General features: G+C 43.2%; 53 protein-coding genes, 1 tRNA gene and 3 pseudogenes (2 of these 57 cut by a window edge). 55 read left to right on the top strand and 2 right to left on the bottom strand.

The window, feature by feature from the left end:
• From SCJ97_04105 to prmC, 14 genes are all read left to right on the top strand, one after another.
• Nucleotides 1–845: the 3' portion of a peptidoglycan DD-metalloendopeptidase family protein gene (locus SCJ97_04105; protein MDW7739223.1), read on the top strand. Its footprint begins 553 nt before the window's first position; only the last 845 of its 1,398 coding nucleotides appear in the window; its start codon lies beyond the left edge, outside the window; it ends in the stop codon at nt 843–845.
• 140 nt (nt 846–985) lie between these two features.
• Nucleotides 986–1,678: a response regulator gene (locus tag SCJ97_04100; protein ID MDW7739222.1), complete on the top strand. Its 693-nt coding sequence runs from the start codon at nt 986–988 to the stop codon at nt 1,676–1,678.
• 1 nt (nt 1,679) lies between these two features.
• Nucleotides 1,680–3,473 carry an ATP-binding protein gene (locus SCJ97_04095; GenBank protein ID MDW7739221.1) on the top strand — a complete coding sequence of 598 codons (1,794 nt, stop codon included), beginning with the start codon at nt 1,680–1,682 and terminating at the stop codon, nt 3,471–3,473.
• Nucleotide 3,474: 1 nt separating this feature from the next.
• Nucleotides 3,475–4,818 (top strand): two-component system activity regulator YycH, encoded by a 1,344-nt coding sequence (gene yycH, locus SCJ97_04090; GenBank protein MDW7739220.1) that lies wholly within the window; start codon nt 3,475–3,477, stop codon nt 4,816–4,818.
• Nucleotides 4,815–5,708, top strand: a complete 894-nt coding sequence (gene yycI, locus SCJ97_04085; protein MDW7739219.1) for a two-component system regulatory protein YycI — start codon at nt 4,815–4,817, stop codon at nt 5,706–5,708. The genes yycH and yycI overlap by 4 nt, the downstream gene beginning before the upstream one ends.
• A 52-nt stretch (nt 5,709–5,760) precedes the next feature.
• On the top strand, nt 5,761–7,050 hold the full coding sequence (locus SCJ97_04080) for a UDP-N-acetylglucosamine 1-carboxyvinyltransferase (protein ID MDW7739218.1): 1,290 nt from the start codon (nt 5,761–5,763) through the stop codon (nt 7,048–7,050).
• Nucleotides 7,051–7,101: 51 nt separating this feature from the next.
• Nucleotides 7,102–8,289 carry a trypsin-like peptidase domain-containing protein gene (locus SCJ97_04075; GenBank protein ID MDW7739217.1) on the top strand — a complete coding sequence of 396 codons (1,188 nt, stop codon included), beginning with the start codon at nt 7,102–7,104 and terminating at the stop codon, nt 8,287–8,289.
• A gap of 25 nt (nt 8,290–8,314) precedes the next feature.
• A complete protein-coding gene (locus SCJ97_04070) occupies nt 8,315–9,229 on the top strand; it encodes a hypothetical protein (GenBank protein MDW7739216.1) in 915 nt (304 codons plus the stop codon).
• Between the two features lie 44 nt (nt 9,230–9,273).
• Nucleotides 9,274–9,897: an MBL fold metallo-hydrolase gene (locus SCJ97_04065; protein MDW7739215.1), complete on the top strand. Its 624-nt coding sequence runs from the start codon at nt 9,274–9,276 to the stop codon at nt 9,895–9,897.
• Nucleotides 9,898–10,145: 248 nt separating this feature from the next.
• The gene (locus SCJ97_04060) at nt 10,146–11,147 is read left to right on the top strand and encodes a sodium:calcium antiporter (protein MDW7739214.1); all 1,002 of its coding nucleotides are present in this window, start codon (nt 10,146–10,148) and stop codon (nt 11,145–11,147) included.
• Between the two features lie 18 nt (nt 11,148–11,165).
• A complete protein-coding gene (rho, locus tag SCJ97_04055) occupies nt 11,166–12,413 on the top strand; it encodes a transcription termination factor Rho (GenBank protein ID MDW7739213.1) in 1,248 nt (415 codons plus the stop codon).
• Between the two features lie 123 nt (nt 12,414–12,536).
• Nucleotides 12,537–12,734, top strand: coding sequence for a 50S ribosomal protein L31 (gene rpmE / locus SCJ97_04050; protein MDW7739212.1), 198 nt, complete (start codon nt 12,537–12,539; stop codon nt 12,732–12,734).
• A gap of 102 nt (nt 12,735–12,836) precedes the next feature.
• Nucleotides 12,837–13,907, top strand: coding sequence for a peptide chain release factor 1 (prfA, locus tag SCJ97_04045; GenBank protein MDW7739211.1), 1,071 nt, complete (start codon nt 12,837–12,839; stop codon nt 13,905–13,907).
• Nucleotides 13,904–14,800 carry a peptide chain release factor N(5)-glutamine methyltransferase gene (prmC, locus tag SCJ97_04040; GenBank protein ID MDW7739210.1) on the top strand — a complete coding sequence of 299 codons (897 nt, stop codon included), beginning with the start codon at nt 13,904–13,906 and terminating at the stop codon, nt 14,798–14,800. The genes prfA and prmC overlap by 4 nt, the downstream gene beginning before the upstream one ends.
• Nucleotides 14,801–14,804: 4 nt before the next feature.
• On the opposite strand, the gene nikR is transcribed toward prmC, so the two are convergent.
• On the bottom strand, nt 14,805–15,224 hold the full coding sequence (gene nikR / locus SCJ97_04035; GenBank protein MDW7739209.1) for a nickel-responsive transcriptional regulator NikR: 420 nt from the start codon (nt 15,222–15,224) through the stop codon (nt 14,805–14,807).
• A gap of 172 nt (nt 15,225–15,396) precedes the next feature.
• On the opposite strand from nikR, the gene SCJ97_04030 reads away from it, so the two are divergent.
• From SCJ97_04030 to SCJ97_03900, 27 genes and pseudogenes are all read left to right on the top strand, one after another.
• Entirely contained in the window at nt 15,397–16,998 is a 1,602-nt protein-coding gene (locus tag SCJ97_04030) for a Na/Pi cotransporter family protein (GenBank protein ID MDW7739208.1), read from the top strand.
• Nucleotides 16,999–17,034: 36 nt separating this feature from the next.
• The gene (locus SCJ97_04025; GenBank protein MDW7739207.1) at nt 17,035–18,063 is read left to right on the top strand and encodes an L-threonylcarbamoyladenylate synthase; all 1,029 of its coding nucleotides are present in this window, start codon (nt 17,035–17,037) and stop codon (nt 18,061–18,063) included.
• Nucleotides 18,064–18,078: 15 nt separating this feature from the next.
• Nucleotides 18,079–18,585, top strand: a complete 507-nt coding sequence (locus tag SCJ97_04020) for a low molecular weight protein arginine phosphatase (GenBank protein ID MDW7739206.1) — start codon at nt 18,079–18,081, stop codon at nt 18,583–18,585.
• On the top strand, nt 18,563–19,006 hold the full coding sequence (gene rpiB / locus SCJ97_04015; GenBank protein MDW7739205.1) for a ribose 5-phosphate isomerase B: 444 nt from the start codon (nt 18,563–18,565) through the stop codon (nt 19,004–19,006). Before SCJ97_04020 ends, rpiB begins: the two co-directional genes overlap by 23 nt.
• A 109-nt stretch (nt 19,007–19,115) precedes the next feature.
• Nucleotides 19,116–20,372, top strand: a complete 1,257-nt coding sequence (gene glyA / locus SCJ97_04010; protein ID MDW7739204.1) for a serine hydroxymethyltransferase — start codon at nt 19,116–19,118, stop codon at nt 20,370–20,372.
• Between the two features lie 24 nt (nt 20,373–20,396).
• The gene (gene upp, locus SCJ97_04005; protein ID MDW7739203.1) at nt 20,397–21,026 is read left to right on the top strand and encodes a uracil phosphoribosyltransferase; all 630 of its coding nucleotides are present in this window, start codon (nt 20,397–20,399) and stop codon (nt 21,024–21,026) included.
• Nucleotides 20,995–21,492 (top strand): cytidine/deoxycytidylate deaminase family protein, encoded by a 498-nt coding sequence (locus tag SCJ97_04000; GenBank protein ID MDW7739202.1) that lies wholly within the window; start codon nt 20,995–20,997, stop codon nt 21,490–21,492. Before upp ends, SCJ97_04000 begins: the two co-directional genes overlap by 32 nt.
• 114 nt (nt 21,493–21,606) lie before the next feature.
• Nucleotides 21,607–21,933: a hypothetical protein gene (locus tag SCJ97_03995; protein ID MDW7739201.1), complete on the top strand. Its 327-nt coding sequence runs from the start codon at nt 21,607–21,609 to the stop codon at nt 21,931–21,933.
• Nucleotides 21,920–23,869, top strand: coding sequence for a V-type ATP synthase subunit I (locus SCJ97_03990; GenBank protein MDW7739200.1), 1,950 nt, complete (start codon nt 21,920–21,922; stop codon nt 23,867–23,869). The genes SCJ97_03995 and SCJ97_03990 overlap by 14 nt, the downstream gene beginning before the upstream one ends.
• Nucleotides 23,870–23,986: 117 nt before the next feature.
• Nucleotides 23,987–24,457, top strand: a complete 471-nt coding sequence (locus tag SCJ97_03985) for a V-type ATP synthase subunit K (GenBank protein ID MDW7739199.1) — start codon at nt 23,987–23,989, stop codon at nt 24,455–24,457.
• A 13-nt stretch (nt 24,458–24,470) separates the two neighbouring features.
• Nucleotides 24,471–25,073 carry a V-type ATP synthase subunit E family protein gene (locus SCJ97_03980; GenBank protein ID MDW7739198.1) on the top strand — a complete coding sequence of 201 codons (603 nt, stop codon included), beginning with the start codon at nt 24,471–24,473 and terminating at the stop codon, nt 25,071–25,073.
• A 39-nt stretch (nt 25,074–25,112) separates the two neighbouring features.
• Entirely contained in the window at nt 25,113–26,120 is a 1,008-nt protein-coding gene (locus SCJ97_03975; GenBank protein ID MDW7739197.1) for a V-type ATP synthase subunit C, read from the top strand.
• Entirely contained in the window at nt 26,107–26,436 is a 330-nt protein-coding gene (locus SCJ97_03970; GenBank protein MDW7739196.1) for a V-type ATP synthase subunit F, read from the top strand. Before SCJ97_03975 ends, SCJ97_03970 begins: the two co-directional genes overlap by 14 nt.
• A 4-nt stretch (nt 26,437–26,440) precedes the next feature.
• Entirely contained in the window at nt 26,441–28,225 is a 1,785-nt protein-coding gene (locus SCJ97_03965) for a V-type ATP synthase subunit A (GenBank protein MDW7739195.1), read from the top strand.
• Nucleotides 28,218–29,600, top strand: a complete 1,383-nt coding sequence (locus tag SCJ97_03960) for a V-type ATP synthase subunit B (protein MDW7739194.1) — start codon at nt 28,218–28,220, stop codon at nt 29,598–29,600. The genes SCJ97_03965 and SCJ97_03960 overlap by 8 nt, the downstream gene beginning before the upstream one ends.
• Nucleotides 29,601–29,603: 3 nt before the next feature.
• Nucleotides 29,604–30,248 (top strand): V-type ATP synthase subunit D, encoded by a 645-nt coding sequence (locus SCJ97_03955; GenBank protein ID MDW7739193.1) that lies wholly within the window; start codon nt 29,604–29,606, stop codon nt 30,246–30,248.
• Between the two features lie 135 nt (nt 30,249–30,383).
• Complete coding sequence (locus SCJ97_03950) at nt 30,384–31,451, top strand: CehA/McbA family metallohydrolase (protein ID MDW7739192.1); 1,068 nt, start codon at nt 30,384–30,386, stop codon at nt 31,449–31,451.
• A 72-nt stretch (nt 31,452–31,523) separates the two neighbouring features.
• The gene (gene gap, locus SCJ97_03945) at nt 31,524–32,510 is read left to right on the top strand and encodes a type I glyceraldehyde-3-phosphate dehydrogenase (GenBank protein MDW7739191.1); all 987 of its coding nucleotides are present in this window, start codon (nt 31,524–31,526) and stop codon (nt 32,508–32,510) included.
• Nucleotides 32,511–32,629: 119 nt separating this feature from the next.
• Nucleotides 32,630–33,853, top strand: coding sequence for a homocysteine biosynthesis protein (locus SCJ97_03940; protein ID MDW7739190.1), 1,224 nt, complete (start codon nt 32,630–32,632; stop codon nt 33,851–33,853).
• The gene (locus tag SCJ97_03935; GenBank protein ID MDW7739189.1) at nt 33,850–34,275 is read left to right on the top strand and encodes an NIL domain-containing protein; all 426 of its coding nucleotides are present in this window, start codon (nt 33,850–33,852) and stop codon (nt 34,273–34,275) included. Before SCJ97_03940 ends, SCJ97_03935 begins: the two co-directional genes overlap by 4 nt.
• The gene (locus tag SCJ97_03930; protein ID MDW7739188.1) at nt 34,272–35,006 is read left to right on the top strand and encodes a UPF0280 family protein; all 735 of its coding nucleotides are present in this window, start codon (nt 34,272–34,274) and stop codon (nt 35,004–35,006) included. The genes SCJ97_03935 and SCJ97_03930 overlap by 4 nt, the downstream gene beginning before the upstream one ends.
• Before the next feature lie 30 nt (nt 35,007–35,036).
• On the top strand, nt 35,037–35,168 hold the full coding sequence (locus SCJ97_03925; protein ID MDW7739187.1) for a hypothetical protein: 132 nt from the start codon (nt 35,037–35,039) through the stop codon (nt 35,166–35,168).
• Between the two features lie 39 nt (nt 35,169–35,207).
• A tRNA-Thr gene (locus tag SCJ97_03920) sits at nt 35,208–35,283 on the top strand.
• Between the two features lie 322 nt (nt 35,284–35,605).
• Nucleotides 35,606–36,541: a hypothetical protein gene (locus tag SCJ97_03915; protein MDW7739186.1), complete on the top strand. Its 936-nt coding sequence runs from the start codon at nt 35,606–35,608 to the stop codon at nt 36,539–36,541.
• 7 nt (nt 36,542–36,548) lie between these two features.
• Nucleotides 36,549–37,955, top strand: a pseudogene (gene mtbB, locus SCJ97_03910) ([dimethylamine--corrinoid protein] Co-methyltransferase).
• 12 nt (nt 37,956–37,967) lie between these two features.
• Nucleotides 37,968–39,443 (top strand): annotated as a pseudogene (locus SCJ97_03905) (trimethylamine methyltransferase family protein).
• Nucleotides 39,444–39,556: 113 nt separating this feature from the next.
• Complete coding sequence (locus SCJ97_03900; protein ID MDW7739185.1) at nt 39,557–40,228, top strand: metal-dependent hydrolase; 672 nt, start codon at nt 39,557–39,559, stop codon at nt 40,226–40,228.
• Between the two features lie 82 nt (nt 40,229–40,310).
• Here SCJ97_03900 and SCJ97_03895 read toward each other — a convergent pair whose 3' ends face one another.
• Nucleotides 40,311–41,189 carry an arginine deiminase family protein gene (locus SCJ97_03895; GenBank protein ID MDW7739184.1) on the bottom strand — a complete coding sequence of 293 codons (879 nt, stop codon included), beginning with the start codon at nt 41,187–41,189 and terminating at the stop codon, nt 40,311–40,313.
• Nucleotides 41,190–41,362: 173 nt separating this feature from the next.
• Here SCJ97_03895 and SCJ97_03890 point away from each other — a divergent pair, with 173 nt between their 5' ends.
• The 14 genes and pseudogenes from SCJ97_03890 to ftsE form a co-directional block, all read left to right on the top strand.
• Nucleotides 41,363–42,280: a MoxR family ATPase gene (locus SCJ97_03890; protein ID MDW7739183.1), complete on the top strand. Its 918-nt coding sequence runs from the start codon at nt 41,363–41,365 to the stop codon at nt 42,278–42,280.
• The gene (locus tag SCJ97_03885; GenBank protein MDW7739182.1) at nt 42,268–43,587 is read left to right on the top strand and encodes a VWA domain-containing protein; all 1,320 of its coding nucleotides are present in this window, start codon (nt 42,268–42,270) and stop codon (nt 43,585–43,587) included. Before SCJ97_03890 ends, SCJ97_03885 begins: the two co-directional genes overlap by 13 nt.
• A gap of 56 nt (nt 43,588–43,643) precedes the next feature.
• Nucleotides 43,644–44,399 (top strand): AAA family ATPase, encoded by a 756-nt coding sequence (locus SCJ97_03880; GenBank protein ID MDW7739181.1) that lies wholly within the window; start codon nt 43,644–43,646, stop codon nt 44,397–44,399.
• Between the two features lie 62 nt (nt 44,400–44,461).
• Nucleotides 44,462–45,103 carry a phosphoribosyltransferase gene (locus tag SCJ97_03875; GenBank protein ID MDW7739180.1) on the top strand — a complete coding sequence of 214 codons (642 nt, stop codon included), beginning with the start codon at nt 44,462–44,464 and terminating at the stop codon, nt 45,101–45,103.
• A gap of 26 nt (nt 45,104–45,129) precedes the next feature.
• Nucleotides 45,130–45,579: a 3-hydroxyacyl-ACP dehydratase FabZ gene (gene fabZ, locus SCJ97_03870; GenBank protein ID MDW7739179.1), complete on the top strand. Its 450-nt coding sequence runs from the start codon at nt 45,130–45,132 to the stop codon at nt 45,577–45,579.
• A 47-nt stretch (nt 45,580–45,626) separates the two neighbouring features.
• Nucleotides 45,627–46,814, top strand: coding sequence for a methionine adenosyltransferase (metK, locus tag SCJ97_03865; protein ID MDW7739178.1), 1,188 nt, complete (start codon nt 45,627–45,629; stop codon nt 46,812–46,814).
• Nucleotides 46,815–46,861: 47 nt separating this feature from the next.
• Entirely contained in the window at nt 46,862–49,069 is a 2,208-nt protein-coding gene (locus tag SCJ97_03860) for an ATP-dependent RecD-like DNA helicase (GenBank protein ID MDW7739177.1), read from the top strand.
• Nucleotides 49,069–49,812, top strand: a complete 744-nt coding sequence (locus tag SCJ97_03855; GenBank protein MDW7739176.1) for a ComF family protein — start codon at nt 49,069–49,071, stop codon at nt 49,810–49,812. The genes SCJ97_03860 and SCJ97_03855 overlap by 1 nt, the downstream gene beginning before the upstream one ends.
• Nucleotides 49,813–50,014: 202 nt before the next feature.
• Nucleotides 50,015–50,551, top strand: coding sequence for a ribosome-associated translation inhibitor RaiA (gene raiA, locus SCJ97_03850; protein ID MDW7739175.1), 537 nt, complete (start codon nt 50,015–50,017; stop codon nt 50,549–50,551).
• Between the two features lie 51 nt (nt 50,552–50,602).
• Nucleotides 50,603–51,724, top strand: coding sequence for a hypothetical protein (locus tag SCJ97_03845; GenBank protein ID MDW7739174.1), 1,122 nt, complete (start codon nt 50,603–50,605; stop codon nt 51,722–51,724).
• Nucleotides 51,725–51,795: 71 nt separating this feature from the next.
• Nucleotides 51,796–54,777, top strand: a complete 2,982-nt coding sequence (gene secA, locus SCJ97_03840) for a preprotein translocase subunit SecA (GenBank protein ID MDW7739173.1) — start codon at nt 51,796–51,798, stop codon at nt 54,775–54,777.
• Between the two features lie 84 nt (nt 54,778–54,861).
• Nucleotides 54,862–55,933: pseudogene (gene prfB / locus SCJ97_03835) on the top strand (peptide chain release factor 2).
• A 15-nt stretch (nt 55,934–55,948) separates the two neighbouring features.
• Nucleotides 55,949–56,821 (top strand): YitT family protein, encoded by an 873-nt coding sequence (locus tag SCJ97_03830; protein MDW7739172.1) that lies wholly within the window; start codon nt 55,949–55,951, stop codon nt 56,819–56,821.
• A gap of 172 nt (nt 56,822–56,993) precedes the next feature.
• Nucleotides 56,994–57,671, top strand: partial view of a cell division ATP-binding protein FtsE gene (gene ftsE, locus SCJ97_03825; protein MDW7739171.1) — the 5' portion only. Its footprint extends 12 nt past the window's final position; 678 of the gene's 690 nt are visible here — the first part of the coding sequence; its start codon is at nt 56,994–56,996; its stop codon lies off the right edge, out of view.

Genomic DNA, 57,671 nt, shown 5'->3' with positions numbered 1-57,671 from the left:
AAAACAGTAAAGGGCAACCGATGTATGCTTCTTTTTTCCCTGAAATCACAGGAAGAGGTGCCCTGATAAACCGTTCTTCCTTCAGTGATGCTGAATTGGGTTTCAAACTGCAGGATGATATAAACCCCAGCCAGGTTTTTAATGGTAGCGAAAGCGATGATTTAAACGAATTAGTGAATGCTGAAGTTACGGTGAAGATAGTGGAGGAAGTCACTGTAACTGAACCGATACCTTTTAATGTGGAGTATACCTATGATAGTGAAATGTGGATTGTTCAGAATGAAATTTTAAATCCAGGTAAGGAAGGAAAGAAAGAAATAATTTATCACGTTACCCGGGAAAACGGTCAGGAAATAGAAAGAATAAAGCTCAGTGAATCTATCATCGAAGAACCGGTTACCCAGGTAGAGGTTTTTGGAACGGCCAAAGTGCCTTCCATCGGTTCAGGACAATTTATCTGGCCTGTTGAATCCGGAGGAGAAGTAACTCCCGGGCGAGGTTTTAGTACCTGGCATACAGGAATTGATATAAATGCACCGTCAGGAACAAATATTCTGGCTGCTGATAGCGGTATAGTATGGTTTTCAGGTTATGGAGGGTCACAGGGTAATTACCTGATTCTTTACCATGGTTCCTATTGGACCCTTTATCTGCATAACAAGACCAACCTTGTGTCAGAAGGAACTGAAGTGCGGCAGGGTGATCTTATCGCCCTGTTAGGTTCAACAGGACGTTCCACAGGCCCTCACTTGCATTTTGAAGTTCGCCTGGATGACGGATCAGGTGAATGGCTTACTTACTATCAACATAAACCGGTTGATCCTCTACAGTTTTTCCACCCGTAAGTTATTTGTATAATTGGAAGCCGCCCTGTCAGATTTCGCAGGCGGCTTACTTGTGTAGCCGGCATTATTCGTCAGAAGGTATTTTTCTCCACAGAGGCGAATTTTCTAGTTTACAATCATATATTATGGAGAACAAAAATATGTCGAGAATACTGGTTGTTGATGATGAAAAGCCTATAGTTGAGATCTTAAAGTATAACCTTGAGAAGGAAGGGTACCATGTAATAACAGCATTTAATGGTGAAGAAGCGCTTCAACTGGTTGAAAGTGAATCTCCTGATCTTATTATCCTTGATATTATGATGCCTCAAAAAGATGGTTATACAGTTTGCAGGGAAATAAGATTGAAATATGACACACCGATCATTATGCTCACAGCAAAGGAAATGGAAATGGATAAAATTCTTGGTCTCGATCTAGGCGCGGATGATTATGTAACAAAGCCATTCAGCTCCCGGGAAGTGATTGCCAGAATAAAAGCTATTATGAGGCGGGGTATACCAAAATCTACCAGGGCTGAACAGATAAAAGGAAAGATTAAAGCAGGTGCTATTTCCGTTGATTTAGATGAAGTTCAGGTATATATCCAGGATATACCAGTCGAGCTAACGCTTCGAGAATATAATTTACTGGTATATTTAATGAAGAAACCCGGACATGTGTTCAGCAGGGAACAATTGCTTAATCAGGTTTGGGGGTATGATTATATAGGTGATGAACGAACTGTCGACGTCACGATCAGAAGATTAAGGGAAAAACTGGAAAGCAATCCGGCAAAACCGGAGTACATTTATACAAAGAGGGGTGTCGGTTATTATTTCAGGCGGAGGTAAAATGTTTAACAGCCTCCAGTGGAAAATAATTTTTATTTATATAATGCTGATCCTCTTCTCACTGCAATTGATCAGCGTGTATCTTGTTCAATCACTGGAACAATATTACTTGCGGAACTATAAAGAAAGCCTTGAAAATCAGGCCAGGCTTCTTTCTGCTTTCATGATCCCTTCGTCGAGTGGGGACGGAGAAGGTTGGGCTGAAGATACTGTAAGGCTAGCCAGGGATTTCAGGGATTTATATGAAATGGAAATAATAATCCTCGATAATTTTGCTCATATAGTTGGAACATCCGGAAGTCAGGCTTTATTGGGCCGTAGGTTGATTAGAGATGAGATTACCCGTGCGCTAACCGGTCATCAAAGTGATAACATACGATATGATCCGGCATCCTCAGAAAGAAGATACTTCCTGGCTTATCCGATACAAAACGATCACAATACTTTAGGCGTTATATATCTGAGTGGTTCCTTAAAACCTGTTGACGATACTTTGAATGAAGTTAAAACAATTTTATTAACTGGAGTTATTCTGGCATTGGTGGTAAGTTTCTTGTTAGGTTTAGTATTAACCAGAACTATCACTATTCCGATCAAGGATGTTACCGATCAAGCTTTCAACATGGCGAGAGGAGATTTTTCCAGAAAGATCGATGTCCAGACAGCTGATGAGATTGGACGTTTAGGGGAAACATTCAATTATTTGGCCGATCAGCTCAGTTACACAATCAATGAGATGTCATCAGAGAAAAGTAAAGTTGAAGCGATAATTAATAACATGAGCGATGGTGTGGCCGCGCTAGATGGCAAAGGTTACCTTATTCAGATCAATCCTTCAGCAAGACGTTTAATGAAAATGATTAATTTAAACATTCCTGCGCTTAATCGTTCAGGGTTTAATCTTCTCCGTAATCTCATTGGATCGGAAGCTACGAAGCAATTTATCCGAAAGCAGAAGCCATTAACAGCAGAGATTTCCGGTTATAATCCCGAACATATTATGCAGGTTAAGGTTGCCCCTTTTAAGGTGGACAAAGGTAAACTCGACGGCACTTTAATTGTCCTCCATGATGTAACCAGGGAAAGAGAATTGACCAGACGGCAGGAAGAGTTTGTGGCTGACGTATCCCACGAATTACGAACCCCTCTTACCACAGTCAAAAGCTATGTGGAAACACTACTGGACGGAGCTGCTGATGAACCTGAAGTGCGCAACCGGTTTCTTAATATACTTTCCAAAGAAACTGAGCGAATGGTCAGCATGGTGCGAGATCTCTTGGTACTTTCTCAAATTGATTCTGAACGGGTAGACTGGCAAAGATCAAATGTAGATCTGCGTGATCTTTCATTGGAGGCAGTAGATCAGGTCAAGCAGAAATTAGGAACCGAACTCCCACAATTTCAAATAAATATTAAAGATAACTTGCCGATGGTATATATAGATCGTGATAAAGTTATGCGTGTCTTCTCAAATCTTCTAAATAATGCTGTGAAATATACTTCCTCTGCGGGGGCGGTCATTATCGACGCGTTTCTGGAAGGAGATTTAATCAAGGTGCTTATAGAAGACAACGGAATAGGTATACCGGATAATGAATTGCCCAGAATATTTGAAAGATTTTATAGGGTTGAAAAAACGCGAAGCCGTGATTATGGAGGGACTGGTTTGGGGCTTTCTATTGCCCGTAAAGTAGTTGAAGCTCACGGGGGTAAAATTTGGGTTGAGAGCATTGTTGGAGCGGGGACTAAAGTGTGGTTTACACTTCCGCTAATCTCAGAAGTAGAGGGTTTATAGAATGGTCGAGCGAATTAAATCTGTTCTGTTAATTTTTCTGGTAGTGTTAAGTTTGTATCTTACATATCAGCTTTGGTATGGGAAGCACCCTGCGGAGCTCATTGTAGAAGATATTTATGAGCAAATAGAGGTAGAACAGCCTCGTCAATTAGAACAGATTATAAGCCCATCGCAGATCGCAGTGTTTGAAGAAGAGATGTTTTATCTACTCCGAGAAAATGAAAGTGCTTATGAGGTATTATGGGATGGATTATCTGTTCTCCTCCAAAACACCGATCCAGATCTTGATCAAGAATTCTCCTCGTTACCAACTGAAAAAGAACCCTGTTATACGTATTATTTTGACCCACTTTTACCTGTGGGTGAAGAAACTCCTTGGCTTAATTCTGCTTTACCGATGCTTATTAAAAAGATCGAGATTCATTGCCTTGAAGAATCTTTGTGGTTGAGCATTATAGAAGATAGCGAGGAAGAGATATACTTAATTATTAAAGAAGCTCCTTATGAACAGTTCATGGAAACTGTTTCGTCTATCAACCTGAGTAGTAAATTAACTCAAGTTTTTATTACAGAGAGTTTGGTGGCTGACCTTACAGGCAGACAAATCAGGGTTGTTCGGCCTATATACCTTTCACAAGAATCAGTTTACCTTGATGATCTGGCTGTAAGAACTGAGCAGCTTGATCGTGAATTACTCCTAAAAACTTTTTTTGTTGATTACAGCCTGGCACGAATTATTGAGGAAAGAGACGGTGGCGTTATATATACCGATGGTGATAAAGGGTTAAGGTTGACTTATACAGGCTTGTTATTCTCGAACCCCCAGATTGAAAATGGGCAATCAACCTTTTCGTACAATACGGCGTTACTGGCAGGAGGCAACTACCTTTCATATCACGGTGGCTGGCCGGTAGGGTTACGGCTTGAAGAAGTAAAATTGATCAGACGAGCCAGGACATCGTATTATTCAACTGAATGGATCATGTACCACGAAGGGTTACCATTATTTACTAATCAGGCAACCAGAGCTATTTTTAATGATTTAGGGCTAGTAAGCTACACGAGATCCGTATTCAATGTTGTTAGCACAACTGATAGTAGTGAAAAGTTTTTTCCAGCTGCGCCATGGACCGAAGCCTTAATTTCAGCACTGAATTATTTTGAAGAACGTTTTCCTGGATTTAATGCCGAATTGAGCCTCGAAGCAATGAGTCTTGGTTATGCTATTGCCGGTTCTGTAACATCTATGCGTGGTGTCCCGGTATGGTTTGTTCAACTTAACGGAGAAAAGTTTTATCTATCTGCAGAAACTTTGATCCTGCTCAGTGAGGAGGATATGTTATGAACCTGGGCCGGGCTAAACTTATTTTAATTGTTGCTTTTACAGGGCTCAACCTATTTATGAGTTATCACCTGTTTTGGCCTGACTTCGGACGGTTAACCCGGGTAGCAGTAACTGTTGAGGATCAACGTATAGCTGAGGTCTTTTTGAATCATAATAATTACTTTCTTGATACAGCGATCAACAGGGCAGTTCAGACCAGTGACTTTTTAACAGTCACTCCGGACCAGAATGTTCAGAGGATATTACTTGCCAGGTTTATTGAAGGTGGGGCTGAAATTGACTTTTCAGATAATGTTACATACTGTAAGCTTGACGATGAGCAGGTTGCTATTCATCCAAACGGTTTCATACAGACTATATTCATACCTTCTGCTATAATTACCGAGCATGATATTACAGCTATCGAAGAAAGAGAGCTTTTATCGTTAGTCGAAAGCTTTCTTAAGTCGAAAGACCTCTACCCACAAGGTATACAATATGATTATATTGAAGTAAAAGATGATAAAGAATATATCATTCATTATTACCAGTTGATTGACAATACAGCTGTATATGCAAGCCAGCTTAAAGTTTTCATCACTAATGGTCAGGTTAGTTCAGTAGAAACATTCTGGCTTGATTTGGAAGAACGGTTTCCCTTCAGAGAAATTGAGGTTATTTCAGCGCTCGAGGCTTTAACAAATATGGTTCATGAGATCGGGGCCAGTGCGGAGCCGAGAACTATAAAACAGATAAATCTCGGATTTTTCAGTGTTGAATATGATGCTGAAAAATGGGAGATACCACCTGTATGGCGTATCGTGCTGGATAATAACAAACGGTTTTATATCAATGCATTTACCGGTAATCTTGAACAGGATACAACAATTATTCCTGATCAATTGCCATAGAAGCGATATCATGCTATTTTTATCTAGTGGTATAATGACAATGGAGGTTCCAATGGATAAATACATAATCAAAGGTAACACCAACCTGAAAGGGAAAGTAAAAATTAGTGGTTCGAAAAATACTGCAGTAGCCATACTGCCGGCAGCAATATTATCTTCAGAAACGGTACTAATTGAAAATCTACCTGATATAACTGATGTTCGCACTATGATAAATATACTGGAAAACCTGGGTGTCGCGATTCGCCGCAGGGGAAGAGATGCCGTTGAGATGACCCCGGGTAATCTATCAAAAGTTGCTCCCTCATATGACCTTGTTAAAAAAATGAGGGCTTCATATTATTTTATGGGAAGTCTTTTAGCCAGGTTCGGTCGTGCTGAAGTTCCGATACCCGGTGGATGTGATTTGGGTCCCCGCCCGATAGATCAGCATCTTAAGGGTTTTTCAGCATTAGGTGCAGATATTGAAATTGAACACGGGATGATAACGCTGTCTGCTGGCAAGCTGGTTGGTGCCAATATCTATCTTGATGTTGTCAGTATTGGGGCTACAGTTAATCTTATGTTTGCTGCAGCGGTAGCAGAAGGTAGGACAGTACTGGAGAATGTTGCAAAAGAACCTGAAATTGTAGATGTTGCAAACTTCTTGAATGCAATGGGAGCAAAAATTCGTGGTGCAGGTACTGATGTTATTAGAATTGATGGCATAAAAAAGTTTAATGGTGCCCGTCATACAGTAATTCCTGATCGTATCGAAGCCGGTACTTTCATGTTTGCTGCTGCAGCTTCAAGAGGAGTGGTAACAGTTGAGGACGTTATTCCGAAACACCTTGAAGCGATAACTGCCAAACTGCGGGAAATAGGCATAAGAGTTAAGGTTGAGCCAGAACGTATAATTGTTGATGGAACTGAACCGATTCGGCCTGCAGATTTAAAAACTTTTCCCTATCCCGGGTTTCCCACAGATTTACAACCACCGGCCATGGTTTTGTTGTCAGCAGCTAAGGGACTTAGCGTCGTGACTGAAAATGTATTCGATGGGCGATATAATTATGTTGATGAATTGAAAAGGATGGGGGCTCACATCAAGGTTGAAGGAAGAACTGCCCTTGTAGAAGGTGGATACAAACTCTCGGGTGCCCCTGTTAGTGCACCTGATCTCAGATCGGGGGCAGCCCTTGTAATTGCAGCCTTGATAGCTGAAGGAGAAAGCCAGGTTAATGATATAGAGCATGTAGATCGCGGTTACGAAAAGTTTGATAAAAAATTAATATCATTAGGTGCATCTATACAGAGGGTTACAGAAACTGAAATAACTCAGATGTCTGGTAACGCTGATTAAGATGAAGTTTCTGAAGTATAACGCATAGAAATAAAAAGGGGATATCATTAAATGGATAACAATTACGATTGCGTACGATCATCACGAAGTAGGTTTTGGTCGTTTATAGGATACCTTTCTTTTGGTATTCTTGGTTTGCTGCTCGGAGCTATACTTGTATATGGACTCTTTACCTTTTATCTGGCTCCGGCTAATGAAGATTTTGTTACAGGACCTGTTGGTGTTAATGATACTGCGACGGAAACTCCCCAACCAGATCTGCCGAAATCCGAACAAAGCCTGGCCAGTATCGTCGATCGAGTGATGCCTGCTGTTGTCGGTGTAACAAAACATATCTATGTTACAAGGTTTGGGGAAAGAAATTTGCAGGAATATGAGTCTGGTTCGGGTGTCCTTATATCTTCAGATGGCTATATAGTAACCAATCAGCATGTTGTTGAAGATGCAGATAAAATAACAGTTGTTATCCCCAACAAGGGACAATATGAGGCTGAATTTATAGGTTCTGATGCATTAACCGATCTTGCTTTGTTGCATATTGAAGCAGAAGGTTTAGTTTTTATGACCTTGGGTGATTCTGAGAAAGTACTGGTTGGAGAGTCAGTAGTGGCAATCGGTAATCCTCTCGGCTTTTTTCAGCAAACGGTTACAGCCGGAATCGTAAGCGCAGTCGAGAGGCAGGTCAGGATACCGGGCAGTGATTATGCATATACTTTTATTCAGACTGATGCCCTGATCAATCCCGGTAACAGTGGCGGCCCATTGGTGAATACAAAAGGTGAAATAATCGGTATTAATACGGCGAAAATTGCATTGGTCGGTGTTGAGGGAATCGGTCTTTCTATCCCCAGCAATACTGTGAAAAGGGTAGTTTCTGATCTTCGTGAATATGGTAGGGTTCTTCGTCCTCACCTGGGAATTGTAGTCGAGGATTGGCTTGACTATGGCGATCGGGAACCGCAAAGAGGCATCTTACTTGTTAACATTGCTCCCGATAGTGCAGCTGATCTGGCAGGCCTGATGACAGGAGATATTATTGTTGCAATCGATGGACAAAGTATAAATTATCTTGCTCAACTCTTTGATCGGCTTCTTGCTTATTACCCCGGAGACACGGTTGTAATTACTTATCATCGCGACGGGATAATAAATCAGGCAAATCTGACCCTGGGCGAGCGTCCTGAATCGTTTGAGCCGGTAATTATTGAAGAAGAGCAACCTGATGAAGGTGATGAATAAAGCCCTGTAAGGTGGCGTCGCGATTTTGCGAATCATTTTTATTTTTATAGATGGTATAGGCCTTGGTGAAGAAAACGAGAATAATCCATTCTCATACTGTACTACCCCCGGCATATCAAAGCTCCTGAACGGGAAACAATTGGTTGAAGCAACAGTAGGGTTCCAGGGCTCAATAGCCAGTTTATTTGGACTCGATGCGCTCTTGAATGTACCAGGTGCTCCACAAAGTGCAACAGGTCAGGCTTCCATATTCACCGGTGTTAATGCGGCAAAATTTCTGGGCAGGCACCTGAATGGATTCCCCAATGACAGGCTGAGGAAACTTCTGGCGCTGAAAGGAATCTATAGCCGGATAAAAATAAATGGTTATAAACCAAACTTCATTAATGCTTACCGGCCACAATTTTTCGATTTGCTTAATAAAGGATTACCTGGAAACAGATATTCCTGCTCTACACTGATTTCTTATTATGGAGGTCTTCATTTTCACAGCCTTAATGATATCTTAAACGGAAGAGCTCTTTATATGGATATTACAAATGAAGTGCTCAACCGAATGGGTTTTAATTTGCCTTTACTTACTCCGGATGAAGCAGCATTTCGCCTTGCAGGGATTAGTAAGTCATATGACTTTTCACTTTTCGAATATTTTTTAAGTGACCTTGCCGGCCATTTAGGTGATAGAGAAGAAGCTGCCCGGGTGGTTTCTGTGCTTGACAGATTTATCGTTAATCTTGCTGATCAAATAAATTATGAAGATACCTTGATAGTAGTTGCCAGTGATCATGGCAATTTGGAGGATATTTCAACCAAAGGGCATACGCTGAATATGGTACCGGCGTTGATCATTGGTAATGAAAGTGTGCGCCAGCTATTGGAAGCATCACTGGTTTCACTGACAGATTTGTTTCCTGCTTTTTGTAAAATTCTTGAATTGTAAAATGATCTGTACATCTAATTTTAATATGAAAGGTAATTTATGCTATGAATGTTGATAGCTTAACTGTCAGTATGTTTGCAACGAATTGCTATATTGTCTCCTGTCCCGACACAAAGGAAGCCGCTGTTATCGACCCAGGGGCAGAAGGGAAGAGAATTATTGAAGAAATAAAAAAAAGCAACCTTAAGGTTCAATATATTATAAACACGCACGGGCATATAGATCACATTGCAGCAAATGGGAGATTAAAAGAAGAATTTAACGCTCCTGTACTGCTTTCAAAAAAAGATCTTGAAATCTACAAAAATCCGGGGTATGGTCTCGGTCTGGTATTACGAAAACAACCTGAACCTGATTGGTTCATCGGTGAAGGAGATATTGTAAGGATCGGAACAGCAAACTTGAGTGTGATTGAAACACCAGGGCATACGCCTGGTGGAGTGAGTCTTTATGGAGGTAATACACTATTTTCAGGAGATACTTTATTTTCTGGCTCTGTCGGGCGAACAGATCTTTCAGGAGGCTCATATTCCGAATTGATGAACAGTATTCGGGAAAAAATACTCGTACTACCGCCCGATACCGTAATTTATCCTGGTCATGGTCCGGCTACAACGATCCAGGATGAATTAGTTCTGAATCCTTTTTTTAATTGCGATTTTATCTGATATTTTGTTTTTCTATATTAGCAATTTTTGAAATCTTAAAGAAGGAAAATAGCAGAAAGTAGAGAATGTTACCCTATCGAATAGATGATAATTATACTCTGCATGTTATAATGCAGTCTGACTTTCCTGAATTGAGTTGATTCCAGCTCTGGACAATATCCCCCTAATAAAGGAAGACTATCCGAATTCGCTGATTATCTCATGACATATAAGCGAAATCTGATGAAGTTGCTATTTATGGGAGAAAAATGGTCAACCCTTGGCTACAATTTGTGATCAGTGCAGCAGTCATTGTATACGCAGGCAGTAAACTTACAGGTAGTGCAGCTGTTGTGGCTGATAAAACCGGATTTGGAACTGCCTGGGCAGGGGCATTAATGCTTCCGTTGGCCACTTCGATGCCTGAGCTGGTTACGACATTCAGAGCTGCGGCAATCAATGCGCCTGATTTAGCGGTGGGCAATATCTTAGGCAGCTGCCTTTACAACCTGGCTCTGCTGGCATTGATAGACCTGCTGGAAGGGCGAAGCGCTTTAACTTCCCGGATCAAGCAGGGTCACATTATTACCGCTTCAATGAGTATTATTACTATCAGTCTTGCTTCAATAGGGATGATCGGAATTACACAGCTCCGTATAGGTTGGATCGGTTTAGAAACGTTATTAATTGTAATTATATATATTTTTGGTGGCAGGTTGATTTTCCGTTACGAAAAAAAGAATCTTGATATCATAGATTCTTATCTTAAACAACAGGAAGAGGATAAATCTTTATCAGCAGGGAGGGCATTATTACATTTTATTATAGCCGGTGTTTTTATCGTAGCTGCCGGTGTTTTACTGACTGATGCAGCTGATATTATCGCAGTCCAAAGCAAACTTGGGCATACTTTTGTTGGTTCAATATTTCTTGCAATCAGCACATCTCTGCCGGAAACAGTAACTACTATTTCTGCTGTAAAATTAAGGCATCTGGATATGGCTGTTGCCAATGTGTTTGGCGCTAATTTCATGAACCTGTTTATTATATCTTTGACTGATTTGGTATATCGCCAGGGCCCTCTTTTACATGATGTATCTGACTTTCATTTTATGTCGGCCATATTTGTAATTTTATTAACTGCTGTAATGATTTTTGGACTTATTTACCGTTCCAGGAAATTCGTTTTATGTTTTGGATTTGATACTTTGATTGTCTTGTTGGGATACATTACACTTGTCTATCTGCTTTATAGCTCAGGTGGCAACTAACCAAAGGTGGTGTCTGTTTTGGATATAGAAAAACTGAAAATGATGACTTTAAATGATCTGCATAAGCTGGCAAAAGAACACGAAATTAAGGGTCAGTCAACCATGCGTAAGCCGGAACTGATTGAATCCCTGACCCGGTTATTTTCCGAAAATGGTGAGCAGCATAGTGCTTCAGGAATGCTAGAGATAATGACAGATGGATTTGGCTTCCTGAGACGAAAAAAGTATTATTTTTCCGATGACGATATTTATATCTCAGCTTCTCAGATCAGGCGCTTCAATATGCGTACCGGAGATATTATAACCGGTAGGATACGCCCGCCCAAGGATAATGAACGTTACTATGCTCTCTTGCAGGTTGAGGCAATCAATGGAGAAGATCCTGAAATATTAGCTAATCGTCCGGGATACACTTCACTTGTTCCCATCCACCCCGATGAAATAATTATAATGGAGACAAAACCGCATATTCTTTCAACAAGAATCATTGATCTCCTTATACCGATCGGAAAAGGACAGCGGGGCTTAATTGTATCACCTCCCAAAGCAGGTAAAACTATGCTTTTGAAGCAGCTTGCAAATAGTATATCTATAAACCATCCGGAGATAGAACTTATTATATTGCTCATCGATGAACGCCCTGAAGAAGTAACCGATATGGAACGCAGTGTTGATGCTGATGTAGTCAGCTCTACATTCGATCAGAAACCTGAAAACCACATCCGTATTGCTGAACTAGTTCTGGAACGTTCTCAGAGACTGGTTGAACAGGGAAAAGATGTTGCAGTTCTTCTTGACAGTATTACACGACTAACCAGAGCATACAACCTGGTGATTCCCCCAAGTGGTAGGACGTTATCAGGAGGGATAGATCCCGGAGCATTTTACAAACCTAAAAGATTTTTTGGCGCTGCACGTAACATAGATGGTGGTGGCAGCATGACAATATTGGCAACCGCCATTGTGGATACGGGAAGCAGGATGGATGATGTCGTTTATGAAGAATTCAAGGGAACCGGCAATATGGAACTCCATCTTGATCGTAGAATTTCTGAACGCCGAATATTCCCGGCAATTGATATTTCCCGATCAGGAACAAGGCGGGAAGAGCTTTTACTCGATGAACGTAAAATAGAGCTAATGTGGGCTCTCCGTCGGGCGATGGGAAGTAGCACAAGCATTGAATTTCTTGAAGCCCTACTTGATAGGTTGAAGAAAACAAAAAATAATGAAGAATTTTTAAGTAATATGCATACCATGTCTTAGCATAGGCATGTTCATTTCACATCCCCTCGGTAAGAGTTTAAATGAGTGATCGCGGCTAGTTGCAGAATAAAGCGCTTTATGCTATCATTTTATTTCGGGAATGATAGAAGGAGGTTTATCTAGATGAAGGCAGATCTGCATCCAAAATATTACCGGGCAACAGTCACCTGTGCATGTGGTGAAACTTTCGAGACAGGTTCAACAAGTGAGAATATTAAAGTAGAAATCTGTTCTAAATGTCATCCATTTTTCACAGGCAAACAGAAATTTGTTGACACCGGTGGACGTGTTGAAAGATTCAAACGCAAGTATGGTATGTAAATCGGGAGCAGAGCTCATGTGCTCTGCTCTTTTTCTTTTCTGGTGGCTTTTTATTGTCTACCCATAAATTATAAAGCGTAAATTGATCAAAGGTGATAGGTTATGCATGACAAGCTGGAAACAATTGAAAAAAGATACAGTGAACTGGAGCTGCTGCTCAGTGATCCAAAAACCATAGAACAGCGTGACGAATGGCTCAAAATGTCCAAGGAAATCGCTGCTCTTTCACCAGTTGTTGATTTATACCGACGATATAAAGAAGTAAATAGAGAAATATTCGAAGCAGAAGAGATGATCGGGGATACTGAGGAAGCAGATATGACCGATTTTTTACAAACCGAATTAAGCAGCCTGATTCAGGAAAAAGAGAGTATAGAAGAAGAATTAAATAAACTTCTTCTGCCTAAAGATCCGTATGATGATAAAAATGTTTTTATTGAGATCAGAGCAGGTACAGGTGGTGAAGAAGCAGCTCTTTTTGCTGCTGACCTGCTGAAGATGTATTCACGTTATGCGGAAAGAAATAATTTTAAAGCAGAGATTGTTGATTCTCATCCCACTGACATTGGTGGCTTTAAAGAAGTAATTTTGGGAGTTGAAGGTAAAGGCGCATACAGCCGTTTAAAATATGAAAGCGGCGTACATCGTGTTCAGCGTATACCAACCACTGAATCTGGCGGGAGAATCCACACTTCTGCTGCTACTGTAGCAGTTCTCCCGGAAGTTGAAGAAGTAGAAATTGAGGTTAACCCTCAGGATCTAAGAATTGATACATTTTGTGCTACCGGTCCTGGAGGACAAAGTGTCAATACAACCCAATCAGCAGTACGTATTACCCATATACCTAGCGGAGTTGTTGTAAGCTGTCAGGATGAAAAATCTCAGCTTCAGAATAAAGAGAAAGCACTGAGGATACTACGCAGTCGGCTGTTGGACAAATATATATCTGAGCAAAATGCCGAACTTGCCCAGACCAGAAAAACAATGGTTGGTAGTGGTGATCGCAGTGAAAGAATCCGCACATATAATTTTCCCCAAAACAGGGTAACAGATCATCGTATCGGTTTAACCTTGCATAAGCTTGATTTAATCCTGGCCGGTGATCTTGATGATATTGTTGAGCATCTTACTGAGAATGAGCATCAGGAAAAGTTGAAATCTGTAGAGGAATGATCTCCTCAATGGCCCTGGAAACTATCGGAGAAGCTCTGAACAGGGCTTCTCTTTGTTTAAAAAAAGCTGGTGTTCAATCTTCACGAACAGAAGCGGATATTATTCTTGCCTACTTACTGGGTATAGATAGGCTTAGGTTATTATCTGATAGGGATATGATCTTAAACAGAACAATCCAAAGGCGATTCGAAAATGCTATAGAGAGAAGATGCCGGCATGAACCGCTAGCCTATATTACTGGAGAAAAATACTTTTATGGAAGGCCTTTTCAGGTTACCAGAGATGTTTTAATTCCAAGACCGGAAACAGAGCAGATTATAGAATGCGCTCTTGATTGGCGCAAACAACTGTCTACAGTACATAATAATAAGATCAGAGCTATAGATTTAGGTACCGGAAGTGGAATTATTGCCATTACCCTGATGCTTGAGTTAGAGGGGCTTGAGATGTGGGCTGTAGATATTTCTGCCGATGCAATTAGCCTGGCCAGAAAAAATGCTGGCATGTACGGTGTGGACAACAAGTTCAAATGGCTGCAGGGAAGCTATTTGAGTGCTCTCAATGCAATTACCCCAAAACCGGTTTTTAATCTTGTAACCGCGAATCCTCCGTATCTGAATGATGAAGACATTAAAACGCTACCAAGAGAAATCAAAGATTATGAACCAATTGGAGCGTTGTCAGGGGGAAGTGATGGGTTAAATGGATATCGCGAAATTCTGGAACACCTTGAAGCATATATCACAAGACCATTTCTTTTATTGTTGGAAATTGGAGCGGATCAGAAAGATCAAGTTGAAAATCTATGCCGGAGTACAGGATTGTTTGAATCAATGATTTGGCATTATGACCTGGCAGGTTGGCCCAGGATTTTGGAAGGTAGAATTGGTTAACTTATCAGTTTAAGCCCTTTCCGGTTGAAGTGATGGTCAATTTGCCATGTTTAACCCCTTTTACGCCAATCAAACGTCCGGCTAACTCTTTTGCTTCAGCAGATCTGCCTTTTATTACCATCACTTCCAGACAGTGATCATGCTCAAGGTGAACATGCATAACAGATATGATCATATCGTGATGCTGATGTTGAAGTTCCAGAAGCAGATCGCTTAGTCCTTTAACGTGGTGATTATAGATAATCGTAATTGTACCGGCGACTTCTTCTTCATCCTGCGACCAATCAAGTTCAACCAGCTGGTTGCGGATTAAATCCCTGATTGCCTCTGATCGGTTCGGATAACCCCGCTTGACTATCTCTCTATCCAACCGTGATAGTAATTCTTTTTCCATGGATATGCCGAATCTGATCAGTCCTGACATAGGTTGGCAGACCTCCAAAATTCTTTTATTTGATTATAGCACAAGCGAGCATGGAACAAGGAAATTAATGATTGATAGAGAATGGATTGTAAAAGAAGCTGGTTTCCTTTATAATATCGAAGGTGTCTACCAAGTAGGTTAAATTTCAATATGCCCATGGAGGGTCAAATAATTGTACTGGAATATGGCTTTCAGCACTCTTGGCGGGTTAGGTCTTTTCTTGTTCGGCATTCAAATTATGGCCTCCGGGATGCAGAAAGCAGCCGGAGACAGGTTCAGAAAAATCCTGGAAGTCTTAACCAATAATCCTGTTCTGGGGGTATTAACCGGAATAATCGTCACAATTCTGGTCCAGAGCAGCAGTACATCAACGGTTATGGTCGTCGGATTTGCCAATGCCGGACTGATGAACCTGGCCCAGGCGGTAAGCGTGATTATCGGGGCAAATATCGGAACAACTGTTACAGCACAGATTGTATCATTTAAAGTTGGCGTAATTGCGTTGCCGGCCATAGGCATCGGGTCGATCATGAATTTTTTTGGCCGCCGCAAGTTTCATCGCTATGTAGGACAGACTGTTCTTGGTGTCGGGTTGCTTTTTCTCGGCATGACAACTATGTCAAACGGAATGTACCCTTTAAGAGAGCTTGAGGGATTTCACTACCTGCTTGCACAGTTCAGTGAACATCCAATACTCGGAATTATCGCTGGTGCCATATTTACTGCCCTCATTCAAAGCAGCAGCGCATCAACTGGTGTTATTATAGCCCTTACTATGCAGGATCTTATTCCCTTTCATTCAGCAGTACCCCTAATACTTGGCACAAATATCGGTACTTGCATAACTGCGATGCTGGCCAGCATTGGCGCAAGTGTTGCTGCACGCCGGGCGGCTATTGCCCATGTGCTCTTCAATGTGATCGGGGTTATTCTTGCCCTGTTATTACTTAAGCCATTTACTGATATAATTATTGAAACAGCCTCGACTGTTCCCCGCCAGGTTGCAAACGCCCATACTATCTTTAATGTTCTCAATACAGTTGTGTTTCTTGTATTCCTAAAATATTTTACACGTTTGATCTGCGTTATCGTTCCGGGGGTAGATGAAAAAATAGAATTTGGGCCCAAATATCTCGATCCGCGAATATTGAAAACACCGTCTATTGCAATCGGTGGCGCCAAACAGGAACTGCTGAGGATGGCTGGCATTGCCCGTGAAATGTTGGATGAATCAATGCAGGTATTTCTGAAAAATGATCTGAAAAGAATTAAACACATTGAACAGATGGAAGAACTTGTTGACGGATTAGAAAAAGAGATTAACGTATACCTAGCTGATCTTTCCCAGCATTCAATGTCTCAAGAACAATCGAAAACTGTTGCGAACCTTATGTCTGCCGCCAACGACCTAGAGAGAATAGGTGATCATGCTGAAAACATTATGCAATTGGCTGAATTGAAAACTGAGGAAAGACTGCCTTTTTCTGCAACAGCACTTGAGGAGATTACTGAATTTTACAACAAGGTAAATTCCATGTTGGAGAGAGCTATCAAAGCTTTTGAACTTGAAGACAAAGAGTCGGCACGTTTGATTGTTCGTGAAGACGATGAAGTAGATGAACAGGAAAAAACACTTCGTAAAAAACACATCGATCGGATCAATACTAAAAAATGTTATCCGGCCTCGGGAGTAATATATCTTGATTTTCTAAGTAACCTGGAACGGGTTGCTGATCATGCCAACAACATAGCATATCTTGTTCTTGAAGATTAAACTGCTGATTGATACTTTGTAAAAAGAGTTGATCCGATGAAACGCAAAATCAGACGGATTAAAGGGACCCTGCTGCTTAAAGATGATTATGAATCGGTTCGGGTTGCAGCCAGGATTATAGAGAAAGGCGGTCTGGTTGCTTTTCCTACCGAGACTGTCTATGGGCTTGGAGCGGACGCTACAAACCCCAAAGCGGTTGAGAAAATATTTCAAGCAAAAGGGCGTCCTTCAGATAACCCGCTTATAGTCCATCTGTCTGATCCTGAACAGGTTAAACTGGTATCCGGGACGATTTCAGAATCAGCCTCCTCTCTAGTCAATTATTTCTGGCCCGGCCCTCTCAGCCTGGTCTTACCCAGGTCAGATATTATCCCTCCCATTGTCAGTGCAGGTTTGTCAACAGTGGCTGTGCGTATGCCTGCACATCCGGCGGCGATCAAATTACTCAAACTTTCCGGCAAACCGATTGCTGCTCCCAGTGCTAATCGTTCAGGAAGCCCCAGCCCTACTTCTTATCAAGACGTTCTCGAAGATCTTGCCGGCAGTATTGATGCAGTTATAGCCAGTGATGCCTGCTCAATAGGGTTAGAATCAACTGTATTGGATCTTTCGGGAGATGTTCCAATTATTTTAAGGCCGGGTGGCATATCAAAGGAAGAACTGGAAAGGGTATTAGGAACCAGGGTCATTACATCGGGATATAACCAATCATCTGCTGTTCCCCCTTCTCCGGGAATGAAATACCGGCACTATGCACCCATAGCCCCTTTGATTTTGGTCGTTGGCAGTAAAGTGAGACGAAAGCTTCTTGTTATGGCAATTAAACGCCATTTCCAATATCATAATATGAAAGTTCGGTTTCTTAATCAGTATATCAAGAATAAATATCTTTGTAATAGTGATGACCCTGAGCAACTTGCAGCATATTTATACAGTGCACTGCGGCAAATGGATCGTGAGGGCATTGACTTGATTCTGGCAGAGGAAATCGATATGCCGGGGATAGGCTTTGCGGTAATGAACAGGCTTCGTAAGGCAGCTCTTCGGATACTCAGGGTAATGTAAGGGGAGGCGAAATTACTGACGAAATTAAACATTTTATTTGTTTGTACGGGAAATACATGTCGCAGCCCGTTGGCAGAGGGATTAATGAAGCATGAAATCAATAAGTATAATCTGGCTGATGAAATTTCTGTTAGCTCCGCAGGGCTCTTTGCCCTGGAAGGGTCAGAAGTTTCAGAACAGGTAAAGCTGCTTCTTGAAGAGAAAAAAATATTTCTTACTGAAAATAAGCGAGCCTCACAGATTTCCTATGAGATTGCCGATCAAGCCGATATGATTTTTGTCATGACCAGGTCACACCTTCGGCAATTATTATTTAAATATCCCCACTTGAAAAGCAAAACCTACCTTCTTAAAGAATTTGCATCTTTGCCCGGAGAAGAAGGCGATTATGATATAGATGATCCTTATGGGCAGAGTCTGGAAATTTATCAAAATGTGTTAGAGGAGATCCACAAGTCTATAAAGAAGATTATGCAAGTCCTGAAGGAGGATGGATATAATGAAAATTGCAATCGGCAGTGATCATGCAGGATATCATTTGAAAAAACAGGTAATCAATTACCTGAACTCCGGAAGCCGGGAGGCAATAGATTTTGGGGTACTTGATGAGACTGGTGCCGATTATCCGGATATAGCCGTAGCAGTTGTAAATGCTGTTAAAACCAGAGACTGTTCATTTGGCATCTTGATCTGTGGAACGGGAATAGGGATGTCAATTGCAGCGAATAAACATCATGGTATAAGGGCAGCTCTTTGCAGTGAATCTTATTCAGCCAGTTGTGCCCGGGAACATAATGATGCCAATATTCTGACCATGGGATCGAGAGTTCTTGGTCAGGGTCTGGCCATTGATATTGTTGAAACCTTTTTGAGCAGTTCCTTTGACGGCGGTCGACATAGCAGAAGGCTTGAAAAAATAACCGCTATAGAACAAGGATTATGATCATAAGGAGAACTTTTTACAGTTCTATTGATATAATATTCATCAGTATTTAAAATCTCATGGAGCCAAATTCCCGACCACGTAGTGAATATGGAGATGAGCCAGCATCATGAATAATCGTAACTCAATGAACCAAAAAGCGCTTCAGGCAACAGATCCTGAATTATTTTCCGCAATCAGAAATGAAAAGAAACGTCAGCAGAACAACTTAATTATGATTGCTTCAGAAAATCTGGTCAGTAGAGCCGTCCTTGAAGCCCAGGGTTCTGTCCTGACCAATAAGTACGCTGAAGGTTATGCCGGGGCAAGATATTATGGGGGATGTTTGTATGTCGACGAGGCTGAAAAATTAGCCGTCAACAGGGCGAAAAGCATTTTTAACGCAGAGCATGCTAATATGCAGCCACACTCGGGTACATCTGCCAATATGGCAGTTTATCTGGCGCTTTTAAACCCTGGTGATCGGATTTTGGGGATGGATCTTAGCCACGGCGGACATCTTACACATGGCAGCAAGGTTAATATTTCTGGACGTTATTACAGCTCATTCAGTTATGGAGTTAACCGGGATTCCTGCCTGATTGATCTCAGTGTGGTTAGGAAGCTTGCTCTTGATATCAGGCCGAAACTGATTATTGCCGGGGCCAGTTCATACCCCCGGCTTATTGATTTTGAAGGATTTCAAAAAATTGCAGAAGAGGTAGAGGCCATCTTTTTAGTAGATATGGCTCATACGGCAGGACTTGTTGCAGCCGGAGTTCATCCTAACCCTGTTTTATGTGCGGACATAGTAACTGCTACTACCCATAAAACATTTCGAGGACCCCGCGGCGGGATGATTTTTTGTAGGGAGAAGTATGCAGCGGATATAGACAAAGCGGTTTTTCCGGGACTACAAGGCGGTCCGCTGATGCATATTATAGCGGCGAAAGCTGTTGCCTGCAAAGAGGCATCCTCTCCCGATTTTGTAAAATATCAAAAAAAGGTATTGATTAATGCCCGTTCGCTTGCTGAAGGATTAATTGAGTGTGGATTTGAACTGGTTACGGGAGGTACAGATAGCCATTTGGTTTTAGTTGACCTGCGTAATAAAAATATTAGCGGCAGGGATGCAGAACAGTTGCTTGAAAGTGTGAATATAACCGCTAACAAAAATGTGATACCCTTTGATCCTAAAGGAGCCAATGATCCGAGCGGCATCAGACTGGGAACACCAACCCTGACATCCCGAGGGATGAAGCAGGAAGAAATGAAAGAAATCGCTCAGCTGATCGAAATGGCGATCGATTACCGGAGCGATACGATAAATTTAAAGAAAGTGAAAAACCGGGTAACTGCGATATGCCGACAGTATCCCGCCTACTAAAATTATGCAGAGGAGTTGATTACTGTGGATCAGGTTTTTGTTGTTGATCATCCCCTGGTTCAGCACAAACTTACTCAGTGTCGTCGTATAGAAACTGAAACATGGCAATTCCGGGGATTGGTTGAGGAAATAACGGCCTTGTTGCTATACGAAGCTGTTCGTGACATGAAAACGGTAGACACTGATCTTGTAACTCCGGTCGGGAAAGCAAAATGCCCTGAAATAAGTGAATCAGATCCCGTTTTTGTCGCAGTCCTCCGGGCAGGACTGGGAATGGTTCCCGGTGCCCTACGGTTATTTCCATATGCTCGAGCCGGTCATATTGGTTTATACCGTGATCATGATACACATGTGCCGGTTGAATACTACTGCAATCTTCCTCCGGATATAGATGACGTTGATTGTTTCCTGCTGGAGCCTATGCTGGCAACAGGCGGATCTGCGGCACATGCAGTAAAGGTTCTTAAAGACGCCGGAGTGAAAAATATTACAGTACTCAGCCTGATTGCTGCTCCGGAAGGATTAAAAGCGATTACTGAAAGTCACCCCGATATTAAAATATATTTGGCTTCAGTAGATGAAAAGTTAAATGAGAAAGCTTATATAGTACCGGGCCTGGGTGATGCCGGTGACAGGTTATTTGGTACTGCTTGAGTTTAGGAGTGATTTAAGGTTGAGTGAACGACCTGATTGGGATAGATATTTTATGCAAATTGCATCGGTTGTTGCAACCCGTTCTACCTGCCTGAGGAGACAAGTAGGGGCGTTGTTAGTGCTTAATAAAAGGATCCTTACAACGGGATACAATGGAACTCCCAGCGGCTTGAAGCATTGTGAGGAGGTAGGTTGTCTCCGGGAGAAGCTGAATATTCCATCAGGAGAAAGACACGAGTTATGCAGGGGTCTTCATGCGGAACAGAATGCAATTATACAGGCAGCGATCCATGGAGTCGCTATAGAAAACTCTGTACTTTACTGTACCCATTATCCCTGTGCTGTTTGTGCCAAAATGCTGGTAAATGCAGGAGTTAAAAATCTTATACTATCAAGCAATTATCCAGATTCCCTGGCGAAAGAGATTTTTGCCGAGGCTGGTATAAGTGTTTCTTTTATAGTATAATTACTTTCTGATGTGAGTTGCCCCATATCTATTTTTTCAGGCATTTATCTGTTTATGTACTATAATCTGGGACATTTTATATTCAGCAGTAAAATATACAGGTGGTGAATTTCATTGACTGTAGAATTGGTCAAAGCGATTAAAGAAGCTGAGAATAAAGCTGAGGCAATGATTCGGGATGCCCAGCAGGTAGCCCGGCAAACCATTAAGGATGCGGAGGAAAAAGCAGATTCTTTGTATCGCAATGTAATCTCTGAAGCAGAACAAAAGGCAAAAGAACAGATCAAAAAAGCAGAGGAAGAAGCAAAAGAGGAGACCAAGCCTATTTTTGAAAAACAGCAGGAGGTTATTGCCCGTTTGAAGGACGAATCTCTGAAACGAATGCCTGAAGCAGTGGAATTGCTTCGTGATAAGGTTGTGAATACTGATGCCGATAATTGAAATGAAAAAAGTTTTTCTCCTGGGGCATCGACAGGAGAGGGAAGAAATATTTAGCATCCTCCAGCAATTCGGTAATGTTCAGCTCACAGACGTAAAATCAGGAAGTTCCTGGGACGAATTTAAATCAATTCTTGATCCTGAACAGGCTGATTCAAAAACCGCGGAAACAGATTCAACTCTGAGCGAAATTAAGTTTTGCCTGGAATTTTTCCAGAGGCATTTCCCAATACGTAAAAATTTTGTTCAGCAATTTACCGGCGCCAAGCTGGAAATAACCAGTTCTGATTATATAAATCATATTAGTCGACTGGAAGAAATTAACATGGTCCATTCCGCCTGCCGAAAAGCAGAAGATGAATTAGCACACCTTCGCAATGAGGAAACCCAACATAACAGTTTAATTGAAGAATTAAAGCCATGGGAAAATTTTAAGCTACCCCTTGAAGAAGCTTCAGATGGTTCACATGTTTCAAAGGGCCTTTATACTGTTGCGGCAGATCAGATTGAAACAATTATAAATATGCTGAATGAATCCTTGTATGCCTATATCCTTGATGAAATATCTGAAGACAGCGAGTATATTTACTTCTTTTTTGTATGTCTTCTTGAAGAAGCAGTTATTGCCCGGGAAATATTCAAAGAAAAGACAGTTTCTTTGGCAGCTTTTCCCAGCTTGAAAGGTACAGCTGCTGACAATATGAAAAATGTTAAAATTGAACTGGAAAATCTTGTTGAAAAAAGAAATGTAATTCTCACCGAAGTGGAAAAACTGCTGGAATACCGCCCTATGCTGATGACCTGTTATGATTTTATGTTCAATGAGTACCAAAAGCATGAGGCTGTGGGCAATCTTGCTCGTACTGAGAACAGCTTTCTTCTTGAAGGTTGGGTTCCTGCACCTGTTTTGGATGATCTTGAGAATTTGTTGGCCGGGAAGACGGAAACTGCTGTAATTGCTTCCAGAGATCCCGAGTATGGGGAAGAAGTTCCAGTTCTTCTTCACAACTCAGGGCCTGCAGAAGCATACGAAGTTGTCACCAAATTGTATAGCACTCCCAGAAAAAAAGAGCTTGATCCCACACCTTTTCTTGCGCCGTTTTTCTTTATCTTTTTTGGTATCTGTCTGTCTGATGCCGGATATGGCTTTGTGCTGGCTCTGCTGGCTCTGTTTATATCCAGGAAGCTGAGGCTGACCGGTATGGGTGGGCAGCTGTTGAAGCTGTTAATCTACGGAGGCATTTCCTCAATTGTTTTTGGTGTTCTGCTGGGTAGCTATTTTGGAGATCTTCTCAAGCTTCCGCCTCTGTGGTTTAATCCTTTAGATGATCCCATGAGGATGCTCTTTTACTGCTTTGGAATCGGATTGATCCACCTTTATTTTGGAATGTCACTGCAGGCTTATCGTAATATTAAAGCCGGCCAGTCTATGAGTGCAATATTTGACCAGGGTTTCTGGTTTATCTTTCTGAATGGTTTGATTCTGCTTTTAATACCAGAGTTTTCTGCTGCCGGCCGCTGGTTGGCAATTGGGGGAGCTGCCGGGTTGATCCTCACCCAGGGGCGGGCTCAACAGGGTATAATTAAAAAATTCTTAAGCGGCCTTTTGAGTCTCTATAATGTAACAGGATACTTGAGTGATGTTTTATCCTATTCCCGGCTCCTTGCACTTGGCCTGGCAACGGGAGTTATAGCCTCGGCAATTAATTCTATGGGTGGCATGATCTCCGGAGGTATAATCGGTACTATAATCATGGCTATAGTCCTCTTTGGGGGGCATATTTTCAATATAATTATCAGCACTCTCGGATCTTATGTTCATACAAGCCGTTTGCAGTATATCGAATTCTTTAGCAAGTTCTTTGAAGGTGGAGGCAAAGCTTTTCAGCCATTTGGTATAAAAAACAGTTATATTGAAGTTGCCAACACCGATAAATAATTACTATAAACCAGGATTTTGGAGCCGGGAAGCAATTATACATAAGCACCAACAGCATTTAGCTTTTCGGCCCTGATATAGAATAATCGCTTTTGAAGAAAAGGGAGGCATAAAAAAATGACAGGAATTGAAATAGCGCTTATGGGGGCTGCTTTGGCAGTTGGCCTTGCCGGTATAGGATCGGCCATCGGAGTCGGTATTGTTGGTCAAAGCGCTGCCGGACTGGTTACTGAAGACCCGGACAAATTTGGGCAGACCCTACTCTTACAGGCATTACCCGGAACCCAGGGGATCTACGGACTTCTTACCGGTTTTATCATTATGCAGAGAGTGGGAATTATTGGGGGAGGTCTTCTGGAACTTACTGTATCAGAAGGATATTCATTTCTGATGGCTTCAATCCCGATTGCCATAGTTGGATTGCTTTCTGCTATTTATCAGGGAAGAGTTTCGGCATCTGCTGTAGGCTTAATTGCCAAGCGCCCTGAAGAACTTGGTAAAGGTATTGTCTATGCGGTAATGGTTGAAACCTATGCTGTTCTTGCATTGCTTGCCTCAATCATGCTGCTCTTTGGTATACCTGTATAAAGGAGTGAATAGTGTGAAAGAGGGAGCAGAAAGAATTATCCAGCGGATACTGGATGATGCCGGCAAGAAATCTGATGCTATCCAGAAAGAAGCAGCAGATAAAACAGAGAGACTAGTTGCAGAAGCTGAACAAAAGGCAAAACGTAAAAAGCAGCAAATCCTGGAGCAGGCCGGAAAAGTAGCTGAGGAACATAAAAGGCGGATTATTGGTGTTGCTCAACTTGAAGCACGCAAAGAACTGCTTTCAGCAAAGCAAGACCTTATTGGCGATGCATTTAGCATGGCGTTAAATCAGCTGATTGAACTCGATGAAGAACAGTATCTTGCTGTAATTCAGAAAATGCTGCTTGCCTACATTGAAAAGGGTAATGAAACAGTATATTGCTCTGCAAGAGATTTGCAGAGAATCCCAGCCGGATTTTGGAAAGAAGTTAAGGATATTCTTAAAAAAAGCGGTAAAAAAGGTGAACTGCTGATAGCTGACGAGCCAAGGGATATCAAAGGTGGCTTTATTTTGAAGGACGAAAAGGTGGAAATTAACTGTTCTTTTGAAGCGCTGCTGGAAATGAAAAGGGATGAGCTCGAGCCGGCAGTCGCGGCAGTATTGTTTAAATAAATGTTAAGCTTTCCTCCGGGAAAGGAGAACAATAATTATATGCCAGTAGTAGATGATACAATTTATGCTTATGCAGTTGGGCGTATCAGAGCGCTTGAAGCAAAATTAATTGAAAGAAACCGGTTTGACAGGATGATAGATGCTTCATCGGCATCGGAAGCATTAAAAATGCTGGCTGAATCGGACTACTCCAATGCAGTCAGTGAACTTTCCGATGTTCATGAATTCGAATTGATTCTTACCGTTGAACTTAAGAATACCTTTGAATTGATTCGCAAGATAAGCCCTAAACCGGAATTGATCACAATCATGGCGGTCAGAAATGATATACACAATCTTAAAGTATTGTTAAAAGCAAAATATCTTGGGATAAAAAGTGATCTTATGGTGCCGACTGGTTCTATTGATCTCGGGGTTGTGCAGTATGCCGTTGCTGAGGATGATTACCGGGATCTACCGGTTAAACTGCGCGAAGCAGCAGAAAAGATTAATGAAGATTTTCTGGTGAATCGTAATCCACAGGCTATCGATCTAACCCTTGACAAAGTATTATTTGACCAGCTGATTTTTTTAGCAGGTGAGTCTAAATCAGAATTTCTCAAAGGGTTATTCGTCAGGCAAATTGACCTGATCAACCTGAAAACGCTGGTAAGAATCAAGCGAATGGGTTTGGATCGGGAGTTTTTTAAACAAGTTATAATCAATCATGGTTCTCTCGGCGCCGACCGGCTTTCAGGCTTAATCGACGAACCACTTGAGTCGCTTATCACTACGCTCTCTATGACTGATTATGCTGACCTGGTAAGCGATGGTATCCGGGATTGGCTGGACAGGGGAACCGCCTCACGATATGAAAAACTTGCAGATGACTTTATTACTTCCTATCTGAAAAAAGGCAAATGGATGCCGTTTGGCCCTGAGCCTCTTATCGGATATCTTTGGGCGAAGGAAATTGAGATTAAAAATATCCGCTTGATTATGGTCGGTAAGATTAACAAACTGCCTGCTGAAGCGATCAGGGAGCGAGTTCGTGATGTCTACTTATAAAATTGCTGTTATTGGTGATAAGGATTCGATCCTCGGGTTTAAAACAATCGGTGTAGACACTTTTACTGTAACCAGCGGTGAAGCTGCTTTAGATGCTTTAAAAAAGCTGGTTGCCGAAGAGTACGGAGTTATCTTTATCACTGAGGAACTGGCCGGGGATCTACAAGATATAATCGATGAACTGAATAAGCGCATATTACCTGCTGTTGTTCTGATTCCCAACAGCAAAGGCACATTGGGATTAGGAATGCAGCAGATAAAGCATAATGTTGAAAAAGCAATTGGCGCAGATATTCTTTTCAGGAAAGAAGGTTGATAACTTGGATGTTGGCAGGATTATAAAAGTTTCCGGCCCCCTGGTTGTTGCAGATAATATGAAAGATGCCCGGATGTATGATATGGTCCGGGTAAGTGAAGCCAGGCTGCTGGGTGAAATCATTGAGTTGCGAGGCGATCAGGCATCAATCCAGGTCTACGAAGAAACGGGCGGACTCGGACCGGGTGAACCTGTTTATACAACCGGTGATCCGCTGAGTGTTGAACTCGGTCCCGGTTTGATTGAAGCTATCTTCGATGGCGTACAGCGTCCATTAGATGTTATTCGTGAGCAGGTAGGCGATTATATCACCCGTGGAGTTGAAGTTAGCCCCCTCAGCAGGAACCGGAAATGGGAATTTGTCCCTAAAGTCAATGTGGGCGATAAAGTTGAGGCTGGCGATATTATCGGTACAGTCCAGGAAACAACCTTGGTTGAACACCGGGTTATGGCACCCCCCATGTGTGCTTCCGGAATTGTAAAAGAAATAAAAAGTGGTGAGGCTACCATCACTGATATGATTGCCCTGATTGAAACAGATAATGGACCGGTTGAATTAACGATGATGCAAAGATGGCCGATCCGCAAAGGGCGGCCGTACAAAGAAAAAATGGGGCCGCATATCCCGATGATTACAGGACAAAGAATTATAGATACCTTTTTCCCGGTAGCCAAAGGTGGGACTGCCTGTATCCCCGGACCTTTCGGCAGCGGAAAAACAGTTACTCAACACCAGCTGGCTAAATGGGCTGATGCTGAAATAGTAGTCTATATTGGTTGTGGTGAACGCGGAAACGAGATGACCGATGTTCTTCTCGAGTTCCCTGAATTAAAAGACCCTAAATCGGGTGAACCGCTGATGAAAAGAACCGTGCTAATCGCCAATACTTCTAACATGCCTGTTGCTGCCAGGGAAGCCTCTATTTATACCGGAATAACGATTGCAGAATACTTTAGGGATATGGGTTATAGTGTCGCGCTTATGGCAGATTCAACATCCCGTTGGGCTGAAGCGCTGCGTGAGATGTCCGGACGTCTTGAAGAGATGCCCGGAGAAGAAGGTTATCCCGCATATCTTGGCTCCCGACTTGCAGATTTTTATGAACGTTCAGGTAGGACAATCTGTCTTGGTAGTGATGAAAAGGAAGGAGCTTTAACCGTTGTAGGAGCAGTTTCACCTCCCGGTGGCGACCTTTCAGAGCCTGTATCCCAGGGAACGCTTAGAATCGTGAAGGTCTTCTGGGGACTTGATGCCACTCTTGCCTACAGACGTCACTTCCCGGCCATTAACTGGCTGCTCAGTTACTCACTGTATCTTGACAATGTAGCCTCCTATTTTAGAGATACTGTTGGTGAGCAATGGAACGAGATGCGCCGTGAGGCAATGAGGTTACTTCAGGAAGAAGCCGAATTAGAGGAGATTGTACGTCTGGTTGGAGTAGATGCTCTTTCTGCAAAAGAACGATTGACGTTAGAGACGGCAAAATCTTTACGCGAAGACTTTTTGCATCAGAATGCGATGCATGAAATTGATACATACAGCTCACTGAATAAGCAGTTTATTATGCTCGATTTGATTTTATCTTTCCATCATGAAGCCGGTGCGCTTGTTGAAAAAGGAGAGATAGATCTCGACTTGAATAAGCTCTTCTCGCTGGTCGTACGGGAAAGAATTGCCAGGGCAAGGTATGTCCCCGAAGAGGATCTGAAAGAGTTGGAACAGATCAGGATTGAAATAAAAGAACAGGTTGCCTCATTAGCCGGTGAAGGAGGAGATGGAGATGCTTAAAGAGTACAAAACAATCGTCGATGTAGCCGGCCCTCTGATGTTGGTTGAGAATGTTGAAGGCATTAAATATGGTGAGTTAACTGAGATTGAACTGGCAGGAGGAGAAGTCAGGCGTGGTCAGGTTCTTGAAGTGGACCGTGACAGGGCTCTGGTCCAGATCTTTGAAGGATCTACAGGATTGAATATTGGTTCAACAAAGGTCCGTTTCCTTGGTAAATCAATTGAACTTCCTGTATCGATGGATATGTTAGGACGGGTTTTCAGTGGTTTGGGACAACCACGGGACAAGGGTCCGCGAATTATTCCTGAAAAACGACTTGATATAAATGGATTCCCGATTAACCCTTATGCCCGGGATTACCCTTCTGAATTCATTCAAACCGGAATCTCGGCTATCGATGGAATGAACACAATGGTTAGGGGTCAAAAGCTACCTATATTTTCCGGCTCAGGACTCCCCCATTCCCGGCTGGCAGCACAGATTGCCCGTCAGGCCAAGGTGCTTGGTGGGGAATCTAATTTTGCTGTTGTATTTGCTGCCATGGGTATCACCTTTGAAGAAGCGGACTATTTTATTACAGACTTCCGTAAAACCGGGGCAATAGAAAGGGCAATTTTATTTATTAACCTGGCTGATGACCCGGCAATCGAACGTATTGCTACTCCGCGTATGGCCCTGACAGCAGCAGAGTATCTGGCTTACGAGAAGGATATGCATGTGTTGGTTATTCTGACCGACCTTACAAACTATGCTGAAGCGCTGAGGGAGATTTCAGCTGCCCGTAAAGAAGTACCCGGCCGCCGTGGATATCCCGGATATTTATATACCGACCTTTCATCCATCTATGAAAGAGCCGGGAGGATTCAGGGACGGACTGGTTCAATTACTCAGTTACCAATCCTGACCATGCCGGAAAATGATATAACCCATCCGATTCCTGACCTGACCGGATATATCACTGAAGGGCAGATTATTCTGAGCCAGGAACTGCATCGGAAAGGTTTATATCCACCTATTGATGTTCTGCCTTCACTTTCAAGATTAAAAGACAAGGGAATAGGAATAGGTAAAACGAGGGAAGACCATGCAGATACGATGAACCAGCTATATGCGGCTTATGCCCGGGGCAAGGAAGTCAAGGAACTGGCAGCCATTCTCGGTGAAGCGGCGCTTTCAGAAGCCGACAAGAAATTTTCGCGATTTGCCGATGAATTTGAAGGCCGTTATGTAACCCAGGGTGAAGAAGAAGACCGCAGCATTGAAGAAACATTGAATCTCGGCTGGGAACTTTTAGCCTACCTGCCGCGTGCTGAATTAAAGAGGGTTCGTGACGAGTATCTGGACAAGTATCTATCCGACCAGGAGGAGGTTTAGTTCATGGAAATTCGGGTCAACCCAACCCGCATGGAGCTAAACCGCCTGAAAAAAAGATTAAAAATGGCGGAGCGGGGCCATAAACTGCTCAAAGACAAAAGAGACGAATTGATCCGTCAGTTTCTGATACTGGTTCGTAAGAATAAAGAACTCCGGGAAGATATTGAAAAAGAGCTATCGGAGGCCTTTGCCAAATTCTTGCTGGCCCGGGCAGTTATGCCTGAGGAAAATCTCGAAGAGGCCTTAATGTATCCTACAAAAAGGCTTAACCTGGAAATCAGCAAGCAGAACATTATGAGCGTTTACGCTCCTAAATTTTCTTGGGCAGAAGAAGGTTTAACACGCGAAGAGGGTGGGAGCATTTACCCATACGGTTTTGCTGATACTTCTGCTGAGTTGGATACATCTATTGAAACACTTTCCGGTATTCTTCCCCGGTTGATGGAACTGGCCGAAGTTGAAAAGGCCGTATATCTTTTGGCCGAAGAAATCGAAAAAACACGCCGTCGGGTTAATGCCCTGGAATATGTATTAATACCAAAACTTGCTGAAACAATAAAATACATAACCATGAAACTTGATGAAAATGAACGTGGGGCGCTAACCCGGTTGATGAAAATTAAAGATGTAGTCAGGGCTAAAATGTAGGCATGTTGACCGTTAAAAAATATCACCTTTAAACTACTGATATAATGGTAACACCCTCATCAATAATTCTTTTCAGGCAGGGATTGTGACAAGAAAACTCTCAGGAGATTAAGTCAATAAGGTTTGCTCAAAACAATGTTTAATTATCCGGGAAGCATACATATTCACAGCCGCTACTCGGATGGTAGCGGAGATATGGCAGAAATTACACAGGCTGCTGCTTCTGCCGGATTAAGCTATATTATAATTACTGATCATGAAACACTTGAAGGCCTGAACGAAGAGACAATCCACCAGGGAGTTGCTGTTCTGGTCGGTGTTGAGATTAACCGATTACACAACCACTACCTCGTTTTAAACACGGAGCAACTCATCGAGTCTAATGAGAACAACCCTCAACAATTGATCGATGCTGTCCGTAATGCAGGTGGTATTGGATTTATTGCTCACCCCTTTGAAAAGGGCTCCGCTTATATCGAAAAAGGTAAGGCTTATCCATGGATTAACTGGCCGGTTTTTCATTTTAACGGCATGGAAATATGGAATTATACTTCGCATTGGCGCGGCCGGCACCCCTCACTTATAAAAACAGTGTACAGCTTTATATTCGACAGAAAAGGCGCCATGGATAGTCCCCCTGCCGACATTTTAAAACTTTGGGATTGTTATACCACTTCCGGCCATAAAGTTGTGGGTATAGGAAGCACCGATGCTCACGCTTTCAATTATAGTATTGGATTTCTCCGGGTGAAAATATTTTCCTACAAATATATTTTTAAAACGATAAAAACATATATTATTTTAGGCAGGGAGCTTAGTAATAATTTTGTAGAAGCTAAAAAGCAGATATTGAATGCGCTGGAGGCCGGCAACTGTTATTTTGCTTTTGATAGTTTATATCCTGCAAAAAATTTTAACTATCATGCAGTTACTGAACAAATCAAGTATTTGCCCGGCAGCACCCTGGCCTATGACAAAGATATAATATTGATAGTGACTTCACCGCTCAAGCGATCAGTTATAAGAATGATCCGCGATGGTAAAGTTATCAACCAATCTCAATCCGGGGAAATGGTCTTCCAGCCTACAACTCCTGGTGTATATAGAGTTGAAGTCTTTTACAAGCCGCTGGTCGGTCGGCCACGGCCATGGATCTATGCTAACCCATTTTATCTGGAGCCTTCATCCGGAGCAACGATATAACGTTAATATTCATGATATACTATAAGGCAAAAGAATTTAAATCGTTCAAATATATTCACAGGAGGGTGTTTTATGCTAAAAATCGGTATTAACGGGTTTGGTAGGATAGGTAGATTGACGATGCGGGCTGCCTTAATAAATAAGGGAGTCAAGGTAGTAGCAATAAATGACCTCTCTGACAATGCTTCCCTGGCCCATCTTCTGAAATATGATTCTGTTTACGGCATCCTTGATGCAGACGTTAAGCTCAATGATCAAGGTTTTCTTATTGACGGTGAGCAGATCAAAGTATATTCAGAAAGAGATCCCGCCTCTGTTCCCTGGAAGGAATCTGATGTAGAAGTTGTTGTAGAATCGACCGGGATCTTCCGCAAACGTGATGCTGCCTCCAAGCATTTAAGTGCTGGAGCAAAAAGGGTTATCATTACGGCACCGGCTGAAGCAGATATTGTAATTGTATTAGGGGTTAATGATCACCTTTATGATCCCGATCAGCATTTTCTAATTTCCAACGCATCCTGCACCACAAATGCGCTTGCTCCGGTTGCTAAGGTACTCCATGAAAATTTTGGTATTGAAAAAGGGTTAATGAATACTGCGCACGCCTATACCAACGATCAGCAACTTCTTGATTTCCCACACTCTGATCTGCGGCGATCCAGGGCGGCGGCTTTATCGATTATTCCTACATCAACCGGTGCGGCAAAAACCGTGGGTGAAGTAATTCCGGAACTTAAAGGCCGGATAGATGGCCTGGCAATCAGGGTCCCCACGCCGACAGTTTCCCTGGTCGACTTTGTGGTTCAGCTGAAAAAGACGGCCTCAGTCGGCGCAATTAATGACGTTTTCAAAAAAGCAGCTGCCGGTTCAAAATACCTGGCTTACAGTGATGAGCCCCTTGTTTCAGTTGATTATAAAGGCAACCCATTTTCATCAACTATAGATGGGCAATCAACTATGGTGATCGGAGATAACCTTGCCCGTGTGTTGGCCTGGTATGATAATGAATGGGCTTATTCCAACAGGGTTGTTGACCTGGCGTCAATGATTGCAGACTAATAAAAAAGAGGAAATATGATTGATTTAAGAGTAACAAGTAGTTTAATTCTTGCAAAGATTTATTGCTAATCAGCTTTTGAAGAATATATCAAGCATTTCAGGTATTGGAGGAGGGCTCGTTGAAAGTCAAGAAAAGTATAGAAGAAATTAATGAAAAAATTAAAAAGGGCAAAGCGGTTGTTTTCACTGCAGAAGAGGTTATCAACCTGGTAGATGAAAAAGGAGCGGCTGCTGCTACCGAATATGTTGATGTTGTTACGACGGGAACATTTGGCCCTATGTGTTCCTCAGGTGTTTTTTTAAATGTGGGACATCCCAAACCCCGGATAAAAATACAAAATGCCTGGTTAAACAGCGTTCCGGCTTATACCGGCATCGCTGCCGTTGATCTCTATCTCGGAGCTACAGCCATCCCTGATTCTGATCCGGCCAATCACTTCTACCCCGGAAAATTCCCATATGGCGGCGGCCATGTCATTGAGGATCTTGTTGCCGGCAAAGAGATCAGGCTGGAGGCAACAGCATATGGGACCGATTGCTATCCCCTGAAAAAAATCGAGACTAAATTCCGGTTGTCTGAGATCAACGAAGCCACACTATACAACCCCCGTAATGCCTATCAGAACTATAATGTGGCAATCAATTCTGGCCAAAAGACGATCTATACTTACATGGGTATCCTCAAACCTAATATGGGAAATGCGAATTACAGCTCTGCCGGCCAGTTAAGCCCTCTTTTCAATGATCCTTTGCTTAAAGTAACCGGCATAGGGACCCGTATTTTCCTTGGTGGAGGGATTGGCTATGTAGCCTGGCATGGCACTCAACATAATCCTTCCGCCGGTAGGGCGGAAAACGGAACTCCCACGTCTCCCGCCGGGACACTGGCTTTAATCGGAGACCTGAAGCAGATGCAGCAAAGATGGTTAAGGGGATTGAGTTACCTTGGTTACGGTGCGACCCTTCAGGTTGGAATTGGCATCCCTATACCCATCCTTGATGAAGAAATAATGAATTATTGCGCTGTCCGGGATGAAGATATATTTGCACCGGTAGTTGATTACTCACATGCATACCCAAATCGCGAAGCCGGAAATCTCGGATTGGTGAGTTATGCCCAGCTTAAGAGCGGATCCATTACAATCAACGGTAAATCGATCCCCACGGCATCACTGTCAAGTTACGCGGGTGCCAGAGAGATTGCAGAAACTTTAAAATCCTGGATAACAGCAGGGCAATTTGAACTAACCCAACCGGCAGCATTACTTCCGTCAGTTGAGGCCGGGATAACTCTCAAAACCATGCCCCAGAGAGATCCGGAAGAGCAGGAGGACAATCAATGATCAAGCAAAAAGTTGTTCTTCGGTTCCCACCACAGTTAGTTGAGCAGCCCACCATCTATCATCTGATCAAGGATTTTGGCCTGCAGGTTAATATTCTCCGGGCTGATATTAATCCGAACAAAGAAGGCCGCCTGATGATGGAACTAAGCGGAGATGAATCGAGCTACCAAAAAGCTCTTGATTGGATGAGGAGTCAGGGTCTGCAGATAATCGGCCTTGAACAGCAGATAATCTGGCGCGAAGATCTCTGCACGCATTGTGGAGCATGTACTGTGATCTGTCCCACTGATGCCCTGGTATTTGACCGGCCTGAGATGACCGTGAGATTTATTGAAGAAAAATGTGTGGTTTGCGAACTCTGTTTGAAAGCCTGTCCGGCCAGGGCAATGGAAACTCTCGCCGATAATGAATATTCAAGATGAGCAGTAATAGGTTTTACCGGCATAGGATAGCCGAACCAAGGTTGACCTCTTTCTCCGTAGCTATTAAAGAAACCGATTTATGGATTGCTGTGAGCCGTGATACTTATCATGCAGAGCTGCCCTCCCTTGTTGAAAAGCAAATCTGGAATATGAGGCAGCCCCTTGAATCATATTTAAAAGAACATCCTGAGATATTGGCCAGCCTCAAACCCTGCATTCTTACACCTGATGCTCCGGAAATTCTTAAAGTTATGACCAGGGCAGGAAACCGGGCTGGAGTTGGACCGATGGCTGCCGTGGCAGGAGCATTTGCAGAAGCCGTCGGAATATATATTAACAGTTTTTCTCCGGAAGTAATTGTTGAAAATGGTGGAGATATCTACCTGAATGTTGAAAAGCCGGTTACAGTTGGAATTTATGCCGGAAATTCACCCCTTAGCGGCAAACTGGCTCTCAGGGTAAATCCAGAAAATACTCCCTCGGGTATCTGTACTTCTTCCGGAACAGTCGGACCTTCTATAAGTTTTGGAAATGCCGATGCTGCGATAGTTGTCTCACAATCAGCTCCTTTAGCCGATGCGGTGGCCACAGCATTGGGTAACCTGGTTAAAAACCCGGATGATATGGAAAGCGCAATTGATTTTGGGAAAAGCATTGAGGGTATCAAAGGGATTTTAATCATTTACGGCAGCAGGGTTGCCGCATGGGGCAGTATTGAGTTAAAAAATTAGATTGATTAAAGTTAAAAAGGGGGGTTACAGATGCCGGTCTTACCTTTCAAAGAGCAAAGTCCAATCCTGGGTGAAAATGTTTATATAGCTCCCGGGGCAGATGGAATGTACCGGAGATATATTAACCTGGCCCGGACCTATCTTGAACAGGGATCTTCTTGAAGAGACCGGTGAACTAGGCTATAATATTTTATGCACAATGCCGGCATAGCTCAAATGGTAGAGCAGCTGAATCGTAATCAGCATGTTGGGGGTTCAAGTCCTCTTGCCGGCTCCAACCTAACCCGCTAAAAATGCGGGTTTTTGCTTGTCATGTTTGCAGTACTAGAGAATAAACGATTGGTCATATTGGTATAGTTATCAGTCGTTTATCAAGCCCTTATTCAAGCAGTTTTGTGAACTCACGATAGTGTTTTTCTTCATCAGATAAGATTTTCTGAAACATTATTCTTGTCATATGGTCATTTTATTTATCTGCCACCTTAACTTAAGAGACTCGAACAACATTCCTCTGAGAAACGAATATATATTACAAGAGCGCAAATATTTGATATGATTATCTTAAGGCATACTAATAAAAAGAAGGTCTGTCCACCCATATGACCAACCGAGTAATCTCTCTTTTGCGCAATCGCACTTTTATCATGGTGTCTGCTTTTGCCGGGGGTTTAATATTCAGTGATCTGGCGAAATATACAAGTTCTGCAACATTTCCTGCACTTCTCATTGCCCTAACAGTATCGATCACTCAAATAAGTATTGCAGACTTCATACCCGTCTCCAAAACTATAAAGCCGATTGTAGCCGGAGTTTTCTTTAACTATTTTGTTTTGGGATCCCTGATATTGCTGTTAGCCTGGTGGCTCATACCTGAACCGGACCTTTGGGCAGGCTATGTTTTGGTTGCTGCCGGACCACCGGGCGTCGTGGTTATACCATTCACCTATATTCTGAAAGGTGATACAAGACTGACTTTGGTTGGTTTATATGGTGCATTTTTCTTATCCATCATCATCACTCCTATCATGGTTTCTGTTTTTATCGGAGGAAGTTCTGTCCCCACCAGCAGACTGGTATATGCCATGACGCAGTATATCCTAATCCCGCTCGTCCTATCAAGGGTACTATGCTTTTTAAAAATTAATTCTTACATAGAAAAGTATAAAGGTACGATCATCAATTGGTGTTTTTTCGTGGTTATATTTTCTGTAGTCGGTTTAAATCGTGCTTTATTTCTATCTGAGCCAAATCTACTCATCCGGGTAATTATTATCGCTTTTATGAGTACTTTTTTTCTGGCTTACTTTGTCGATTATATGGGTAAAAAACTCTCTATCGCTCACCCGGAGAGACAGAGCTATATTCTGCTGGCGACAATAAAAACAGCTGCTTTTTCATCAACCCTGGCTTTAGCTCTATTTAACGAGATCGCATCATTCCCCGGCGCGGTTGTAGCAGCATTTTATACCATTTATTTTATCTACCTGGGGATTAAGGGTGATCGAATGCAATCAATTTCCGGTACCCCTGAATAAAGAATAGATGGGAGGTGTTAACTTGGAAAAACACTTTACAAGAATGGGTGATGGTTCGGGAGTATATCTTACTTCAGATGAAATTTACACTGACCTTAAGACCGGTACCGCAGATGCTGCTGAACGGGGGAAAATTGCAGATTTATCAGGTGATGAAATTGATTATCTTTTTGAAATTATTACCTCACCGGTAAATGTCTGCAGCGTATTGAAAGGCAAAGAAGTGGTAACCTCTTCAGACTCGGGAGCATTCAAGATCAATTACCAGTCGGATATTTCTATGGACAGGGCAACTGCTGTTCAGGTTCATGAGAAGGTGCTGTGTGCTGACTCCCTAGACCTGGGCAATATTGACTACAGCTATAAATCAGTAAAAGCAATTCTGCATGACGAAGTAAAGGTTATGGAAAATATCCAACTCAATACAGTAATGCCGGTTCTTTACGGGGCAATGCCCAACCTGGGACTCTATACCAAACCGGACGGTCCGGTGGAAAATTGGTCGGAACTTCTGCCGCAGGGGAAAATTGAAGAGGCCAGATATGCCCAGGAAGAAGCGATTGAGCATGCAGTCAAAGACATGGTTTATATTGCGGGCGGTATGTATGAAGCAGGCGCGGACGGAATGAATTTTGATACCTGCGGTGCTTCAGGAGATGCCGATGTACTGGCTGCACTCCTGGCTATCAGGGCTATAAAGGAAAAATATCCTCACCTGGGTATAGAGATGGGAATGGCCGGGGAATTTATTTTGGGCATGCATGGCAAGTTAGAATTTGGAGGTATAAGAGTTGCCGGTCTGTACCCACACCGACAGGTTGAACTTGCCGAGAAGGCAGGGGTAAGTATATTTGGCCCTGTTATAAATACCAATAGTAATAAAACTTTTCCCTGGAACCTGGCCAGGACCGTAACCTTTATGAAAGCCTGCACGGAAGCTGCCAACATACCTGTTCATGCTAATGTTGGTATGGGCGTCGGCGCTACACCGATGACACCGGTTCCCCCCGTAGATACCGTTTCAAGAGCAGCCAAGGCGCTGATCGAGATTGGTAAAGCAGATGGTTTATAGGTAGGTTCAGGTGATCCTTTTGGTAATGAAGCTACACAGGAAGTCGCAGTCGGAATGGGCGGCATTCGAACGGCCGGAGATCTGGTGCTAAGAATGCAGCTGTCGAAAGGAATGAAGCTCGACTCCGCAAAGAAGTATGTAGCCGATAGATTGGGAGTTACCTCTTTTGAGTTAAGCGATTGCTCTGTAATGCGTGATATAAGAAAATTATTGGGATTAGGTTATTCAATGCCCGAACCGGGATCAGCAAAAGGTATAGGGGCAAAGATCCGGATTGCCAGAGTGCTTGGTATTAATATTAACTCAGTTGAGCGCTTTAAAAAAGCAACAGGATTAAAATAATTTGTAAGGCAGGTGACACTATTGAAAAGAAATCCGATAGCTGGCAGGAACACCTTTATCGGTTGTAGTCTTAGCCTCTTCAGCAGAGAAGATCTGGAAATGATCCATGATGCGACTCTTGAAGTTTTGGAGTATACCGGCTTATACGTTCAGAGTAACGATGCGATTGATATTTATGAAAATGGAGGCTGCATAGTAGACAGGGACAGTAAAACAGTAAAAATCCCGGTTCATATCGTCGAAGACGCGATTACTTCCGCACCGAAAAAGGTTTTTCTGGCAGGACGGGATCCAAAAAACGACATTGTTTTGGAGAGCGGAAGGGTAAATTTTTGTCCTTTCGGAGAAGGGGTTATGGTTATAGATCCCTATACCGGTGAATACCGGCAGTCAACAAAGGCCGACAAGGGAAATGTGGCCAGGCTAGTCGATGCTCTTGATCAATACGATATGCTTGAAAATACTGTTGCTCCCAGGGATGTTCATCCTGAAATGGAAAGTCTTCATAATTACGAGGTTACGGTATCGAACACCACCAAGCATGTTCCGCAGCCCTGTCACGATAAACGTTCAGCCCAACTGCTAATTGAAATGGCAGCTGCGGTGGCCGGGGGAATGGAGAACTTAAAAGACAGACCGATTGTCTCGGGTTGTACATGTCCACAAAGTCCGCTGACTATTTCTGAAGGTTGTGCTGACCCGATCATCGAATATGCCCGGGCGAATCTTCCCCAGAATATTTTATCGATGGCTTTGGCGGGAGCAACGTCGCCGGTAACCCTGGCCGGTACCCTGGTTACTCACAATGCAGAGGTACTGGGCGGGATTGTTCTGGCCCAGCTTACGCGCAGAGGGGCACCTGTGATGTACGGCAGTTCCACTTCAATGATTGATCTGAAGCTGACAACAGCTACAGTTGGTTGCCCTGAACTTGGTTTAATCAGCGCTGCTGTTGCCAAGCTGGCTCAGATGTACCGCCTTCCCAGTTATGTAGCGGGTACTTAGGGAGACAGCAAGATTTCAGATGCGCAATCAGGGCATGAAAAAACTCTGACTACCCTGCTGCCGGCATTGGCAGGGGCCAATATGATCTACGGCGGGGGGATGTTGGAGATGGGGCTGACCATGAGCTTCGGGCAGCTGGTTATGGACAATGAGATCATTGCCATGACGAGAAAAGTCCTGGAAGGAATTCCGGTAAATGATGAAACCCTGGCTGTGGATGTGATCAAAAGTGTAGGTGCACGGGGACACTTCTTAGCCGAGGATCATACATACAAGCACATGAGAAAGCTTTCAGAGCCAAAACTGATTGATCGACGGATGCGCCAGTTCTGGGCTGAACGCGGTTCAAAAGACTTGACCGCATCCTGTGATGAAAAAGCAAGAGAAATTCTCGAGACCCATAAGCCCGAGCCGCTACCTGATAAAGTGCATAAGGAACTTCTCTCGATTATTCGCAGAAGAGAAGAAGAACTGGGCATTTAATTATTGTAGATATATTTTCCAGGGCAATGTAGATAATCTGGAGCCCATTGCCGGGCAGGAAGCAGAAGTTTATTTTGCTGTATAGTATATTAAACAGATGAGGAGGTTTTAAAATGGCTGAGCTAACCTTTTTGGGCCATGCTGCATTTCGGTTAAGTGACGATGCCAGGGAAAAACTGCTTTTTGATCCCTTTATAACAGGCAACCCCCTGGCACCGGTGAAGATCGATGAAGTCAAGGCCGACTATATACTCATTTCGCACGGGCACGATGATCATCTTGGCGATGCCTGTGAAATAGCAAAGAAAAATGATGCAACTATTATTTCCACAGCTGAAGTGGCGGAACTTGTCCGGGGAAAAGGTCTCAATGCCCATGCCCAGCACCTGGGCGGCCGGCATAAATTTCCTTTCGGTTCAGTTAAACTAACCCTGGCTTTTCATGGCGCCGGGGTGCCCGGAGGCCATGCCTGCGGATTTGTAATCGATTATTATGGCAAAAATGTTTACTTTGCCGGTGATACAGCGCTATTCAGCGATATGAAACTGATTGGAGAGTTAGACGAAATTGATCTGGCTCTGCTGCCAATTGGTGATAATTTTACAATGGGCATAGATGATGCAGTTATTGCTGCTTCATTTCTGAAAGCAAAAGTGGTAATTCCTTATCATTACAATACCTGGCCTGTTATAGAAGCAAATCCTGATGAGTTTAAGAAAAAGGTTGAATCTGAAACCGGAAGCAGTTGTGTCATACTCGCCCCGGGGGGAAGCTACAACTTGTAAATAAAATTTTAGAGAATGCCCAGTTGTAAGTAAAAACCCACCCTTTTACAATGGGTGGGTTCTGATTATACGCATATTGAATCTATAAACGGAACAGTGGTCTGGTCAGGCAGGTTGGTCCGCCGCCACCCTTTATTGAAACGTCTTCCCCAGGATATTCAAAGACTGTAACCCCTTCTCTTTCCAGGCCGGCTTTGGTTTTCGGGTTTCCGGCAATCATGACACATATCCGTGGCGCCAGGGCCAGAACGTTGCAGCCAAAAGTGTCATATTCACTGTCGGGAACTTCCACAAATCGAAATCCTTTTTCAATTAAAAGATCCCGGAAAGGTACAACCATCAGCGGTGAATATATTACAGCAAGATCACGATCGACCGGGCTGATCATTGACATTAGATGCAGGCATTCTGCAGGACCATTTCCGTGGGGGAGCGGGACTTCTATTACTTCTTTAACCATGTCTTTTGTCAAATCACGCAGTTGGGAAACTCCGGCGCTGTTTGTGCGATAACCGAGGCCTACAGCTACTGTATCATCATCAAACCATACTATATCTCCGCCCTCAATTTTTCCGGGTGCTTCAATCTTACCGATTATCGGGATGCCGATCTTTTCAAGATATTTCCCGGCTGCTTCAGCTTCCGGCTTGCGTTCATATTTGCCCATATTGCATAGAATAGCCCCGCCTTTGGTGATTATTACCGGGTCGTGGGTATAAATCGAGTCCAGGCTGGTATGATCATTTTCAGGAAGATAATGTACTTCAGGGACGTACTTTTCAATGATAGCAGTAAACTGGCTGTATTCATTCAAAACCTTTTCGTAGTTCGGTTCGGCTGGATAGTGCAGTTTTTGCCACTGTTTCTTGATATTTTCCTGACTCTTCCATGCAGTTTCAGGTTTCTTCATCAGGATGGAATCTATTTTTCCTGTTTCGGATTGACCATTAAATTTTGCCATTTTAACCTCCGTAATTTAATTGTTTGTTTTCAATAGTAATTCTAACATAATCTGACCAGCTTAGTGAATATAGTTGTCCAGTTTGCCCGGCACGTTTTGATGTAGTATCATTAGATCTGGATCTACTAGCGAAAAAAGTAAAATCTAAATAAAGGAAAAGAAGAATAAAGGCCATGAATGAGAATATAAAAGCACTTAAGAAGAAATTTGATCAGGCTGGATATATCTGCGATGATAGTACAATTCTCACAGTTTATCTTGCGCTTGCCCTCCAAAAACCGCTGTTAATTGAAGGCGCGCCGGGAGTTGGGAAAACTGAGATGGGGAAAGTTCTGGCTGAAGTTTTAAAGACAGAACTGATTCGTCTGCAGTGTTACGAAGGCCTTGATGAAACCAAAGCTTTATATGAATGGAACTATCAGCGCCAACTTCTGCGGATTCAGATGAACCGAAACCTGGAAAAAGAACAGATTAAGGAAGAAGATCTTTTCTCTGAACAATACTTATTGGAGAGGCCACTGTTGAAAGCGATCCAGGCTGAAAAACAGGCCGTACTTTTAATTGATGAAGTCGATAAGTGTGATCCGGAATTTGAAGCGTTCCTTTTTGAAGTTCTTTCCGACTTTCAGGTTTCCATACCGGAACTGGGAACAATTAAGGCCAGAAATATCCCTGTTGTAGTATTAACCAGTAATAATGAACGTGAGCTTTCGGATGGCCTAAAAAGACGCTGCCTGTACCTCTATCTTGATTTCCCTGAAATTGAAAAAGAAATCCAGATTATCAAAGTTAAGGTTCCCGGAGTTGCGGACAGGCTGGCCTGGGAAATTGCTGCTGTTATCCATGAGCTTCGTCAGCAGGCAAACCTCCGAAAAAAACCATCGATTGCCGAAACGCTTGACTGGGCAAAGGCTCTTGTCACGATGAACTGTACCCGGCTCGACGGCACACTGGTTGCCGATACCATGAATCTTGTTTTAAAAACCCGGGCTGACCAGATCTTGTTCACTAAAGAAATCGGCACCGAGGGTATAACCAGTATATTACGTCAAGATCGTTCAGAAGGTGAAACATGCCGGTGCAAATCATAAAGGAGAAAAGAAATTATTTTGATCAAAATTTTGCACTTTTCGTAAATTTGTTACGACGTGAAGGGCTTCCGGTCAGTACAACAGAAATATTTGACGCTCTGCAGGCCCTTGAATGGACAGATATTGCCTCAAAGAGTCATTTTAAATCTGCCCTGCAGGCTACCCTTGTTAAAAACCGCCGAGACCAACAGACCTTTGATTTGCTGTTTGATCACTTTTTTTCATCATCGGAAAACCATGGAAATAAAGTACGGGAACTGTCAGGATATAAAAAACAATTTGAAGATAAACTGAAGCAGGCCAACCTGGACTTGCAGTTTAAGGGAGAACCCCTTCGACTGGAATCGAGAGAATTAGAGCAGTACAGCGCTTTAACTGCTGGACAGCGTGAAAGGTTACAGAGTTTTGTCAGAAAGACCGAGAACGGGGTAAATGTGGAGCCGCAATTCAAGCCAATACTCGAAACAATAGTTAAAAGTCATCTTCGATACTGCCGCCAGCAGGAACATTTTACTTCGTCAGGAGCTTACAGTGCAGTCGGTTCAGATGCTGGATCCGGCACGGGTAAGAAAGATTTAGATCTTTGTGAGCTTGATATCCGGACAATCAAAGAAGCTGATTTTCCTGCTGCTGAGCAGCAACTGCAGGAGTTATCGCGAAAATTGGCCTTTAAAATATTACGCAGAAAAAGTTATGGATTTCGTTATGGAAAAATAGATTTACGCCGATCTTTACGTGATAATATGTGCTATGGGGGTATTATATTTCGCCTGAAACACCGCCCCAAACGCCGGACAAAACAGCAAATTTTATTATTGTGTGATGTATCGGCATCGATGAAGCGTTACAGCACTTTTGTAATACATTTTTTACATGGTTTACGTCAGATAGTCAGAGAACTGTCCTGTTTTAGCTTCTCTGATACCCTGGAAAATCTTACGCCTGAACTCAAGGGGCGGGTGGGTTTAAATCACCTGCTGGATCGGATTGTTCGCCAGAGTAAAAATTGGGGTGGCGGTACAAATCTCGGTTTTGCATTGGAAGATCTTGAAAAACGGTTTCCGGATCACCTGAATGTAAAAACAACGATCGTTGTTGTCAGCGATGCAAAAACTATAAAGATTGACCAGGCTGTCAGAGAATTTGAAATGATCAAAGACAAGGTAAAAAGAATAATCTGGCTAAATCCGCTGCCTGTATCACACTGGGCGGATTTCCGATCGATCAGGGAGATTTCCGGTTTGGTTGAAATGTGGCCTTGTAGTACAATATCACAGCTGGAAGAAGTATTATCTGGCAGGCTCTGACAAGAAACCTTTATTTAATATTTATAAAAAGATTATGATTACAGGAGGCAGTAACAATGACGAAAAGAATTGCAGTTGCCGGAAAAGGGGGAACCGGAAAAACTACCCTCTCAGCATTGCTGATCCGCTACCTGGTAGAAAATCGACCGGGTACAAGTATACTTGCCGTCGATGCAGATGCAAATGCAAACCTGAATGAAGCCCTTGGTCTTGAAGTTATAGAAACTATCGGTACCATTTTGGAAGATACAAAAAAACCCGATGCAGTACCAACCGGAATGACCAAAGACATCTTTATTGAATACCGTTTAAGCAGGGCGCTGGTTGAAGATAAAGCATTTGACCTACTGGTGATGGGAAATCCTCAGGGGCCGGGTTGCTACTGTTATCCCAATGATCTGCTGAAAAGGTACCTTGAAAAAATCAGCAAGAACTATGATTACATGGTCATAGACAATGAAGCGGGGTTGGAGCATCTAAGCCGGAGGCTGTTACCCATGGTCGATCTTCTTCTGGTGACCAGCGATTCAACAGCACGTGGAGTCCGATCTGCCGGCCGGGTAAAAAGCATTGTTGAAAACGTGCAGATCGCTGTGTCAAAAATGGGTTTGGTTATCGGGCGCAGCCGTGAGGGGGATGCTTCTCAGCTTGATCGGGAAGTACAAAATAGTGGCCTGGAGTTGTTCGGGGAGATCCCGCATGATCCCCTGGTTTCTGAATATGATCTTAATGGAAAAGCCTTACTGGGTTTGCCGGCTGATTCTACTGCCGTACAAGCCGCGCAAAACCTTTTTAAATCTCTGGATCTTTAAATTTGCTTAAACTGTAACTAATTGGAAAGGTAACTAAACTTACTAACCGGGAGATGATTGAAATGCCTTTTACCGATCGGTTTGAGGCTGGAAGACGTCTGGCAGAAAAACTTTCTGTCTATCGGGGTAAGGATCCTTTAATTTTGGCAGTTCCCCGTGGTGGGGTAACAGTTGCCGAACCGATCCGGAAAGCCCTGGGAGGAGAACTCGATCTGATCATAACCAGAAAAATCGGAGCACCCCATCAGAATGAGTTAGCCATCGGTGCGGTAACCGGCGATGGTTTTACCATGCTTAATGACCAGTTGATTTCCAGGCTGGGAGTGACTTCCGGTTACCTGGATGATGCTGCGCGAAAAGAAAAGGAAGAGATTATACGTCGTTTAAAGCTATATCGCGGAAGCCGGCCAATGCCTTTTGCCGACAACCGGCTCGTAATCCTGGTTGATGACGGGGTGGCAACAGGTTATACACTTCTTGCCGCCCTGCGCAGTTTGCAGGAAAAGAAACCGCAAAAGCTGGTGCTTGCTGTTCCGGTTGGTCCTCCTGATACCCTGGCCAGGTTAAAAAAAGAAGTAGATGAACTTGTTTATCTTGAAGCACCTGAGAATTTTGCTGCCGTAGGTCAGTTCTATCTGCGATTTGAACAGGTCAGTGATCAGGAAGTTGTATCGATATTAAATAATGCCTGGAATAATAACTAAAAAAATACAGAGAGGAGATTTTTCAGATGCTTCAGGAACCTCTGGATATAAAAAGAATCTTATCTGTCCTTCCACACCGGTATCCTTTTCTGATGGTAGATAAAATTACCGAACTGGAGCCGGGGCAAAAGGCTTCAGGAATTAAAAATGTAACGATCAACGAACCTTTTTTCCAGGGTCATTTTTCCGGGGAACCGGTTATGCCCGGAGTTATGATTGTAGAATCTCTGGCCCAGGTCGGTGCAGTGGCGGTCCTGAGCCTTAAAGAAAATGAGAATAAGCTTGCCCTCTTTACCGGAATCAACAATTTCCGCTTCAAGCAGGTTGTAAAGCCGGGCGATCAGCTTTATCTGACGATTACCATGACCGGTATGAGGCGTAATATCGGTAAAGGTGAAGCAGAAGCACAGGTTGATGGAAAAGTAGTTGCTTCCGGTGAGTTGTGGTTTGCTCTTATCGATCGTGACAAGGTTTAACCTTAGAAAATTATTAACTTAACTTTTCTTTATAAGGAGGGTTTCCCATGCATCAAAATAACTACCTTTTTACTTCAGAATCAGTTACTGAAGGGCACCCGGATAAACTGGCTGATCAGATATCTGATGCTATCCTGGATGCAATTATTGAATGTGATCCGAAAGCCAGAGTGGCAGCAGAAACAATGGTGACGACCGGTTTGGTTCTCGTCTGCGGCGAAATAACTACGGAATGTTATGTGGATATTCCCAAAATAGTAAGAGAAAAGGTTAAATCTATAGGTTATACCAGGGCTAAATATGGTTTTGACGGTGATACATGTGCCGTTATCAGCTCAATTGACGAACAATCTCCGGATATTGCCCAGGGAGTTGATCGGGCACTTGAGACAAGGCTTGATCAGAAAACTAACAGCTACGATAATATCGGGGCGGGAGATCAGGGGTTAATGTTTGGCTTTGCCTGTAATGAAACTCCTGAGCTGATGCCTTTGCCGATTTCTTTGGCTCATAAGCTTGCTCAAAGATTGGCCACTGTCAGGAAGAATGGAACTTTGAAATATCTTCGTCCTGATGGCAAGACCCAGGTTAGTGTTGCCTACTGTAACGGGAAGCCGTCTCATCTTCAGACCGTAGTAGTTTCTGCCCAACACAGTGATAAAATAACGCTGGAGCAAATTGAAAAGGATATCGTTGAGCATGTCATCCGTGAAGTTGTTCCGGGGGAGCTGATCATGCCGGAAACCCGTTTTCTGATCAATCCAACCGGACGCTTTGTTGTTGGAGGGCCGCAGGGTGATACCGGTTTAACCGGAAGAAAAATAATTGTTGATACTTATGGTGGATACGCAGCACACGGTGGGGGAGCTTTTTCCGGAAAGGATCCCACCAAGGTAGATCGTTCTGCTTCATATGCTGCCAGGTACGTGGCCAAGAACGTTGTTGCAGCCGGTCTTGCCGAAAAGTGCCAACTGCAGGTAGCTTACGCGATTGGTGTGGCTCATCCTGTATCGCTGATGGTTGAAACTTTCGGTACTGAAAAAATACCGGTTGAAGCTATAGAAGATCTTATTCGCAAAAACTTTGACTTGCGACCTGCGGCCATAATTGAAAATCTTGAACTGCGAAAGCCGATATATCAGCAGTTGGCTGCGTACGGACATTTTGGACGCCCTGAACTTGATTTGGCCTGGGAGCGTCTGGATAAGGTGAACCTGCTCAGGGAAGCGCTCTGACCTTAAATTGTTTAATTAGTTTCTATAGTTTATCGACAAATGTTGTATTGGAGGACTCTAACCTGGAGAAACTTGAAGGCACTCTGGAAAAAATTAGGTTTTACAGTGAAGATAGTTCTTACCTCATTGGTTCTTTGCGCTGTGATGACGGTAACACGGTAACGATCGTCGGTAATTTCCCTCCCATGCAGGAGGGTGAGAGCCTGGCAGTCTGCGGCCAGTGGCAAATCCATAGCCGTTATGGCAAACAGCTATCAGTGGACAAGTGGGAAAGACTGCTCCCGGCTACCGAAGAAGGGCTGAAACGATATCTTTCATCGGGGTTGATTAAGGGGATTGGTCCGGTTACTGCAGATAAAATTGTCAAATCATTTGGCCTTTCCACTCTCGATGTACTGGAAAATGAACCATACCGCCTGCAGGAAATTGAAGGTATCGGTGCAGTCAAAGCTGCATCTATAATCGAGAGCTATCAACAGTATAAAGATGTACAGAATGTATTGGTCTTTTTACAGGGGTATGGGGTCAGCGTCGGTCAGGCAATGAGGTTGTACCGCCGTTACGGTTCCCACACAATTCGGCAGGTCCGGGAAAATCCTTACCGCATGGCTGAAGATATATTTGGTATCGGGTTTAAAACAGCAGATAAAATTGCCCGCCAGTTAGGTATGCCTGAAGATTCACCTGAAAGAGTGCAGGCTTCGATTACCTACACGCTGAGCAGAGCTGCTGAACAGGGCCATGTTTTTCTACCTCGAACGCTCCTGATCGAGAGAATTCATGATCTGCTGGATATTACCGGTCAAGTATTAAATGAATCTTTTATTGATACACAGCTTCGCTCAATGGTTGAACAGAAGAGGCTTTTCAGTGAAATAAAGGATTCTGATGAAGCAATTTATTATGCCCCGTTTTACCAGGCCGAGCAGGGATCGGCCAGACTACTTATAAAAATTCGCAGTACAGCCCGTCACTATTCGTCGATAGAGGCTGCCCACGCCGTAGGTTCGATCAAGCATGATTGCTCCCATTTGACTGCTGAACAGCTGCAGGTGCTGGAAGAGGCTCTTCAGAACGGGGTTTTAATCGTTACCGGGGGACCGGGAACCGGAAAAACAACAACAATCAAGGCCTTACTCACAATATTCCAGTTAATGCGCCAAAAAGTACTACTTGCTGCGCCTACGGGACGGGCCGCAAAACGAGTTACGGAGGCTACCGGCGAAGAAGCTTTTACCATCCACCGGATGCTTGAATATAACTATCATGAAGGAGAAGGCTTCCGGTTCATGCGTAATGAAAAAAACCCGATCGATGCCCAGGTTTTAATCGTGGATGAGGCTTCAATGGTTGATTTAATGCTCATGTACAATCTGCTCAAAGCGATCCCATCCGGATGCAGGTTAATCATGGTCGGTGATATTGACCAGCTGCCTGCAGTCGGGGCAGGAAATGTTCTCAGGGATTTGATCAGTGCCGGAAATATCCCGTGCTTCCGGTTGGGGCATATTTTCAGACAAGCCCGGGAAAGCATGATTATCATTAATGCTCACCGGGTCAATCGCGGTGAAATGCCTTACCTTAATAAAAAAAATAAAGATTTCTTTTTTATTCATGAAGAAGATCCCGAACATGCTGCCCGGCTGGTAGTACAATTGTGCCGGGAAAGATTACCCAATTACGGACCATATGATCCTCTTTTAGATATTCAGGTTTTGACACCAATGCGCAAAACGGCGGCCGGAGTTGACCACCTGAATATTTTGTTACAGGAAGCGCTCAATCCACGCGATAGAAGGAAAATTGAGACAAGCAGTAAAGGAACCGTATTCAGATTGGGTGATAAGGTAATGCAGATACGCAATAACTATCAAAAAGAGATCTATAATGGAGATATCGGTCTGATTACGGCTATTGATAACGAGGAAGGGGAGCTTGTAGTAACCTTCAAAGATCTATTACAGCCCAAACCGGTGATTTATGACTTTACAGAGTTGGATGAGTTAGTTCTTTCTTACGCTGTATCGGTGCATAAGAGTCAGGGCAGTGAATATCCGGTAATAATAATGCCGGTATTAACTCAGCATTACATGCTTCTTCAGCGTAACCTTCTTTACACCGGGATTACACGGGCCAGGAAACTTGCTGTCCTGGTTGGCAGCAGGAAAGCTCTTGCCATCGCAGTTCGCAATAATCGTGCAGAAGAACGTTACAGTAATCTTGACGGCAGGCTTCGGTCAGGAGATTTTGAATAGTGCCCTGTTTGAATAACTCTTCCGAACATAACAGCCTGAAGAAAAAATGGACTGAAAAACTTCTTGAATTAATATTTCCGGAAAGATGTCTCTTCTGCCATGCAATAAGTCCATCTGAAGAATGGCAGCCCTTTTGTCATTCCTGCCGCAAATCATACAGTTCTCTTGGTATAATCTGTCCGGTATGTGAAAGTATTGATCTGGGAGTAAAGCAATGTAAATGTGGTTCACCCGCTGAATCGATAAAAAAGCTTTTTGCTTTGTCCGGGTATGAGGGCAAATGGCGCTTGCTCCTGCACGATCTAAAATATAAAAAGAAAAAGCACCTTGCTCGCCCCCTGGGCAACCTGTTAGGCTATGAGCTCTTAAAAAAGAATTTCATGAGAGCTGATTTCTTAGCTCCGGTACCATTACATCATCGCCGGGAAAAAGACAGAGGTTTTAACCAGAGTGCACTCATTGCAGGTTATGCTGCAAAAGCGTTAAATACACCATGCATTCCTCTTTTGTCCAGGCTTAAAGATACTGTATCACAAACGACGATAACCCGTTATGAAAGACGGAGTAATGTCAGGGGAGCCTTTGAATGTATTGACCAATCGTGTAAAGGGAAAAAAGTATTATTGATTGACGATATTTATTCTACAGGATCAACAATGAATGAAGCAGCACGGACTTTGCGCAAAAGCGGAGCGGAAGTCTTCGGTGCTGTAATAGCCTATAATTTTAGAAATAGCTTATGATAGAAATATAATTTCCCCCGGCTTATAATAAAAAGTCTTGAGTTTATATCTAACCTGATATATATTAGTATATGTTTGTATATAACTACCCGGTCATTCAACTGAACCCGTTGAAATAGCGGGCAGGAATTTTTTACTGGACTGGGGAATATTATTTGTAGTAATATATAAGTCTATAATAATCGGCAGGAGGTTGATATTTATGAAAATTTCTGTGCGTGGGAAAAACATTGAGGCAACACCTGCACTGGTTGATTATGCTCATAAAAAGCTTGGCAAGTTGGAGAAGCATTTTGATAAAGCTACCGATGTCCAGGTCCTGATGAGTGTTATTCGGGAAGATCATATCGTTGAAGTAACAGTCAGCTTAAACGGGTTGATCTTGCGTGGGGAAGAGTCAACCGGTGATATGTATGCATCGATCGATATGGTGGTTGAAAAACTTGAACGTCAGGTTAAAAAGTATAAAACAAGGATGAATAAATCTTTACGTCAGAGGGGCGTAAGGATTATCAGTGAAAAGCATGCGGCTATTGAAGCTGAAGCAAGGATAGAAGAAGAGCCACAATTGGTTAAAACCAAAAGATTCCCCTTAAAACCGATGACCGTGGAAGAGGCAATACTACAAATGGATCTTCTCGGACATAATTTCTTTGTATTTGCAAACGCTGACAGTGATGATGTAAACGTGGTCTATAAACGCAAGGATGGAAACTACGGGTTGATCGAACCGGAGTAAGCTTCCCAGTTCTTTTTACCAACCTGGCTGGTTCAGGAAGAGGTTTCTTTTATGAGTAAAGGTGTCAGCGCCGTTATTTTCGAAGGTTCGCAACCAACGAGCAGGGTGGAGGAAATGATGGTTTCAATCCGTCATGCCGCCCTGCTCGATAATTTAGAAAAGATGAACAGTGTTCCCTTTCTGGAAAATTTATATCTTCATACTAACCGCCCGGATCTGGTTGAACCTGCTTCTAAACTGAATGCAAAAGTAATCCTGAACTCAATTGCCCCGGAAAAATTTCATTTTGGCCGGGAACTCCAAAAAGCCATTAAAAACCATAACCTCGACAAAGTATTCTGCTTTAATGGCGCCGGCTGCCCCTTGATTACAGTTGAAGAGCTGAATATGATCTGCAGTAAGCTGATGCAAAATGAGAGATTTGTGTACACTAACAATACTCAGTCGGTTGATATGATCGCTTTTACAGTGCCGGAAAATATCAATGAAGTAGATCTGCCGGCAATGGATAATAGCCTGGCCCTTACCCTCCGTGATCAGTTGGGGCTAACCATGGAATTAATGCCGCACACTCTCGGACTGCTGTTTGACATTGATACGCCTTCTGATATCATAATCCTTGGAGCGGGACCTTATGCAGGCAGACGTACCAAAACAATGATTGACAGTTTTAAACTGGATTATGGTAAATTAAACAGGGCTAAATCAATTCTGTCTGATGAATACGAAGATATTGTCTTGATTGGAAGAGTTGGCGCTCCGATAATTGAGAGGCTGAATTCTCGTTTAAAGCTGCGTTTGCGTGTATTTTCCGAGGAACGGGGCATGAAAGCCCTGGGAAGGATAGAAGCAAAAGAGGTTGTCTCTCTGCTCGGGTTAATGCTGGACCATACCGGTATTGACCGCTTTTTCAGCTACCTTTCCCGGGTTGGCCGCTGTGCTTTTATAGACAGCAGGGTGCTCATGTACCATTATCAATTGGACCTATCGGACAGAGAGCGATTTCTTTCGGATCTTGGCTGCTGGCAGGAAATTGATAATCTATGGCTTAAAGAATTTACAAGAGCGGCCGAAGAGTGTTCCATTCCGGTTATTCTTGGTGGGCACTCACTTGTTTCCGGCAGTCTTTGGGCACTTTGTTCTGAGCTTGCCCCGGAAAGTTGCCTTAAGTGATTATAACTCAGCGTTTACGGCAATTGTAACCTGAAAACATTAGACATCTCTGAAGGGAAAGGAATTCAAGGATGACAGCAATTATTCAAAAATTTTTTGGGGATCCCAATGAAAAAGAAATCCGCCGGCTGCAGAAAATTGTAGATCAGGTTAATGAATTAGATGACTGGGCCTCACAGCTTCCTGATAACCAATTTGCCGTTCAAACAGAAAGTCTGAAACAGCGTTATCAGGATGGAGAAAGCCTTGATGATTTATTACCGGAAGCATTTGCCCTGGTCAGGGAAGCTGCTCATCGTAAGACAGGAATGCGGCCATTTGATGTCCAGGTTTTAGGAGCAATAGTCTTGCACCAGGGGCGTATCGCCGAAATGAAAACAGGTGAAGGCAAAACTCTGGTTGCAACGCTTCCGGCATATCTTAATGCCTTATCCGGCAAAGGAGTTCATATAGTAACCGTAAACGATTACCTGGCTCGCCGTGACCGTGAATGGATGGGTCCCATATATGAATTCCTCGGCTTAAAAGTTGGCCTGATTGTCCAGGGACTGGAACCTGCCCAGCGAAAAAAAGAGTACAGTGCAGATATTTCATATGCAACAAACAATGAACTCGGTTTTGACTACCTGAGAGATAACATGGTTCTTTATAAAGAAGAGATGGTTCAGCAGGATCTGCATTTTGCTATCGTGGATGAAGTTGACAGTATCCTGATTGATGAAGCCAGGACTCCATTGATTATCAGCAGCAGAGTTGAAGAAAAAGAAGATTACGGCCGCTGGAAAAAAGAAGTGGAGCATTTAATCCATAAGCAGAACCGGATGGTTTCTGATCTGCTTGAAGAAGCACGTAAAGATCTTAAAGAAGAAAGATTTGAAGATGCTGCTGAAAAGTTACTTCTTGCCCGCAGGGGATCTCCTAAAAATAAGAAGCTGTTAAAAATTCTCAAGGAACCGGGGATCGAACGACTGGTTGAAAGAACCAAACAGCGCTTGATGACGGAAAAACGGTTAACCCATCTGGATGAAGAACTTTATTACGTTATCGATGAAGCTACCCGCCTTGCCGATATCAAGGATAAAGGTTATCGTGAATTGGAAAGGATCAATCCTCAGCTTTTACAGCTTCTGCGGTTGGGACGGGATAAAGCTGATGAAGCAGCTGATGATGAGGAGCATGATCTTGAAACGGCTTCCGAGCACCGGCACTATTTTGATCAACTTATTAAAGCCTATTCGCTATATGAGAGAGATGTCGAATACGTTGTACAGGATGGAAAGGTAATTATTGTTGATGAATTTACCGGGAGACTAATGCCCGGGCGCCGTTATTCAGATGGCCTGCATCAGGCAATTGAAGCAAAAGAGGGCGTACAGATTCAGGCTGCTACTAAAACGGTAGCGTCTGTTACTTTTCAGAATTACTTTAGAATGTACACCAGGATTGCCGGTATGACGGGAACTGCTGCAACTGAAGAAGATGAATTTCGCAAGATTTACGGGATGGATGTTGTTGAAATTCCGACAAACAGAGTACTGATCAGAAAAGAACTTCCGGATCTTATATATAAAACTGAAGTGGCTAAATTCAGGGCTGTTGTTAATGAGATTGCGGAATGCCAAAGAAGAGAACAGCCTGTTCTGGTTGGCACAATATCTGTTGAAAAATCCGAGATGTTAAGCAAAATGCTAAAGCGTCAGAATATACCTCACGAAGTTTTAAATGCGGTTAATCATACCCGTGAAGCTTACATAATTGCTCAGGCCGGCAGTAAAGGCGCTGTTACCATATCGACCAATATGGCCGGCCGGGGAACAGATATTATTTTAGGCGGTAATCCGCAGTATCTCGTTAAAGAGAAATTAATCAGTGAGTTCGGCCTGGAAGAAAGTGAACTGGATGAGGATAAGAGGAATCGGTGGGAGAAAAGAGAGGCAGAACTGCTGGAAAGAGCCAATGAAGAGACAATAAAACAGCGTGAAGAAGTATTGCGACTCGGAGGGCTGCATGTTCTGGGGACAGAAAGACATGAAAGCCGGCGGATTGATAATCAGCTGCGAGGACGTTCCGGACGCCAGGGTGATCCGGGGTCATCACAGTTTTTTATCTCTCTTGAAGACGATCTTATGCGCTTGTTTGGCGGAGATAATATTGCTTCGTTAATGGACCGCTTTGGATTGGATGAAGATATGCCCATCGACCATCCATTGGTTGGTCGCGGTATTGAAAATGCACAAAAAAAAGTTGAAGCCCGAAACTTCGAGATTCGCCGCAACTTACTTGATTATGATGATGTTTTAAACCAACAGCGCGAAGTTATATACGGGCAGCGCAGGCGGGTTCTTGAAGGTGAAAATATGAAGGCGCCGATCATGGAAATGGTTGAGGAAATCGCTGATCGGCTGCTTGAAGAATATACTATGGAACATGGTTTTCTGGATGATGAAAGTGCTCACGCTCTGCTGGAGAGAGCAGAAAACCTTTTTGTCCGTAAAGGCAGTCTGGCGGTTGAAGAATTAGCCGACCATGAAGTTGGAGATGTCCGATCGCGATTGATTGACGAAGCGAAAGCATTTTATGAATCCAGGGAAGTAGAGTTCACTTCGGAAATTATGCGTGAACTTGAACGTGTTATCTTACTCCGAACGGTAGACAGGCACTGGATGTATTTCATTGATGTCATGCATCAACTGCGTCATGAAATTCATCTTCAGGCCTATGGACAGAGGGATCCACTGGTTCAGTACAGGCTGCAGAGCGCTGAAATGTTTGAAGATATGATCAGGCAGGTTCAGGCTGATGTGGTAAGGGCAGTTTATCATGTGCAGGTTACAGCTGCACCCCGGAGAACATCTGTGGCAGGTCAGGCAACCGGATATCAGCCAAGAATTGCCGCCCTGGGCGGGGGGAAGGCTCAGTCCCGGCCGGGTCAGGTGCAAAATCAGCAGGGGCAGGTGCAAAAACAGGAACCGGTTACTGTAGAAAAAATCGGGCGTAATGATCCCTGCCCCTGCGGAAGCGGCAAAAAATATAAAAAATGCTGTGGAGCATGATCATAAAGTAATTGAGAGAAGGTGCTTGCTTTGCTTAAAGAGTATCGTGAAGAATTAGCGTTGCAAAGAGAAAGGCTGGACGAAATGAGGGCTTCTCTTTGAATATGAAGAGAAACTAAAAGAACTCAGAGAATCTGAGACTAAAACTGCTGAACCGGATTTCTGGGATGACAGCAGCAGAGCCCAGGAATTTATGAAAAAACTGGGAACTCTGCGAGAGCAGATTAAGCCGATTATGGAATTGGAAACCCTGATCGAAGAGGCCGGTGTTTTTATGGAACTGGCTGGTGAAGATGAGTCAGAAATAGATGAAGCCGTAGTTGAATTAGGACCGATACTTGAAGAAATAACAGAAAAACTGGATTCCCTGGAATTGGAAACCCTGTTCAGCGGCAGTTATGACTTTAACAATGCTATATTGTCACTACATCCCGGCGCCGGTGGTCTTGAGTCACAGGATTGGGCGGAAATGCTTCTTCGCATGTATACCCGCTGGTGTGAACAAAAAGGGTATCAGGTTGAAGTGGTTGACCTCTTAACTGATGATGAAGCTGGAATAAAAAGTGCAATTTTTATTGTCCGCGGCCATGCTGCTTACGGTTACCTGCAGGCGGAAAAGGGTGTACACAGGATGATCCGGATTTCTCCCTTCGATACATCAAAACGCCGGCATACCTCGTTTGCCTCTGTAGATGTGATCCCTGAGGTGGAGGAGGAGGAAGAGTATGTTATTAATCCTGAAGATCTTAAAATTGATACCTTCCGCTCAAGTGGAGCCGGTGGACAGCATGTTAATAAGACTGACTCAGCGGTTAGAATAACCCATATTCCGACAGGTATAGTTGTTAGCTGTCAGAATGACCGTTCTCAGCACAGCAACCGGCAACAGGCGATGAGAGTATTACAGGCACGGCTGGCTGAACTGGCAAGACAGGAACAGGCCAAAGAAATAGATGCCGAACGCGGACAGCAAAGGGAAATAGCCTGGGGCAGCCAGATCAGAACCTATACTTTTCATCCATTTACTCTGGTCAAAGATCATCGCACAGGTATTGAGGTAGGGCAGGTCGAAGCTGTAATGGATGGCATGCTCGATCCGTTCATTGAAGGTTACCTCCGCTGGAAAGCCCGGGGTATGGTTCCACTGAAAAAATAGGGGTAATAGTTAATAATGAAGATAAAATCACTAGATAAAAAAGCATTAAAGATAATCATTAAAGATTTCTTTGGTATATTAGTTGGATCAGTGATCCTCGCTGTAGGATTTAATATGTTTATGGTTCCCAACATGTTGGCTCCGGGAGGAATCAGCGGATTGGGAGTAGTTTTGTACCATCTTTTCAGGGTTCCCGTCGGTCTGACGGTTATTGTCCTGAATATTCCCCTTTTTATTTACGGTTATATAATATTAGGCCCTCGAGTTATATTTCAAAGTTTACTCGGTACCCTCCTTTTCTCTCTGGCATTAGAAGTTACAGCGCCTCTTTTACCGGTAGCAACAGATGATTTACTGCTTGCCGCGGTATACGGCGGGCTGGTGACCGGAATCGGTGTCGGTATCGTATTTCGATTCCGGGGATCAACCGGGGGGACTGCTATTTTGTCGCTCATACTGGCTAAAACATCCGGAATAAGCCCCGGTCAGGCCATGCTTTGGGGTGATCTGGTGGTTTTGGCTTTTGCCGGGTTTGTATTTGGCGGAGAAGCAGCAATGTACGCAGCTCTGTCGCTTTTTGTCAGTGTAAAAGTTGTAGATGCTGTTCTTGAAGGCCTCGGTCTGGCTAAGTCAGCGATCATAATTACACGCTTTGGTGAGAAATTAAATGAAAAATTGCTTTACGAGCTTGGACGAGGGGTTACATGGCTTGAAGGAAAAGGCGGGTATACAGGTGAGTTGAGAGAGGTTCTGCTTTGTGTGATAACCCGTCAACAGACAGCACGCTTAAAAGCTATTATTTACGAAGTAGATCCGGAAGCATTCGTGATAATTGGCAATGCGACTGAAGTTCATGGAGAAGGATTTAAAAAAATGCAGCAGAGCTAGCTGGATAATTTATAAAGCATACCTATGAATATGGTTCTACTGTCATAGAGTATAATTATTTGCAAAATAAGTAAAAATATATTAAAATATTTAGAAGGATCGACTGATTAGATGTCGAATTTTAGGCTAACTGCATATATTATGTAAAGTATGCACAGGAAGGTCTGACTACATGGTCGAAGCAAAAAACGTGTGCATGAAATATACTAAAAAGGGGCAGTATGCTCTTGATAATGTAAGCTTTTTGATTGAACGGGGAGAATTTGTTTTTTTTGTAGGGTCCAGTGGTGCCGGAAAATCGACTCTACTGAAACTGATTATCAGGGAGCTTATGCCGACAGATGGCACTTTAAAGGTTTTTGGAAGAAATGTAGCCCGTTTGCCGAGACATCGCTTACCTTACTTAAGGCGAAATATCGGTATGGTTTTCCAGGATTTTCGTTTGATTGAAGAACGGACGGCCTATGACAATGTTGCCTTTGCCATGATGGTGATCGGTTCTTCGCGACGGGAAATCCAGAAGAGAGTTCCACAGGTTTTAAGCCTGGTTGGCCTTGAAGAGAAGGCAAAAGCAAGGGTTTGTGATCTTTCCGGAGGGGAGCAGCAGCGTGTTGGCCTGGCCCGGGCGATTGCCAATCGGCCTGCTCTTATTATAGCCGATGAGCCGACCGGGAATCTTGATCCCGGGACCACTCTGGATATTATGAATCTTTTACGCAGTATCAATCTCCGGGGCACGACTGTTTTAGTGGCAACCCATAACCGGGACATTGTTGATTATTTTAAAAAAAGAGTCCTCTATCTTGAAAACGGGAAATTAGTCGGGGATGAACAAAAGGGGATCTATTCC

The organism is Bacillota bacterium (genome assembly GCA_033549065.1).
In the GTDB taxonomy this organism is placed as follows: domain Bacteria; phylum Bacillota; class Dethiobacteria; order DTU022; family DTU022; genus JAWSUE01.
Note: the sequence above shows the minus strand (reverse complement) of the source record. Positions and strands in the feature narration are given on the sequence as shown.

Coding starts and splice junctions, on each gene's coding strand:
- SCJ97_04100 (MDW7739222.1), top strand. CDS start 986: ATGTCGAGAATACTGGTTGTTGATGATGAAAAGCCTATAGTTGAGATC.
- SCJ97_04095 (MDW7739221.1), top strand. CDS start 1,680: ATGTTTAACAGCCTCCAGTGGAAAATAATTTTTATTTATATAATGCTG.
- yycH (MDW7739220.1), top strand. CDS start 3,475: ATGGTCGAGCGAATTAAATCTGTTCTGTTAATTTTTCTGGTAGTGTTA.
- yycI (MDW7739219.1), top strand. CDS start 4,815: ATGAACCTGGGCCGGGCTAAACTTATTTTAATTGTTGCTTTTACAGGG.
- SCJ97_04080 (MDW7739218.1), top strand. CDS start 5,761: ATGGATAAATACATAATCAAAGGTAACACCAACCTGAAAGGGAAAGTA.
- SCJ97_04075 (MDW7739217.1), top strand. CDS start 7,102: ATGGATAACAATTACGATTGCGTACGATCATCACGAAGTAGGTTTTGG.
- SCJ97_04065 (MDW7739215.1), top strand. CDS start 9,274: ATGAATGTTGATAGCTTAACTGTCAGTATGTTTGCAACGAATTGCTAT.
- SCJ97_04060 (MDW7739214.1), top strand. CDS start 10,146: ATGGTCAACCCTTGGCTACAATTTGTGATCAGTGCAGCAGTCATTGTA.
- rpmE (MDW7739212.1), top strand. CDS start 12,537: ATGAAGGCAGATCTGCATCCAAAATATTACCGGGCAACAGTCACCTGT.
- prfA (MDW7739211.1), top strand. CDS start 12,837: ATGCATGACAAGCTGGAAACAATTGAAAAAAGATACAGTGAACTGGAG.
- prmC (MDW7739210.1), top strand. CDS start 13,904: ATGATCTCCTCAATGGCCCTGGAAACTATCGGAGAAGCTCTGAACAGG.
- nikR (MDW7739209.1), bottom strand. CDS start 15,224: ATGTCAGGACTGATCAGATTCGGCATATCCATGGAAAAAGAATTACTA.
- SCJ97_04025 (MDW7739207.1), top strand. CDS start 17,035: ATGAAACGCAAAATCAGACGGATTAAAGGGACCCTGCTGCTTAAAGAT.
- rpiB (MDW7739205.1), top strand. CDS start 18,563: ATGAAAATTGCAATCGGCAGTGATCATGCAGGATATCATTTGAAAAAA.
- glyA (MDW7739204.1), top strand. CDS start 19,116: ATGAATAATCGTAACTCAATGAACCAAAAAGCGCTTCAGGCAACAGAT.
- SCJ97_04000 (MDW7739202.1), top strand. CDS start 20,995: ATGCCGGTGACAGGTTATTTGGTACTGCTTGAGTTTAGGAGTGATTTA.
- SCJ97_03990 (MDW7739200.1), top strand. CDS start 21,920: ATGCCGATAATTGAAATGAAAAAAGTTTTTCTCCTGGGGCATCGACAG.
- SCJ97_03985 (MDW7739199.1), top strand. CDS start 23,987: ATGACAGGAATTGAAATAGCGCTTATGGGGGCTGCTTTGGCAGTTGGC.
- SCJ97_03975 (MDW7739197.1), top strand. CDS start 25,113: ATGCCAGTAGTAGATGATACAATTTATGCTTATGCAGTTGGGCGTATC.
- SCJ97_03970 (MDW7739196.1), top strand. CDS start 26,107: ATGTCTACTTATAAAATTGCTGTTATTGGTGATAAGGATTCGATCCTC.
- SCJ97_03960 (MDW7739194.1), top strand. CDS start 28,218: ATGCTTAAAGAGTACAAAACAATCGTCGATGTAGCCGGCCCTCTGATG.
- SCJ97_03955 (MDW7739193.1), top strand. CDS start 29,604: ATGGAAATTCGGGTCAACCCAACCCGCATGGAGCTAAACCGCCTGAAA.
- SCJ97_03950 (MDW7739192.1), top strand. CDS start 30,384: ATGTTTAATTATCCGGGAAGCATACATATTCACAGCCGCTACTCGGAT.
- gap (MDW7739191.1), top strand. CDS start 31,524: ATGCTAAAAATCGGTATTAACGGGTTTGGTAGGATAGGTAGATTGACG.
- SCJ97_03935 (MDW7739189.1), top strand. CDS start 33,850: ATGATCAAGCAAAAAGTTGTTCTTCGGTTCCCACCACAGTTAGTTGAG.
- SCJ97_03930 (MDW7739188.1), top strand. CDS start 34,272: ATGAGCAGTAATAGGTTTTACCGGCATAGGATAGCCGAACCAAGGTTG.
- SCJ97_03925 (MDW7739187.1), top strand. CDS start 35,037: ATGCCGGTCTTACCTTTCAAAGAGCAAAGTCCAATCCTGGGTGAAAAT.
- SCJ97_03915 (MDW7739186.1), top strand. CDS start 35,606: ATGACCAACCGAGTAATCTCTCTTTTGCGCAATCGCACTTTTATCATG.
- SCJ97_03900 (MDW7739185.1), top strand. CDS start 39,557: ATGGCTGAGCTAACCTTTTTGGGCCATGCTGCATTTCGGTTAAGTGAC.
- SCJ97_03895 (MDW7739184.1), bottom strand. CDS start 41,189: ATGGCAAAATTTAATGGTCAATCCGAAACAGGAAAAATAGATTCCATC.
- SCJ97_03890 (MDW7739183.1), top strand. CDS start 41,363: ATGAATGAGAATATAAAAGCACTTAAGAAGAAATTTGATCAGGCTGGA.
- SCJ97_03880 (MDW7739181.1), top strand. CDS start 43,644: ATGACGAAAAGAATTGCAGTTGCCGGAAAAGGGGGAACCGGAAAAACT.
- SCJ97_03875 (MDW7739180.1), top strand. CDS start 44,462: ATGCCTTTTACCGATCGGTTTGAGGCTGGAAGACGTCTGGCAGAAAAA.
- fabZ (MDW7739179.1), top strand. CDS start 45,130: ATGCTTCAGGAACCTCTGGATATAAAAAGAATCTTATCTGTCCTTCCA.
- metK (MDW7739178.1), top strand. CDS start 45,627: ATGCATCAAAATAACTACCTTTTTACTTCAGAATCAGTTACTGAAGGG.
- raiA (MDW7739175.1), top strand. CDS start 50,015: ATGAAAATTTCTGTGCGTGGGAAAAACATTGAGGCAACACCTGCACTG.
- SCJ97_03845 (MDW7739174.1), top strand. CDS start 50,603: ATGAGTAAAGGTGTCAGCGCCGTTATTTTCGAAGGTTCGCAACCAACG.
- secA (MDW7739173.1), top strand. CDS start 51,796: ATGACAGCAATTATTCAAAAATTTTTTGGGGATCCCAATGAAAAAGAA.
- SCJ97_03830 (MDW7739172.1), top strand. CDS start 55,949: ATGAAGATAAAATCACTAGATAAAAAAGCATTAAAGATAATCATTAAA.